At 66.8% G+C, this 55858-nt stretch carries 57 protein-coding genes (2 of these 57 only partly in view); 39 read left to right on the top strand and 18 right to left on the bottom strand.

All coding sequences use genetic code 11. From position 1 onward, the window contains the following. Positions 1-328: the end of a histidine kinase gene (locus tag DIE22_RS11580; RefSeq protein WP_124605135.1), read on the top strand. 1445 nt of this gene lie to the left of the window's left edge; 328 of the gene's 1773 nt are visible here — the last part of the coding sequence; its start codon lies beyond the left edge, outside the window; the stop codon is at positions 326-328. 17 nt (positions 329-345) lie between these two features. Here the strand turns inward: DIE22_RS11580 and DIE22_RS11575 are convergent, their stop codons facing one another. Continuing rightward, the gene (locus DIE22_RS11575) at positions 346-1425 is read right to left on the bottom strand and encodes an alpha/beta fold hydrolase (protein ID WP_124605134.1); all 1080 of its coding nucleotides are present in this window, start codon (positions 1423-1425) and stop codon (positions 346-348) included. Between the two features lie 312 nt (positions 1426-1737). On the opposite strand from DIE22_RS11575, the gene DIE22_RS11570 reads away from it, so the two are divergent. Both DIE22_RS11570 and DIE22_RS11565 read left to right on the top strand, forming a co-directional pair. Beyond that, on the top strand, positions 1738-2166 hold the full coding sequence (locus DIE22_RS11570; protein WP_124497377.1) for an antitoxin Xre/MbcA/ParS toxin-binding domain-containing protein: 429 nt from the start codon (positions 1738-1740) through the stop codon (positions 2164-2166). Then, complete coding sequence (locus DIE22_RS11565; RefSeq protein ID WP_124497378.1) at positions 2163-2636, top strand: RES family NAD+ phosphorylase; 474 nt, start codon at positions 2163-2165, stop codon at positions 2634-2636. Before DIE22_RS11570 ends, DIE22_RS11565 begins: the two co-directional genes overlap by 4 nt. 4 nt (positions 2637-2640) lie before the next feature. Here DIE22_RS11565 and DIE22_RS11560 read toward each other — a convergent pair whose 3' ends face one another. Further along, a complete protein-coding gene (locus DIE22_RS11560) occupies positions 2641-3558 on the bottom strand; it encodes a LysR family transcriptional regulator (RefSeq protein ID WP_124605133.1) in 918 nt (305 codons plus the stop codon). 15 nt (positions 3559-3573) lie between these two features. Between DIE22_RS11560 and DIE22_RS11555 the strand changes: the two genes are divergently transcribed. From DIE22_RS11555 to DIE22_RS11540, 4 genes are all read left to right on the top strand, one after another. Beyond that, positions 3574-3897, top strand: a complete 324-nt coding sequence (locus DIE22_RS11555; protein WP_124605132.1) for a hypothetical protein — start codon at positions 3574-3576, stop codon at positions 3895-3897. Beyond that, positions 3870-4811 (top strand): hydroxymethylglutaryl-CoA lyase, encoded by a 942-nt coding sequence (locus tag DIE22_RS11550; protein ID WP_124605131.1) that lies wholly within the window; start codon positions 3870-3872, stop codon positions 4809-4811. The genes DIE22_RS11555 and DIE22_RS11550 overlap by 28 nt, the downstream gene beginning before the upstream one ends. A 7-nt stretch (positions 4812-4818) precedes the next feature. Further along, positions 4819-5970, top strand: a complete 1152-nt coding sequence (locus DIE22_RS11545; protein WP_124605130.1) for a CaiB/BaiF CoA-transferase family protein — start codon at positions 4819-4821, stop codon at positions 5968-5970. Positions 5971-6130: 160 nt separating this feature from the next. Further along, positions 6131-7570: an MFS transporter gene (locus DIE22_RS11540; protein ID WP_124605129.1), complete on the top strand. Its 1440-nt coding sequence runs from the start codon at positions 6131-6133 to the stop codon at positions 7568-7570. A gap of 104 nt (positions 7571-7674) precedes the next feature. Here the strand turns inward: DIE22_RS11540 and DIE22_RS11535 are convergent, their stop codons facing one another. After that, a complete protein-coding gene (locus DIE22_RS11535) occupies positions 7675-8256 on the bottom strand; it encodes a TetR/AcrR family transcriptional regulator (protein ID WP_124497384.1) in 582 nt (193 codons plus the stop codon). 234 nt (positions 8257-8490) lie between these two features. Between DIE22_RS11535 and DIE22_RS11530 the strand changes: the two genes are divergently transcribed. Together DIE22_RS11530 and DIE22_RS11525 are read left to right on the top strand one after the other, a co-directional pair. Next, entirely contained in the window at positions 8491-9153 is a 663-nt protein-coding gene (locus DIE22_RS11530; RefSeq protein ID WP_124605128.1) for a DUF3313 domain-containing protein, read from the top strand. A gap of 89 nt (positions 9154-9242) precedes the next feature. After that, positions 9243-9461, top strand: coding sequence for a hypothetical protein (locus DIE22_RS11525; RefSeq protein WP_124497386.1), 219 nt, complete (start codon positions 9243-9245; stop codon positions 9459-9461). Positions 9462-9663: 202 nt separating this feature from the next. Here DIE22_RS11525 and DIE22_RS11520 read toward each other — a convergent pair whose 3' ends face one another. Beyond that, positions 9664-10371 (bottom strand): DUF2059 domain-containing protein, encoded by a 708-nt coding sequence (locus DIE22_RS11520; RefSeq protein WP_124605127.1) that lies wholly within the window; start codon positions 10369-10371, stop codon positions 9664-9666. Between the two features lie 231 nt (positions 10372-10602). Here DIE22_RS11520 and DIE22_RS39180 point away from each other — a divergent pair, with 231 nt between their 5' ends. Continuing rightward, complete coding sequence (locus tag DIE22_RS39180) at positions 10603-10773, top strand: DUF6726 family protein (protein WP_311767439.1); 171 nt, start codon at positions 10603-10605, stop codon at positions 10771-10773. A gap of 70 nt (positions 10774-10843) precedes the next feature. Here the strand turns inward: DIE22_RS39180 and DIE22_RS11515 are convergent, their stop codons facing one another. From DIE22_RS11515 to DIE22_RS11500, 4 genes are read right to left on the bottom strand one after another with little or no spacing between them, the layout of a single operon-like run. Further along, positions 10844-11227, bottom strand: coding sequence for a GtrA family protein (locus DIE22_RS11515; RefSeq protein ID WP_124497388.1), 384 nt, complete (start codon positions 11225-11227; stop codon positions 10844-10846). Between the two features lie 15 nt (positions 11228-11242). Then, the gene (locus tag DIE22_RS11510; RefSeq protein WP_124605126.1) at positions 11243-12301 is read right to left on the bottom strand and encodes a glycosyltransferase family 2 protein; all 1059 of its coding nucleotides are present in this window, start codon (positions 12299-12301) and stop codon (positions 11243-11245) included. A 24-nt stretch (positions 12302-12325) separates the two neighbouring features. Beyond that, positions 12326-13705 (bottom strand): glycosyltransferase family 87 protein, encoded by a 1380-nt coding sequence (locus DIE22_RS11505; RefSeq protein ID WP_124605125.1) that lies wholly within the window; start codon positions 13703-13705, stop codon positions 12326-12328. After that, on the bottom strand, positions 13702-14940 hold the full coding sequence (locus tag DIE22_RS11500; protein ID WP_124605183.1) for a glycosyltransferase family 87 protein: 1239 nt from the start codon (positions 14938-14940) through the stop codon (positions 13702-13704). The genes DIE22_RS11505 and DIE22_RS11500 overlap by 4 nt, the downstream gene beginning before the upstream one ends. Positions 14941-15651: 711 nt before the next feature. Between DIE22_RS11500 and DIE22_RS11495 the strand changes: the two genes are divergently transcribed. From DIE22_RS11495 to DIE22_RS11425, 15 genes are all read left to right on the top strand, one after another. Continuing rightward, a complete protein-coding gene (locus DIE22_RS11495; RefSeq protein WP_124497391.1) occupies positions 15652-15879 on the top strand; it encodes a hypothetical protein in 228 nt (75 codons plus the stop codon). A 98-nt stretch (positions 15880-15977) separates the two neighbouring features. Further along, on the top strand, positions 15978-16160 hold the full coding sequence (locus DIE22_RS11490) for a Flp family type IVb pilin (protein ID WP_124497392.1): 183 nt from the start codon (positions 15978-15980) through the stop codon (positions 16158-16160). 172 nt (positions 16161-16332) lie between these two features. Continuing rightward, a complete protein-coding gene (locus tag DIE22_RS11485; RefSeq protein WP_124497393.1) occupies positions 16333-16539 on the top strand; it encodes a Flp family type IVb pilin in 207 nt (68 codons plus the stop codon). A gap of 31 nt (positions 16540-16570) precedes the next feature. Continuing rightward, the gene (locus DIE22_RS11480; protein WP_124497394.1) at positions 16571-17110 is read left to right on the top strand and encodes a prepilin peptidase; all 540 of its coding nucleotides are present in this window, start codon (positions 16571-16573) and stop codon (positions 17108-17110) included. A gap of 32 nt (positions 17111-17142) precedes the next feature. After that, on the top strand, positions 17143-18543 hold the full coding sequence (locus tag DIE22_RS11475) for an ATP-binding protein (protein ID WP_124605124.1): 1401 nt from the start codon (positions 17143-17145) through the stop codon (positions 18541-18543). Between the two features lie 35 nt (positions 18544-18578). Continuing rightward, positions 18579-19421 carry a Flp pilus assembly protein CpaB gene (gene cpaB, locus DIE22_RS11470; protein ID WP_124497396.1) on the top strand — a complete coding sequence of 281 codons (843 nt, stop codon included), beginning with the start codon at positions 18579-18581 and terminating at the stop codon, positions 19419-19421. Positions 19422-19535: 114 nt separating this feature from the next. Continuing rightward, positions 19536-21503 (top strand): type II and III secretion system protein family protein, encoded by a 1968-nt coding sequence (locus DIE22_RS11465; protein WP_124605123.1) that lies wholly within the window; start codon positions 19536-19538, stop codon positions 21501-21503. Between the two features lie 20 nt (positions 21504-21523). Further along, positions 21524-21823 carry a hypothetical protein gene (locus DIE22_RS11460; protein WP_124497398.1) on the top strand — a complete coding sequence of 100 codons (300 nt, stop codon included), beginning with the start codon at positions 21524-21526 and terminating at the stop codon, positions 21821-21823. A 25-nt stretch (positions 21824-21848) separates the two neighbouring features. Next, on the top strand, positions 21849-23120 hold the full coding sequence (locus DIE22_RS11455; RefSeq protein WP_124497399.1) for a pilus assembly protein TadG-related protein: 1272 nt from the start codon (positions 21849-21851) through the stop codon (positions 23118-23120). 13 nt (positions 23121-23133) lie between these two features. Further along, complete coding sequence (locus tag DIE22_RS11450; RefSeq protein ID WP_124497400.1) at positions 23134-23667, top strand: TadE/TadG family type IV pilus assembly protein; 534 nt, start codon at positions 23134-23136, stop codon at positions 23665-23667. Beyond that, positions 23664-24107: a TadE/TadG family type IV pilus assembly protein gene (locus DIE22_RS11445; protein ID WP_124497401.1), complete on the top strand. Its 444-nt coding sequence runs from the start codon at positions 23664-23666 to the stop codon at positions 24105-24107. The genes DIE22_RS11450 and DIE22_RS11445 overlap by 4 nt, the downstream gene beginning before the upstream one ends. 21 nt (positions 24108-24128) lie before the next feature. Beyond that, a complete protein-coding gene (locus DIE22_RS11440; protein WP_124497402.1) occupies positions 24129-25337 on the top strand; it encodes an AAA family ATPase in 1209 nt (402 codons plus the stop codon). Between the two features lie 19 nt (positions 25338-25356). Further along, a complete protein-coding gene (locus tag DIE22_RS11435) occupies positions 25357-26724 on the top strand; it encodes a CpaF family protein (protein ID WP_124605122.1) in 1368 nt (455 codons plus the stop codon). Between the two features lie 34 nt (positions 26725-26758). Further along, positions 26759-27736: a type II secretion system F family protein gene (locus DIE22_RS11430; RefSeq protein WP_124605121.1), complete on the top strand. Its 978-nt coding sequence runs from the start codon at positions 26759-26761 to the stop codon at positions 27734-27736. Positions 27737-27774: 38 nt separating this feature from the next. Next, a complete protein-coding gene (locus DIE22_RS11425; RefSeq protein ID WP_124497405.1) occupies positions 27775-28749 on the top strand; it encodes a type II secretion system F family protein in 975 nt (324 codons plus the stop codon). 333 nt (positions 28750-29082) lie between these two features. Here DIE22_RS11425 and DIE22_RS11420 read toward each other — a convergent pair whose 3' ends face one another. Further along, the gene (locus DIE22_RS11420; RefSeq protein ID WP_124605120.1) at positions 29083-29319 is read right to left on the bottom strand and encodes a hypothetical protein; all 237 of its coding nucleotides are present in this window, start codon (positions 29317-29319) and stop codon (positions 29083-29085) included. A 185-nt stretch (positions 29320-29504) separates the two neighbouring features. Between DIE22_RS11420 and DIE22_RS11415 the strand changes: the two genes are divergently transcribed. Genes DIE22_RS11415 through DIE22_RS11405 form a run of 3 tightly spaced genes read left to right on the top strand, consistent with a single transcriptional unit; the run spans position 29505 to position 33729 of the window. Next, on the top strand, positions 29505-32234 hold the full coding sequence (locus tag DIE22_RS11415) for a xanthine dehydrogenase family protein molybdopterin-binding subunit (RefSeq protein ID WP_124605119.1): 2730 nt from the start codon (positions 29505-29507) through the stop codon (positions 32232-32234). Continuing rightward, positions 32231-32749 carry a (2Fe-2S)-binding protein gene (locus tag DIE22_RS11410; RefSeq protein WP_124497407.1) on the top strand — a complete coding sequence of 173 codons (519 nt, stop codon included), beginning with the start codon at positions 32231-32233 and terminating at the stop codon, positions 32747-32749. The genes DIE22_RS11415 and DIE22_RS11410 overlap by 4 nt, the downstream gene beginning before the upstream one ends. Beyond that, positions 32746-33729: a hypothetical protein gene (locus DIE22_RS11405; protein WP_124605118.1), complete on the top strand. Its 984-nt coding sequence runs from the start codon at positions 32746-32748 to the stop codon at positions 33727-33729. The genes DIE22_RS11410 and DIE22_RS11405 overlap by 4 nt, the downstream gene beginning before the upstream one ends. A 235-nt stretch (positions 33730-33964) precedes the next feature. Here DIE22_RS11405 and DIE22_RS11400 read toward each other — a convergent pair whose 3' ends face one another. From DIE22_RS11400 to DIE22_RS11380, 5 genes are all read right to left on the bottom strand, one after another. Further along, positions 33965-34924, bottom strand: coding sequence for a transporter (locus tag DIE22_RS11400; RefSeq protein WP_124605117.1), 960 nt, complete (start codon positions 34922-34924; stop codon positions 33965-33967). Positions 34925-34957: 33 nt separating this feature from the next. Beyond that, entirely contained in the window at positions 34958-35485 is a 528-nt protein-coding gene (locus DIE22_RS11395) for a flavin reductase family protein (RefSeq protein WP_124497410.1), read from the bottom strand. 5 nt (positions 35486-35490) lie between these two features. Continuing rightward, the gene (locus DIE22_RS11390) at positions 35491-36729 is read right to left on the bottom strand and encodes a styrene monooxygenase/indole monooxygenase family protein (RefSeq protein WP_124497411.1); all 1239 of its coding nucleotides are present in this window, start codon (positions 36727-36729) and stop codon (positions 35491-35493) included. A 62-nt stretch (positions 36730-36791) separates the two neighbouring features. Then, positions 36792-37580, bottom strand: coding sequence for an SDR family oxidoreductase (locus DIE22_RS11385; protein ID WP_124497412.1), 789 nt, complete (start codon positions 37578-37580; stop codon positions 36792-36794). A gap of 70 nt (positions 37581-37650) precedes the next feature. Then, positions 37651-38889 (bottom strand): dienelactone hydrolase family protein, encoded by a 1239-nt coding sequence (locus tag DIE22_RS11380; protein WP_124605116.1) that lies wholly within the window; start codon positions 38887-38889, stop codon positions 37651-37653. A 353-nt stretch (positions 38890-39242) separates the two neighbouring features. Between DIE22_RS11380 and DIE22_RS11375 the strand changes: the two genes are divergently transcribed. Next, on the top strand, positions 39243-40268 hold the full coding sequence (locus tag DIE22_RS11375; RefSeq protein ID WP_124497414.1) for an AraC family transcriptional regulator: 1026 nt from the start codon (positions 39243-39245) through the stop codon (positions 40266-40268). Positions 40269-40441: 173 nt separating this feature from the next. Beyond that, complete coding sequence (locus DIE22_RS11370) at positions 40442-41635, top strand: NnrS family protein (RefSeq protein WP_124605115.1); 1194 nt, start codon at positions 40442-40444, stop codon at positions 41633-41635. Positions 41636-41858: 223 nt separating this feature from the next. On the opposite strand, the gene DIE22_RS11365 is transcribed toward DIE22_RS11370, so the two are convergent. The 3 genes from DIE22_RS11365 to DIE22_RS11355 form a co-directional block, all read right to left on the bottom strand. After that, positions 41859-42968 carry an S-(hydroxymethyl)glutathione dehydrogenase/class III alcohol dehydrogenase gene (locus DIE22_RS11365; protein WP_124497416.1) on the bottom strand — a complete coding sequence of 370 codons (1110 nt, stop codon included), beginning with the start codon at positions 42966-42968 and terminating at the stop codon, positions 41859-41861. 56 nt (positions 42969-43024) lie between these two features. Continuing rightward, positions 43025-43300, bottom strand: coding sequence for a formaldehyde-responsive transcriptional repressor FrmR (gene frmR / locus DIE22_RS11360; RefSeq protein WP_124497469.1), 276 nt, complete (start codon positions 43298-43300; stop codon positions 43025-43027). A 178-nt stretch (positions 43301-43478) separates the two neighbouring features. Beyond that, positions 43479-44441: a LysR substrate-binding domain-containing protein gene (locus tag DIE22_RS11355; RefSeq protein WP_124497417.1), complete on the bottom strand. Its 963-nt coding sequence runs from the start codon at positions 44439-44441 to the stop codon at positions 43479-43481. 146 nt (positions 44442-44587) lie between these two features. On the opposite strand from DIE22_RS11355, the gene DIE22_RS11350 reads away from it, so the two are divergent. From DIE22_RS11350 to DIE22_RS11340, 3 genes are read left to right on the top strand one after another with little or no spacing between them, the layout of a single operon-like run. After that, entirely contained in the window at positions 44588-45757 is a 1170-nt protein-coding gene (locus DIE22_RS11350; protein WP_124605114.1) for a M20 aminoacylase family protein, read from the top strand. 53 nt (positions 45758-45810) lie between these two features. Next, positions 45811-46605, top strand: a complete 795-nt coding sequence (locus DIE22_RS11345; RefSeq protein ID WP_124497419.1) for an ABC transporter substrate-binding protein — start codon at positions 45811-45813, stop codon at positions 46603-46605. A 55-nt stretch (positions 46606-46660) separates the two neighbouring features. Beyond that, complete coding sequence (locus DIE22_RS11340) at positions 46661-47845, top strand: porin (protein ID WP_124605113.1); 1185 nt, start codon at positions 46661-46663, stop codon at positions 47843-47845. Positions 47846-47884: 39 nt separating this feature from the next. Here the strand turns inward: DIE22_RS11340 and DIE22_RS11335 are convergent, their stop codons facing one another. Next, positions 47885-48898 (bottom strand): LacI family DNA-binding transcriptional regulator, encoded by a 1014-nt coding sequence (locus tag DIE22_RS11335; RefSeq protein WP_124497421.1) that lies wholly within the window; start codon positions 48896-48898, stop codon positions 47885-47887. A 235-nt stretch (positions 48899-49133) separates the two neighbouring features. Between DIE22_RS11335 and DIE22_RS11330 the strand changes: the two genes are divergently transcribed. The 6 genes from DIE22_RS11330 to DIE22_RS11305 form a co-directional block, all read left to right on the top strand. Further along, on the top strand, positions 49134-50288 hold the full coding sequence (locus DIE22_RS11330) for an ABC transporter ATP-binding protein (RefSeq protein ID WP_124497422.1): 1155 nt from the start codon (positions 49134-49136) through the stop codon (positions 50286-50288). A 63-nt stretch (positions 50289-50351) separates the two neighbouring features. After that, the gene (locus DIE22_RS11325) at positions 50352-51590 is read left to right on the top strand and encodes an ABC transporter substrate-binding protein (protein WP_124605112.1); all 1239 of its coding nucleotides are present in this window, start codon (positions 50352-50354) and stop codon (positions 51588-51590) included. Positions 51591-51686: 96 nt separating this feature from the next. Continuing rightward, entirely contained in the window at positions 51687-52604 is a 918-nt protein-coding gene (locus DIE22_RS11320; protein WP_124605111.1) for a carbohydrate ABC transporter permease, read from the top strand. Between the two features lie 11 nt (positions 52605-52615). Next, a complete protein-coding gene (locus tag DIE22_RS11315) occupies positions 52616-53467 on the top strand; it encodes a carbohydrate ABC transporter permease (RefSeq protein WP_124605110.1) in 852 nt (283 codons plus the stop codon). 36 nt (positions 53468-53503) lie between these two features. Then, positions 53504-55474 carry a beta-galactosidase gene (locus DIE22_RS11310; RefSeq protein WP_124605109.1) on the top strand — a complete coding sequence of 657 codons (1971 nt, stop codon included), beginning with the start codon at positions 53504-53506 and terminating at the stop codon, positions 55472-55474. Positions 55475-55478: 4 nt separating this feature from the next. Beyond that, positions 55479-55858, top strand: the 5' portion of a protein-coding gene (locus DIE22_RS11305; RefSeq protein ID WP_124605108.1) for a sugar efflux transporter. Its footprint extends 916 nt past the window's final position; the window shows 380 of its 1296 coding nt (coding positions 1-380); its start codon is at positions 55479-55481; the stop codon falls past the right edge of the window.

Raw genomic sequence — 55858 nt, 5'->3', positions numbered from 1 at the left:
CGCCGCGCACGCGATTCCCGAGCGCGGCGTGATCACGATCCGCACCTCGAGCGACGGCGAACAGGTGTCGATCGCGATCAGCGACACCGGCACCGGCATGACGCCCGACATCGTGCGGCGAATCTTCGATCCGTTCTTCACGACGAAGCCGGTCGGGCAGGGAACCGGGCTCGGCTTGTCGGTGTCGCACGGCATCATCGAACGGCATCGCGGCGCAATCGACGTGACGAGTGCGCCGGGGCGCGGCACGACCTTCCGCATTCGAGTGCCGATCCGGCGTGCAGGCGGGAGGGTGGGCGAGGTGGCGTCGGTCGAGCAACGTGCGTGAGTGCGACGCGGGACGCGTCACCGCACTCGCTTGCGCCGCCGCCTTCGAAAGAAATGCCAGAACATCGCCGTCGCGTCCGGCCCGGTCGCGGCGTGGAACGCTTCACGCGGATCGCCGCCGCTCCATGCGTGCGCCAGGCGGCGAACGATGCAGACCCGGACGATCAGCCGGCCGCCGCGCAGATAATCCGTGTAATCCGCATCGTCATGCGTGTAGGCATGCTGCTCGCCGACGCGCAGTTCACCCTGTTCGTTCACGAGCCGATTGAGCCGCGCGAACGCGACGCCGAGCTGTCGCGCGTTTTGCTCGGCGACGACCGTATCGAGCCCGCCATGCACGACGAGCGCGGGCATGCCCGGATACGCATGAACGTCGACGCATGCATCGACGACGCGGATCGGGTCGTCGTGCAGGCCGCGGCGCATCACGCTCATCGCGGCCATGGTCGACAGCGGCGGCGCGATGGCCGGACCGGAGTGCAGGCCGACGGCCGCGAACAGATCGGGATACCCGAGCGCCAGCCGCGCGGCCAGCCCCGCACCGGCCGACATGCCGGCCAGATAGATCCGGTCGCGATCGAACCCGCGCTCCCGCACGATCGCGTCGACCAGCGACGCGATTGCGGGGGCCTCCGACTGAGACGCATCGCCATGCCAGTTCCAGCAGCGATGCGCGTGGGCGGTGTTCGCCTGTTCGGGAAACAGCACGGCAAACCCGGCACGCTCCGCGACGCGGCACATGCGCGTGCCCGCGGCGAACGACTCGGCCGTCTGCTTGCAACCGTGCAGCATGACGACGACGGGCATGTCCCGGGTCGTCGCCGGTGCGGCGGGCAGGTACAGCGCGTAGGCAAGATGATTGACGAGGCGGCCGGGGGCCGGGCGCGCGGCATGAAAGGAGCGAAGCCACGTGCCGGGCACGTGGCGCGGCGTTGCACGCGCGGCGGGCGCCGGCGCCGTGCGACGCGGGGTCCGGGTGCTGGCGGGGCGCTTGGCCGACGCCGGCGGTTGGGTTGCTTTCCTGTTCGGCCGCGGGCTCGCCGCGGCGGAAAGCAGATCGAAAGGCCGTAGCCAGAGGCTGGTTTTTTTCCTGGGCATGGACGAATCTCGTGCCGGCGGTTCGCGCGACAGCATGCGGCGCAGCCGGTCGTCGGATGGGAGTCGAATGCGGGCAGAGCCCGATGCGTGCTGCGGCAAGCGTCCGCGTCGAAGCGCGCCGGCATGACCGGCACGGAGGCGGCCGGCCGCACAACACCATGGCACGCGACATCTTTACAGCCGTCGTCGCGATTCGGACAGGCCACGCGCCATGCTAGCAGGCACCGCTCGCCTCAAGTGCGATGGTTTCGTGACGTTCGGTATCATTTGGTCTATGATGTGGTATCAGTTGATACTCAATCGGGAGTCGCCATGTCGCTCGTCACCCCTGAAGCCGTGGCTGCGGTCATGGAGCTTCGGCCGGTCCCGCATACGCTCGCGGAGCTTGAGGCGCGCGTGCGCGACGGCCTTCCGAAGTCAGCGTTGCGCGCGGGGGTCGAGCACGCGACGCAGGGCGCCGACGCGCGGCGGGCACTGCTCGCGCGCATCATTCCCGAGGCGACCTACAAACGCCGCCGCGACCGTCTGACACAAGATGAATCCGAAAAGACCGAGCGCCTGGCACGGATCGTCGCGACGACCACCTACGTCTGGAGCGATGAAGAGGATGCGCGGGCGTTTCTGGCGATGCCTCACCCCGAGCTCGAGGGGCGTCCGCCGCTGGATGTCGCACTGACCGAACTCGGCGCGCGCCGCGTCGAAGAACTGCTCTGGAAACTGTTCTATGGGCTGCCGGCATGAAGTTGTTTCGCATCGCCGACACGCGACACACGATCTGGAGCGGCACCGGCGCAATGCCGGTCGGTGGTCGTTTCAACAGCCCGGGCCGGCCGGTCATCCATGCGGCGCTGACCTTCGCGGGCGCAATGCTCGAAGTGCTCGTGCATGCCCGCATCGGCAAGGTACCCAAAACACACGGATGGGTCGAAGCGACCGTTCCCGACGACCTTCCGGTCGAACGCCACTCGGCAGACACGCTGCCGGCAGGGTGGGACACGGCGGCACTGCATCCGGCACGGCAGTTCGGCGACGCCTGGCTCACGGAGTCGCGCACCGCGATACTCGTCGTTCCGTCGGTCGTCGCGCGCGCGGAATTCAATGTACTGGTCAATCCGGCGCATCCGGACGCCGCGCGCATTGTCGTGGCGGACCCGAAACCGGTAGTGTGGGACGAGCGACTCTTTGGAATGCCGCCTGCCGGGCGGTCGTGATCCGTTACTGACCGGTGTGATCCCGTGCCGCGCGGTTCGCGAGATGGTCGACCATCCGCAGTGCGGCGGGCTGCAGCGTGTCGAAGCGCTGGAAACATACGATGAAGCGACGCTTCGCCCATGCATCGGTGAGCGGGATCATCCGCACGCCGAGCGACTGCCGGTAGGCCGCCGCGACTTCGACGGGAATGACGCTGATCCCCAGGCCGGCGGCCACGACGCGAAACGCCGCGTCGAAACTCGACACGATCACGCGATACGACACGGTCCGGCCCCGGTCGGCGGCTGCGCGCTTGAGCATCGTATGAACGGCCGTGGCCGGCGGCAATCCGACGTGCTCGAATTCAAGCGTGTCGTCGAAGCCGACCGACTGACGGCCGGCGAGCGGATGCTCGGGATGCACGGCGAGCGCCAGCTGGTCGTGGCGATAGGACCGCTCCTGCAGCCCTTGCAAGTCGACGTTGTCCCAGCACACGCCGACCGCGGAAGCCCCTTCGCGCACCTGCCGGACAAGATCGCGCGACAGCCGCTCCTCGACGTCGACCTTGATGTTCCGGTTGGCGGGATCGCGCATGAACGACGCGATGTCGTCCAGCAACACTTCCGCGATCGCCGATGCCGACGCGCAGACGCTCACGCGACCCTGCAGCCCGTCGCCGATCGCGGTGACGTCGGCCGCGATCCGGTCCATCGTAAACAGCATGCTGCGCGCATGCTCGAGCAGCGCGATGCCCGCCGGCGTGGGCGCGACGCCGCGCCGTGACCGCGTCAGCGCCGGCACGCCGAGATCGCTTTCGAGCTGCGCAATGCGCTTGCTGATCGCGGAAGGCTCGATGTGCGCTTCTTTCGCGGCACGCGCGATATTGCCGTGATCGCACACGGCCACGAACAGCCGCAGTGTCTTGAGGTCGATGTCGCGCATCAGTGCAGTCTCCGCATGTCGAAACGTTCCGGACCGGAAGTTTTCGGCTCGATTCCGTCGATTTCCGGGTTCTCCGGGAATGTCCGAAATTACCACGCCAACGTCATCGCGTCGGTTCGCGCGTGTGGCTTTCGAAATGCCTTCATGACGATGGCCAATGCCGTCACGGCGGGCGTCCGCCCGATTTTTGGGATTCCGTTTCGGAACGCTTTCGATTCCAAACCGATGCTTTACGTTTTTTCGGGAATCTCTAAAGTAGGGCTATCGCCGGCACGCAATGACCGGCCACAGATTGCGGAGACAGCAACGCCATGCCTTCATTTCCCACACACGTCGTGATTCGCGAGGTCGGATTGCGCGACGGCCTGCAAAGCATCCAGACCATTGTGCCGACCGAGCGCAAGATCGAATGGATCGCCGGCGCATACGCAGCCGGCCAGCGCGAGATCGAAGTCGGCTCCTTCGTGCCGGCGCGACTCCTGCCGCAACTGGCGGACACCGCGGAACTCGTCGCGTACGCCAAGACGCTGCCGGGCCTCGCCGTATCCGTTCTGGTGCCGAACCTGAAAGGCGCACAGCGCGCCATCGACACCGGGGCCGACCTGCTGCTCGTGCCGTTGTCCGCGAGTCGCGAACACTGCCTCGCGAACCTGCGCAAGACACCCGACGAAGTCGTCGCCGAGGTTGCGCGCATCCGCGCCGAGCGCGATGCCGCCGGGTCGAGGACGCTGATCGAAGGCGGAATCGGCACGGCATTCGGCTGCACGATCCAGGGGCGCGTCGAACCGGACGAGGTCCTGCGCTGCATGCAGGCGTTGCTCGATGCGGGCGCGGATCGCGTCAGCCTCGCCGATACGGTCGGCTATGCGGGGCCGGCGGCCGTGCGCGAGTTGTTCGAGCGTGCGCGTCGCATCGCCGGCGATCGCTTCTTTTGCGGACATTTTCACGACACGCGCGGCCTCGCGCTCGCCAACGTTCATGCCGCGCTCGAAACCGGCGTCGCACGTTTCGACGCGACGCTCGCCGGCATCGGCGGATGTCCGCACGCGCCGGGCGCAAGCGGCAATGCGTCGAGCGAAGACCTGGCGTTCATGCTCGCCGACATGGCCATCGATACGGGCATCGACCTGACGGCGCTGCTGGCGCTGCGTGCGAAAGTCGCGCGCTGGCTCGACGGCGAATCGCTGCACGGCGCGCTGTGGCGGGCCGGCCTGCCGAATACATATCGCGCGTCGACCGCGCTCAATGCCTGAGGACAGCATGGAAACCAACGCAAGACTCCCGCTCGACGGCGTGCGCGTGATCGAGTTCACGCACATGGTCATGGGGCCGACGTGCGGGATGATCCTCGCGGATCTCGGCGCGGAGGTCATCAAGATCGAACCGCCCGGCGGCGACAAGACCCGCACGCTGCAGGGCCTCGGCATCGGCTTCTTCCGGACCTTCAACCGCAACAAGAAGAGCGTCGTCCTGGACATCGGCACGCCGGAAGGCAAGGACGCCGCGATCGAACTGATCGGCACCTGCGACGTGATGCTCGAGAATTTCCGACCGGGCCTGATGACGAAGCTGGGCCTGGACTACGACACGCTGTCGAAGGTGTTCCCGCGGCTCGTCTATGTGTCGCACAAGGGCTTCCTACCCGGACCGTACGACAAGCGTCTCGCGCTCGACGAAGTCGTGCAGATGATGGGCGGGTTGTCGTACATGACGGGGCCGGTGGGCCGGCCGTTGCGCGCGGGAACGTCGGTCAACGACATCATGGGCGGCATGTTCGGTGCGATCGGGGTGCTCGCGGCGCTGCGCGAACGGGATGTCACCGGACGCGGCCAGGAAGTGCAAAGCGCGCTCTTCGAGAACTGCGTGTTCCTCTGCGCACAGCACATGCAGCAGTATGCAATGACGCACGAAGCGCCGCCGCCGATGCCCGCGCGCGTGTCCGCATGGAGCGTCTATGACGTGTTCACGCTTGCCGACGACGAGCAGCTGTTCATCGGCGCCGTCAGCGACAAGCAGTTCGTCACGCTGTGCGACGTGCTCGGCCGGCCGGATCTGCCCGCCGAGCCGCGGTTTGCCAGCAACGCGCTGCGGGTGGCGGTCCGGCCGGCGTTGCTCGACGTCCTCGGCGACATCCTGAAGGACCACCGTGTCGACGAACTGACGCCGAAGCTCGAAGCCGCGGGCATTCCGTACGCACCGATCGTGCGGCCGGAGCAATTGCTCGACGATCCGCATCTCAAGGCCAGCGGCGGCCTCGTGCCGATGGAGGCCGACGACGGCACGACGACCGACGTCGTGCTGCTGCCGCTGACCATGGGCGGGCGCCGGCCGGGCGTCCGCCAGGCGCTGGCCCGGGTCGGCGAGCACACGCACGAGATTCTTTCGCGGCTGACCGGCCGCGCGGCCGCATGACCCTCGAGCGCATCGGCAGCGATCCGATCTGTCGAGGTGTTGCGGCACAAACACGTTGAGAACCGCGCGCCGTGCATGACGTGCGCGGCTCGAAACACCGGCAGACGGACCACGATCCAACAACAAGGCCGTCGACATTCGCCGTATCCAGGAGACATTCATGCAACCCACAGTCACCGCGGATTCCCGTCCGCACGATTCGCCCTTCATCGATGTCGACGTCATTCCGGGCGCGGCGATCGCCGCGCGCATGGATCGTCTGCCGATCACCCGCCATCTATGGATGCTGGTGCTGCTGATTTCGCTGGGCGGCTTTTTCGAAGTCTACGACCTGATCTTCACCGGCTATATCGCGCCGGGCATGGCGAAGAGCGGGGTGCTGCAAACGACCACGCACGCGTTTTTCGGCTTCACCGGGATCGCCGGCTTCATCGCCGCGACGTTTGCCGGCCTGTTCGTCGGGACGTTCGGGCTCGGCTGGATGCCCGATCGCTACGGCCGGCGCGCGGTGTTCACGGTGTCGCTGCTCTGGTATTCGATCGGTTCGGTGATCATGGCATTCCAGACGACCGCCGAAGGCATGATCCTGTGGCGCTTCATCACGGGGATCGGCGTCGGGGTCGAGATCATCACGATCGACAGCTACGTGACGGAACTCGTCCCGCAGCAGATGCGCGGCCGCGCGATGGCGTTCAACCAGAGCGTGATGTTCGCGGCCGCGCCGGTCGCCGCGATCCTGTCGTACTGGCTCGTGCCGACCACGGTGTTCGGGTTCGACGGATGGCGCGTCGTGGTGCTCGCGGGCGCGCTCGGTGCGCTGCTGGTGTGGTTCATCCGGCGCGGTGTGCCGGAGAGTCCGCGGTGGCTCGCGATGCATGGGCGGGTCGACAGGAGCGACGCGATCGTGCGCAACATCGAGGCGATCGTCGAACGTCAGTCGGGGCAGCGGCTGCCGCCGCCGGCGCCGGTCGTCGAACAGCCGCGCCATCGACGCGCATCGCTCGCGGAGCTGTGGCAGCCGCCGTATCGATCGCGCCTCGTGATGCTGATCGTCTTCAACTTCTGCCAGGCGATCGGCTATTACGGTTTTGCGAACTGGGTGCCGACGCTGTTGATCAGCCAGGGCATCACGGTCACGAAAAGCCTGCTCTATTCGTTCATCATCGCGTTCGCGTTGCCGGTCGGGCCGCTGCTCGCGATGGCCGTCGCCGACCGGATCCAGCGCAAATACCTGATCGTCGGCGGCGCGCTGGTCGTGATCGTGTGCGGGACGGCGTTCGCGCAGGTCAAGGCGGTGGTGCCGCTCATCCTGCTCGGCGTGTCGATCAGCTTCGCCGGCCAGATCATCTCGGTCTGCTACCACGCATACCAGGCGGAACTGTTTCCGACGGCCGTGCGGTGCCGGGCCAACGGCATCGTGTACTCGGCCAGCCGGGTCGGCGCGATGATGTCGGGCTTTTCGATCGCGTTCCTGCTCCGGGATTTCGGGTTGCCCGGGGTGTTTGCCGGCATCACGGCGTGCATGCTGGCGGTCGCGGTATCGATCGGGTTCTTCGGGCCGAAGACCAACGGCGTGCGCCTCGAGGAACTGAACCGTTGACGCTCTGTTGAAGGAGCGACGACGTGCGCACGCAGGCCGGTGCGCAGGATCGCCGGGTTGCCGTCGCATTTGCCAGGGCGCGTGGGTGGCGACGGATCAACCGATCACTTCCGTTTCGGTTTGACCGTCCCGGCTGGCCAGCTTTCCTCGTCCAGCAGGCGCGCGAACAGTCGATTCCGCATGGCGCCGGATAGTGGCGTCAGACCGAGCAGCACGTTGAACGCAATGCCGCTTGCCGCGAAGTAACGCAGCAGCGAGAGCTCGAAATCATCCGACTCCTTGTCCATGGTCTTCAGCTTGTCGGCATCGGCATTGTCCCGGCCCGCGAGCAGTTCCGGGCTTTCGATGATTGCCGCCAGTACCGCGCGTGCGACCGAGTTCGGTTGATTGATCGCTTCCCGAAAAATCGCGATCTGGGCCGCGAGGGTCGGCTCCGCCTTTGACGCACCCTCCTTCACGAGGTAATCGCGCCCGTACTGTTCGAATTGCTGCTGCTGGAATTCGAGCAGCGCCTGGAGCACGCCCTGCTTGGTACGGAACTGATGCAGCAACCCGCCCTTGCTGATGCCGCTTTCACGCGAGAGCGCGTCAAACGTCAAGCCACCGACGCCATCGCGCGTGAGGATGCCGAGTGCTGCATCGATGGCCTTCTTGCGGGAAATTTCCGAGCGGGTCTGGTTGTCCATTGAGTCGTCGTGATGGCGTCGCGCTTGCGCGCGGTGATGGGGCGGCAGGGCGAGGCGGGCATCAAGATGATGCGCTCGGCCGCAAGCCCGGCATTGTACCTTGGTGATGACCTGTCATAAAACAAACCGGGTAGACGGTTTACTTATGAGGGAGGCGGTGCTACGCTTGCCTCGCGTCAATCCATTGGCAAATTCACCTCTGGTGCCGGCCGAGCGCCTTCCACGGAATCCGACATGCTCACATCCAAATTTGGCTCTTTCATTTTTTCCGGCGTCACGGTGCTGACGCTGGCCGCATGCGCTGGTGTGCAGCCCGTTGCCTATTCGGGTATTGCCTCCGCGCCACAGTTGACACAGAACCGCGGCGGTGACGCTGAAAAGGTGCCGTACCGATATGCGGCGCGCGTGGACTGGTCGCAATACCGGCAGGTGATCGTGGATCCGGTCGTCGTGTATGCCGGTCAGGACAATCAGTTCGGCGACTTGAAGACCGACGACAAGACCGCGCTTGCCGATTACATGGGGAAGGTGTTCGCCGACAAACTCGCGAAGCGCTTCCAGGCCGCGTCGAAGCCATCCCCTGCGACACTGCGCGTCCGGCTCACGCTCACCGGTGCGGAAAAGACCACGGCGGTTGTCGGACAAGCGATGCACTTCGATATCGCCGGCAATCTCTACAACGGCGTGCAGGCGATTCGGGGCGGCAAGGGGGCGTTCAGCGGCTCGATTTCATACGCCGTCGAAGTCTACGACAGCACGAGCGGTCAACTGCTGACCGCCTATGTGACGAAGCAATATCCGAACGCCATGAATCTGCCGGCTGCATTCGGTTCGCTGAGTGCCGCCCGGACCGGTATCGACAAGGGCGCGGATGCGCTCGTTGCCCAACTCCGCTGACGGCAGCGATGTCACGCCCGCTGCGAAGCGGCGGGTCGATGTCGGGACATCCGGAATGAGCCAACCGAAATTGACGAGGAGCCGGGAATATGCGCGAAATCGCCTCTCTCATTCTTGATACACCGCCACCACTCATGGTTTCGATCGTGTTCCTGGTCGCTTACATGGCGATCGGGATTCCTGCTCAGTTGATCCGCGGCGCGCTTGCACGGGACATTTTCGGGACGATGGCCGGTGTCTTTGCGTCGCTGTTCTATCTGACAGTCGTGCTGGGCTTCCAGACCGACATCCAGGACCTGTCTCGATGATCGCGCGCGGGACTGCGTCGACTGCGGGCGACGCAGTGAACCCGCTGGAGTCACATTGATTGCTTAACTGTCGCGCAGCACCGAGCATTGGCAGAAAGCACGCGTCGTTTCCCGACGGGATGCGGGGGTTGCCGGCGAAGCACCTGCCTCGTGCGGGCACGAACGCCAGTCGATAACACGAGCGGCGTTCAACGACGTTTTCTCAGTTTTCATTGATCCGAGGTTGAATGCCGGAGATCGCTCTGTCCATCTCCGGCAGGATCGTGGTTCGACCTTTGCGAAGCCATGCTTGTCCAGCCGAACTCATGTAGAAATCGTTGACGCTCCGGAGTTCGCTTACCGTGAAATTCCTTGCGCAGCTATCCGTCAACTGCTTGAGTACCGGATCCCTGAGATCGTTGACGGAATCTTCGACCCTCTCGCGATGGGTGCTGGCATCCGCCGATCCGGCTGGCCCGCGCTTGCGATCGACGGCATCGTACGATTTTCTGACGAGATCGCGGATACGTTGGTCCATATCATCTTCGATGCCTGAAGACCTGAGCGCCTGACGGCAAAGGGTGCGTTTCTCGCCGAAGCGATTCAGATCATCGAGGCCGCGAAACTGAGCGTGTGCCGTCGAAATGAAACTGATCGCTGCCATGCACGACACGATCGGTGTGAAGTATGAAATTTTCATCTGGCACCGTTCTGGAAGCCGTTCGTCAGGTAAGGAACGTCGGTTGAAAATATCGTCACGATGATGAGGACGCTCACGAGTGCTGCAACAAGCGGGGCTGCAAGATAAAGCAACTTGATGATTGAAGATCCGGGGCTCGCGGTGGGTGTGGTCGGGTGGCGCATGATCGGTGTTCGATGGGTGAAAGAAGGGATTCGGGTCTGCTGCGCTCGCATCGATGGATGCCGTCATTTGAGCGTTGGTTGACGCTGGGGCAACGGCACATCGGGCTTCAGCGTGTTCGTTACGCGTTGAGCGATCGATCGAACAGGGCAGGCCGTCGCGTGTACGCGATTCGACGTGCGAGCCATGCTAACATACAAACCGTCTAGACGGTTTGTATGTTAGCATGGTCTTACCGGGTGCAGGTTCCGTCAGTCAGGTCTGCTCGGAAGATGCGCCGATCGTTACCAGGAGGTGTTTATGAAATGGTTCGTCCGTGCCGTTTGCGTTGCCGGCTGTATCGTGCTTGGCGGATGCGGCCTCGCTGCAGCGCCGTGTCGTATCGCGTCTGCAGGGATCAAGATCGTGCCGGTCGTCGGGCACGTGGCCGCGGCGCCGACCGACGCGTGCGCGACCGTGATCGATCCTTGAGTCAGGATCAGGATTTCCGGTCAGGTGCTGGATATTGCGGCTGTCTGCTGTCCGTCGGCGCCGCAAGGCTTCACCGATACGTCCACGACCGGTGCATCACGAACATCGTCGGGGGGATCAGCAGCGCGATCGCGACGATGGCCCAGCCGCGCGGCACGTCGAGCAGCTCGGCGGCGCGTGCGAGCAGCATCGTTTCGGCGAAGCCGGCCAGCGCGACGGTCAGATAGCGCAGCAGGTTGCGCGAATGCACCGTCGACGAGAAGCTCCACAGCGTATTCGCGAGATACGAGAACGCCGTCGCACAGACGAACGCGACGGCGTTCGCGAGCACCTGCGTCGCATCGAACAGCGCGTACATCGCGGATGCGACCAGCACGTGCAGCGCGGTCGAGCACAGTCCGGACAGGCCGAAGCGCGCCAGCCGCACGCGCTCGGCATAGAGCAGTTCGAACATCGCGGCCTCCGCCGGTCAGCGCTCGCCGACCCGCACGCGGGCCGGCTGGACGCGGGCCGGTTGCAAGCGGCGGCGTGCGTTCGCGCGCCGCGCATCGCGCGCGACCGGCAACTCGATCACCTTGCCGTGGGCCTGGTAGCGGCGGCGAATCAGATAGACGGGACGTTGCTTCGACTCGTCGTAGATGCGCCCGATATACTCGCCGACGACGCCGATGCCGATGAGCTCGATCCCGCCGATGAACAGCGTGACCGACAGCAGCGACGCATAGCCGAGCACCGGATTGCCGAACAGCAGCGTGCGGCCCACGATGAACGCGCCGTACAGGAACGCGAGCGCGGCAATGCTGAGGCCGATGTAGGTCCAGCTGCGCAGCGGCACGGTGCTGAAGCTCGTGATCCCCTCGAGCGCGAAGTTCCACAGCTTCCATCCTGAGAACTTCGAGTGTCCGGCGCTGCGCGGATCGCGCTGGTATTCGACGATCACGGTCCGGTAGCCGACCCACGCGAACAGCCCCTTCATGAAGCGGTGCCGCTCGGGCAGGCTGCGCAGTGCGTTCACGACCTTGCGGTCCATCAGCCGGAAGTCGCCGACGTTCTCCGGCAGCTTCACGTCCGACAGCAGATTGTGCACGCGGTAGTAGATCGCGGCGGCGGTGCGCTTCGCGAACGAATCGCACGCGCGGCTGCTGCGCTTCGCGGCGACGACTTCCGCGCCGTCGCGCCAGTGCTCGAGCATCACCGGAATCAGGCTCGGCGGATCCTGCAGGTCGGCGTCGAGCGGGATCACTGCGTCGCCGGAGGCTTCGTCGAGGCCGGCCGTCAGCGCCGCTTCCTTGCCGAAGTTGCGCGTGAGATCGATGACGCGCACGCGGCGGTCGCTCATGCTGACCCGGATCAGGCGTTCGAGCGTATCGTCGCGGCTGCCGTCGTTCACACAGACGATCTCGAAGCGGATCGCGTCAAGGCCGGCCATCAGCGGAATCACGACGTCGAAGAAGCGTTCGACGGCTTCGCCTTCGTTGTAGAACGGCACGACCAGCGAGACGAGCGGCGTGTAGAGTGGTTCGCGCATGATGGGTTCCCCTGTAATCGCGTGTCAGCGGCCGATGCCGAAGGTCGGGCGGCCGATGCGGCGCAATCCGTGCGCCGGGCGGTGGTGTGATCGGACCGGATGCGTGAAGCCGGTCTCGGTCGAGTTGTCGCGTGCGTCGGGCATCGACGGCACGTCGTGCCTTTCTTGTGCAATCCGGCTGACGAGCAGCGCCAGCGACGCCAGCGTGACGAGCGGCATGAACTGGAACGACAGATGCGGCACCAGCACGAGGCCGGCGAGCGGCATCACCCACAACAGCAGCAGCCATTCGCGATCGAAGCGCCGCCAGCCGTGCGTCCATGCATAGCGTGCGTACCAGGCGATCACGAGCCCGTACCAGGTCAGGTCGTAGTCGTACAGGTAGGGGCCGACGATCAGGGACGCGCACGCGAGGGTCGCGGCGCGCAGCGCATACGAACACGCGCCGCGCCACGAGTACACGACGACGATTGCGGCGGTTGCGGCCGACAGCAGCTGCAGGCCGAGCGCGACGGAAGCGGGCCAGCCGGCGCTCGTGGCAAGCACGAACACGGTCGGCATGCGTGCGAGCCGCGCATGGCCAGCGCCGATGATCTGGTATGCGTCGTGCAAGCCGTGCGCGAATGCGATCCATGCGTCTACGCCGAACACGAGCGTCGACAGTGCGATGCCGACGGCGATCGTCGCGGCCCACGCGGTCATCGCGCGCCATTGTCCGGCGCACAGCAGCGCGAGCGGAAACAGAACCGCCATCTGCGGCTTCATCGTCAGCATGCCGAAGCAGATGCCGGCGATGACGGGACGGCGATTCAGCATGAGCAGACCGCAGCCGGCGAGCGTCGCGGTCAGGAGGCTCGTCTGCCCGACAATCACCGCGAGAAACGCGCCGGGGAACGCGAGCGCGCAGAGCAGGGCTGCATTGCGCTGTACGGTTGCCCGGATCGTCGCCGCGAACAGCGCGTATGTGAGGCCGAGCCACAGCACCTGCGCGAGCAGGTACGGCAGCCAGCCGAGCGGCAACACGAACAACAGCATCGTGGGCGGATAGAGCCACGGCAGCGAACCGTCCGCGGCGCTCATCGTCGGAATCGCGAGCTTCTCGACCAGGAACAGCGAGGGGAAATGCCACGCGCTGATCCCATGGCCGTGCACGCCGAGACGCGCGGCGGCCCAGAGCGGCGCGATATCCTGCGCCAGCGGTTCAGGCACGGAGGTATGCGACAAATGCACGCGTGCGAGGTAGACGCAGAGGAACAGTAACTCCGTCAGCAGTACCGCTGCCGCATAGAGGTGCACCCGATCACGATTGAGCCAATGCGGGAAACGGCGCGGGCCGGCGATCGGCAGTTCCGGATGTGCGTCGACAGCCGAATCGACGTGCAGAAGGGCGCGCGGCGATTTCATCGTGCATTCTCCGACGCAAGGGTCGAGCGACGCACGACCACGAACAGGACGGCGAGCAGTACGACCGGCCCGATCTGCGGCAGCTTCGTTATCCGGTTGAACACCTCGAATATCGGCAGCAGCCACGCGATCACGATCACGATCTGGTCTCCCGGCAGCCAGCCTTCGTCGAGTCCATGGGCGATCACGCAGAAGATCGCGATGCCGAGCCAGGCCAGTTCGTAATGCCACAGATAGGGTGTCGTCAACAGCGTGGCGACCGCCAGCGCCGCGCCGCGCAGCCGCATGTCGGCCGTGCGACGCCAGACATGAACGGCGGCGGCGATCGCGAGCAGCCCCACGGTGGCTTGGGCAGCGAGCGAGACCGGAATCGATGCACCCGCGAGCCGCAGCGCCGCGAACGGCGTCGGCGAAACGAACCAGTAGGCAGGAAGGGTGAAATGCATGCCGCGCACGATCGACATCGCCTGAGCCAGGCCTGTCAGGGAGCTGGTGCCGGTCAGCGCGATGCCGGCCGCCGTGAACAGCATGGTCGTGACCGCTGCTGACGCGAAGGTGCGCCACGAGCGCGTCGCGACCAGCACGAACGGAAACACCATCGCCATCTGCGGCTTGACGGCGAGCAGCCCGATCAGCACGCCGGCGACGACCGGGCGCCGGCCGAGGAAATGCAGAGCAAGTGCGGCGATGCCGGCGGTCAGGATGCTGTTCTGCCCGTACAGGACGGACGCGAACACGCCCGAGAAGGCGAGCACGACGAGCGCGGCGGCGCGCGGAACGGGCAGGTGCGCACGCAGGCCCGACAGTCGCAGGACGGCGTACGCATAGCATAAAAGGCTGCCCGCAAAAAAGAGGAAATACGCGGGCAGGAAAGGCACGAGGGCAACCGGCGCGATGAACAGCAGCATCGTCGGCGGATAGAGCCAGGGCAGCGATTGGTGACCGATATAGGCACCGAACCGCGCCACCTCGGCATGGGAGAAGAAGACCGGATCGTAGATCGCTGCGGCATGGCCTTGCAGCACGAGATGTGATGCGGTCCAGAAGACGGAGAAGTCGACGCCCGGCCGTGCGGAGGCCTGTGACGTGAAGGCGTCCGTCACGACGCCCCAGGTGACCAGGAATGCAACACACAGCATCAGCATGATGCAGCTGTATGGAATGATTCTGTCCGCTGTCAGCCATTGAGCACAGCGTTTGGCGCGATAGCGCACTCCACGATTGGCTGTGTACATGATGCCCCGTCTGCAGTGAAGGCTGCCTGGTCTGCCGCAGCCCTTTTGTGTTGTCGTGTATCCGGATCGAATCGCATTCGATGGCGCTGTCCGGTGAATGCATTGTTGGAGAAAAAATCGTGTGACGCAAACCGCAGGCCGAATCGCGAGACGTCGATTCGGCAGCGATATGGCCGAAAACCGGGTTTTCACGTCTGAGAAAACCGCGCCAGCGCAAATGATGTTTCTCGCTTGAAACATTTCGTGTTTTTCGCCGCTTCGGCGGCGCGTGGAATTTGCGTCGGCCGAGCGGCCTTGCGGATTCGGGAAAGTCCCGAGAAAATTTTTTTGTGCCCTTGCACAGCACAACCGCGCCCCATCGTCACGCGGCACCGGCCTGCATGCGTATATCAAATCTGAAACATTTCGTGCCTCGCGCCGCGACCCGACAGACGGGTGAATCGCCGAAACCCTTGCTGCGCCTGAATTTCTCCCCGGCTGGCCTGCTCTTTGCGTCAAGGTCCGCACGACAGTCGACGACGTGATGAACGACCGGTTGAAGCAACAGACTGACAAAACCGGACTCAATCACCTGCGGAAAGCAACGGATCAAGGGCGCGTCGGGGAATACGCCGCCCAGGCCTTGAAAACCGCCGGAAACGTCGACCGAGCGAATAGGCGACGGCATCGTCCGCGCAACAAGAATCACATGACAGCATTTGGGGAATAAAAATGAAAGACCAGAGCACGTCGCGGCTTGCATGCCGCGAAGAAAACCTGCAGCAACCTCGACGCGTCAGCGTCGTCCTCTCGATCCGTATTCATGCCCGGGACGGTCGTTTCGCCGTTCTGCTCGATCGCGCCATTCGCCTGATCGCAGCGCGCATGCACATCACACGCATCAGCTCACCGACGATCGTTCCCGCGGCCAGGCTCGTACCCTGCCGCGTGCGTCGCTGAGCGCCGCACCCGAATTCATTTGTTGTGCCGGTGGTACCTGCTCCCCGCGTCGATCCCCGACAAAGGGGTTTTTATAGTAGTGCGAAAGGAGAATAGCCATGTCCACGTTCATCCAGAAAGTCCGCGGTTTCGTCCAAGACGAGCAAGGCGTGACGGCCATCGAATACGGCCTGATTGCCGCGCTGATCGCAGTCGGCCTCGTTGCAGCACTGACGCTGGTCGGAAACGATCTCAAGGACGTCTTCAACACGATTGCAGACGACCTCAACGCGGCGATCTGAATGGCGGGGCGGCGAACGGCGGGTCCGGCCCGTTCGTCGCCATCCCGTCGCTCGAGCAGGGCCGGACACCCACACACCCAACAGATGTCGAATGGACCGAACGGCGGATGACTCGGCCGGTGCACTGCTCGAGTCTCCCCCGCTCTTTTGATCAACCGAATCGGAGGCCGTCATGCGGGCCAGGGGACATGCGGTAGCGGTATCGCGATGGATCGACGACGAGCAGGGGGTGACGTCGATCGAATATGCGCTGATCGCGGCAGTGTTCGCCACCGTCGTGCTGGGAAGCGTGGTCGTGCTGAAAGGGTCGGTTGAAGATGTGTACAACATGATCGCGTCGATCGTGACCGAGGCGGTCAATACCGCACTGGGTCAGTGATCCTGACTATTCCGTTGAATCGAGGTTCGCCATGTTGCCTGCCGCGCTGCCTTATCCGGTTCCGTTGTGCGTGACGCTGCTCGTCGTCGTCGCGGCCAGCACGGATATCACGAGCCGCCGCATCCCGAACCGGCTCGTCGTGATCGCGCTGGCCGGTGCGCTGATTGCCCAGTGCGCGCTGCACGGCGTCCAGGCTGGCGCACTCGCATGGCTTGCCGGCGCCGCGACCGGCTTCGGCCTGCTGCTGCCGTTCTATCTGCTGCGCGGGATGGCCGCGGGCGACGTGAAGCTGATGCTCGCGATCGGCGCATGGGTTGGCGCGCAGATGACGTTCTACATCGTGCTGGCCACCTTTCTGGCCGGCGGGATCGGCGCGATCGGCCTTGTACTGCTGCGCGGACGCATGCGCCAGATGTGCGCGAACGTCCGGGCGCTGATCGCGCGTGGTTCGACCCGCACGTATGCAGGGGCAACCGACGGCCCCGTGGAAGTCTCGTCGGTCGGCGCGTTGCCGTATGGCGTGGCGATTGCCGCCGGCACGCTGGGCATGCTGTTCGTTTCGTGCGTATAGCGCGACGAACCCGCAACGAGGATGACACGCACATGAACACGATCACCACCGAACCGAGGCGCGACGCCCAGGTTGCACACCTGCCGCAGCCGTCGCCGTCGCGGGAGGCGCATGCGAAGCCGGGCACGCAATTGCCTGCGGCGCCGCGCTCGCTCGAGGAAACCGGACTGAGCCAGGCGTTCGTCGCAGGGCTCGTGCTGAAGTCGACGCTGGTGCTCGGCCGCCCGTCCTACGGCGACCTGATCGAGCGCCACTGCCTGCCGCTCGCGGTGCTCGACGACATCTTTGCGTTCCTGGTACGCGAGCATCTGGTCGAACTGACCCATCGCGGCAAGACGGACCTCGACGTGACGTTCCGCCTGACCGATGCGGGCCGCGTGGCCGCGCTCGAAGAGCGTGCGCGCAGCAGTTACAGCGGGCCCGCGCCGGTGACGCTCGACGCGTATCTCGACTGCGTGTCCGTCCATTCGGTGCGCAAGTTGCGCGTGGCCCAGAACGACGTGTGGGCCATATTCGAAGGCGTCGTCATGGATACGGCGATCCTCGATTCGGCGGCCGCCGCGCTGAACTCCGGCCGTCCGCTTCTGATCTACGGCCCTGCCGGCAGCGGCAAGACCTTCCTCGCGGAGCGGCTCGGCGCGCTGATGGGCGGCCACGTGCCGGTGCCGCACGCAATTTATGCCGCGGGCGAAGTGATCCAGATCTACGACCCGCTCGTGCATGTCGACGCGGCGTCGCAAACGGACGGCCAATCGATCGATCGCCGCTGGCGCCTCTGCGAGCGGCCGGTCGTGATGTCCGGCGGCGAGCTGACGCTCGACGAGCTCGACCTGCGCCGCGATGAAGCGGCGGGCTTCTACCAGGCGCCGCCGCACATGAAGGCGAACATGGGCATGTACATCGTCGACGATCTGGGCCGCCAGCGTGTCGCGCCGCGCGACCTGCTCAACCGCTGGCTGCGTCCGCTCGATCGCGGCGTCGATTTCCTGACGCTCGAGTCCGGCAATCGCTTCGTGCTGCCGTTCGACGTCTGGCCGGTGTTCTCGAGCAACCTGGCGCCGGAGCAGTTCGCCGACGACGCGTTCCTGCGCCGGCTCGGTTCCAAGCTTCACGTCGGCGCGTTGTCGATCGACCACTACCGCGCGGTGTTCGACGCCGCCTGCGAGTCGCTCGGCCTGGTATCGACGCAGGACGCATTCGACTATCTGCTGCACCGGCTGCACCTGCCGACCGGCAAGGCCTATCTCGCATGCTTCCCGATGGATCTGCTGCGTCTCGTTGCCGCCGGCGCGCGGTATCGCGGCGATCCGCCAGAAGTGACGCACGACGCGCTGCACGACGCATGGGCCAGTTATTTCGGCACGGCGCCCGAGCGTGACGGCGGGTATCTGCCGCCTGCCGAGCACGGCGGTCGCACGCACGTAACCGGTTGAGCCGTTTCTTTCACGATTCGTTGAGGAGCATTGCCATGAAAAACAGTCGAGCGGTCATGATGCTGATCGTCGCGATGGTCGCGGGGCTTGCCGCGGTCGTGTTCGCGTCCCGCTGGTTGATGAATACCTCCAGCAGCTCGGTCACGACGGTCGCGGTGGCGACCACCGACCTGAACCTGGGCGAGCCGCTGGGGCCGAACCAGATCCGCATGGTGAGCTGGCCGTCGGGCAGCGTGCCGACCGGCGCGTTCACCGACACGAAGGAACTCGAAGGGCGCGTCGTGCGCACGAGCCTCGCCCGCGGCGAGCCGGTGATCGAGTCGAAGCTCGCGCCGGTCGGCACGAAGGGCGGGTTGTCCGCGGTGATCGCCGACGGCAGCCGCGCGATCACCGTGCGCGTGAACGACGTGGTCGGCGTCGCGGGCTTCGCGCTGCCGGGCAACTACGTCGACGTGATCGTCAACACGCAGGAACAGCAGGGCAAGACCGACGGGCAGAGCATCTCCAAGATCGTGCTCGAGCACATCCTCGTGCTGGCCGTCGCGCAGCAGGTCAGCCGCGACGACACCGCACCGAAGGTCGTCAACGCGGTGACGCTCGAAGTCACGCCCGACCAGGCCGAACGCCTCGACCTCGCGCGCAGCGTCGGCACGCTGTCGCTCGTGCTGCGCAACCAGGTTGACCAGAAGACCCTGACCACCGACGGCGCGACCAAGCTCACGCTGCTCGGCAAGGCTCCGGTACCCGACACGCCGGCACCCGCACCCGTGCGCGTGAAGACCGTGCGCGTGCACGTCGCTTCGCACGCGGCACCGGAAGCGCGCCGCGATTGTGTCGGCGTGCTGACCGGGGTGCGGGGCAGCGTCGAATGTTTCTGAAACATAGAACACACATCCAGATAAACAGATTCACCAGATCGGCCGCCGTCAGGGCACGGCGGCCTTGAAAGTCGACAACCGGCATCTCGCCGGTCACTCGGGGGATCAGACGAAATGAAGATCAATCCGCAATATTCAGGTACCGGCCCGGTGCGCACGCGCATCGCACGGGGCACGATGATGGTCGCGATCCTCTGTATGGGAACGCTGACCGTGTACAGCGCACTGGCCCAGGAAGGCGCCGAATCGGCCGCGCTGATGAAGGGCGGTGCCGCCGCGCCGGCTGCCGTCGCCAAGGGACCGATGCAGATGACGATCAGCATGGCGCCGGCACCGGCGGCCGCGCCTGCCGCGTCGGCGGGGCCGCTGCGCGGGCCGAACTGCGTGGGCGTGATACGCGAGTCGACCAGCGTCAGCGTGCCGCTCGGCAAGTCGCTGCTGGTGCCGATGCCGGAGCCCGTCCGCAACCGGACCATCGGCAACCCGGCCGTCGCGCAGGCGACGATGGTGTCGCCGCAGACGCTGTACATCCTCGGGTTGACCGTCGGCACGACCAACATGATCGTGCAGGGCAAAAGCGGCGCATGCCGCGTGATCGACGTGGCGGTCGGCGCCGACGCCGGCGGCCTGCAGGCGTCGCTGATGCAACTGATGCCGAACGAGCGCGACATTCACGTGTCGACCGCCGCCGGCACGATCGTGCTGGCAGGCAACGTGTCGAACTCGCAGGCCGCGCAGCAGGCCGTGCAGATCGCCCGTGCGTACAGCGATAGCGCCAGTGACGGCGGCGGCAAGGGCGGCGGCGTGCTGAACATGCTGGCCGTCACGTCGCCGCAGCAGGTGATGCTCGAGGTGAAGGTCGCCGAAGTCTCGAAGACGCTGATCAACCAGATGGGCAGCGCGTTCAACATCCAGGGCGGTTTCGGCTCGTGGAGCGGCGCGCTCGTCAGCAACCTGCTCGCGGGCGTCGCAAGCGGCGCGATCTTCAACAAGGCGAACAACAAGCCGTTCAGCATCGCGGCCGATGCGCAGAACACCGACAACCTCGTCAAGATCCTCGCGGAGCCGAATCTCGTGACGATCAGCGGCCAGGAAGCGACCTTCCTCGCCGGCGGCAAGATCTTCATCCCGATCCCGCAGAGCAGCGGCAACGGCACATCGTCGATCACGCTGCAGGAAGAGGAGTTCGGTGTCGCGCTGAAGTTCACGCCGACCGTGCTCGGGAACGGCCGGATCAGCCTGAAGGTCGCGCCGGAAGTGTCGGAACTGTCGCAGACGGGCGTCACGCTCAGCGCGACCAATATCGGCGGCACGTCGATCCTGCCGCTGATCACGACGCGGCGCGCGTCCACGACGGTCCAGATGAGCGACGGCGAATCGTTCGCGATCGGCGGGCTGATCAAGGACAACGCGAGCGGCGCGCTGAAGGCGATCCCCGGCGTCGGCGAGGTGCCGGTGCTCGGCGCGCTGTTCCGCAGCACGTCGTTCCAGCAGGACCGCACCGAGCTGATCTTCGTGATCACGCCGCACCTGGTGAGGCCGCTGCAGACCGCCGACGTACCGCTGCCGACCGACAGCTTCTCGAAGCCGAACGAAGTCGACGTGTATGCGACCGGCAACATGGAAGGCCGCAAGGGTGTCCGCAAGGCGGGCGCGCAACCGGCGAACGGCGCGATGGACGCACCGCAGACGCCGGCACCTGCTCCCGCACCGCAATCGGCTGCACCGGCCGTACCGGCCGCCGCACTGCCCGCGCCGCGTGCGCCGCAGCCTGCCGATGCACCGGCGCCGGTGCCGGCACAGCCGGAGAAGGCCGCGGCTGCGGCGGCCGACGCGGCAGGGGCGGTGAGCGTCGAGGCGGCGCCTGCCGCGCAGCCGCAGCCGCAGCCGCAACAGCAACCGCAGGCCGATGCGGCCAGTGCGGCGCGGATCGCGCGCATCGAAGCGGCTGCCGCGCGTCTCGCGGCCGCTGGTTCTGCCACGCCGGCAAAACCCGAGCCGCGTTCGAAGCACAGCTTGCCGGCCGCCGCCCATGCGCAGATCGCGCGGGCGAATGCGGAACCCGCGTCCACCGATCGTTGAAGCCATCCAAGGGGAAGCTCATGAAATCCGCCTACCTCGTATTCGCGCGCCGCGCGGCGCTCGCAGTCCCGCTCGCGTTCGCGCTCGCCGGCTGCATGTCGTCGACCCCGGTGTGGGACAGCCGCTTCGGCGACTCGGTCCGCGCCGTCATGCAAGCCCAGATCATCGATCCGCATGCCGCCGAACACGCGGCATCGCGCCCGGGGGTCGACGGCAGTGCCGCCGCGAACGCGCTCGACAACTACGACAAGTCGTTCAAGCAGCCCGAGCCGAAAGCCAATGCATTCGTGATCGGGATCGGCAAGTCGTCGGGGCAATAACACAGGCATGCTCAGGGAGAACGCCATGTCCAGCGCAGCTCGTCATCCGAAACTCACGCGTCGCAGTCTCCGTCGTCAGCAAGGCGCCGTCGCGATCATCGTCGGTCTCGCACTGGCGGTGATGATCGGATTCGTCGGTCTCGCGCTGGACCTCGGCAAGCTGTACGTCACGCGCAGCGAACTGCAGAACAGCGCCGATGCGTGCGCGCTGTCCGCTGCGCGCGACCTTACGTCGGCCATCAGCCTGCAGGTCGCGGAAGCGGACGGCATCGCCGCCGGCCACTCGAATTTCGCGTTCTTTCAGCAGAACGCGGTACTGATGCAGACGGATTCGAACGTCACGTTCAGCGATTCGCTGACCAATCCGTTCCTGACGAAGACGGCGGTCGCCACGCCGGCGAACATCAAGTACGTGAAGTGCACGGCGGAGTTGAGCAACATCGCGCACTGGTTCATCGAGATACTCAACACGATCCCGGGCGTGCAGGTCGCGAACGCGGCGCAGGTCGCGGCGAGCGCGATCGCGACGGTCGGCTCCGGGCAGACCACCTGTGCGATCCCGGTATTCGTGTGCCGTGCGTCGGCCGCCGCGCCGTACAAGGTCGGCGACTGGATCTCGTCGCCGTCCGGCTCGTCGTCGACATACGGACCCGGCAACTTCGGCTGGGCGGCGCTCGACGGTTCGACGAGCGAGACGACCATCGCCAGCGAACTGTCCGGCAATAGCTGCAACATCACGTCGCCGCCCGACCTCGGTTCGACGGGCCTGAAGTCCGCGGCACTGCGTGCCTGGAATACCCGCTTCGGCATCTACACGAACGGCGCCAACGGCTCGAGCGGCCAGCCCGACTTCACCGGCTACGCGTATGTCGGCCCCAACTACGGGCCGCCGGGAACCGCGGGCATCGTCGGCGACGCATACGCGCAGTTCGTGCTCGATCGCGCGAGCTTCAAGTCCTATCAGGGCGACGGCGCGCCGCCCACCGGCAGCGGCATCTCGACCAACGGGACGGCGACGGCAAGCAACTACCAGACGTTCGGCGGCGACCGCCGGCTCGCGCTGGCCCCCGAGGGCGACTGCTCGACGCTGAGCGGGGCAAGCAGCAAGCTGCACGTCACGCAGTGGGACTGTGTATTGATGCTCGATCCGTTGCCGTTCAGCTCGGGAAGCGGCGCGGTCACGGCGCACCTCGAATACCTCGGCTCGACAGCGTCGGGCACGACGCCCTGCGCGACGCACGGCTTGCCGGGCAGCGGCAGTTCGGCCGGCATCAAGGTCCCGATGCTCGTTCAATAGAGGAGACGCGATCATGAAAAGGCTCCCGATTCGCCGGTCACGCATGCGCGGTGTCGCCGCGGTCGAGTTCGCGCTCGTGCTGATGCCGATGATCGTGCTCGCGACCGGCGTGGCCGAGTTCGGCCGCGCGATCTACCAGTACGAGACCATCACCAAGGCGACGCGCAACGCGGCGCGCTACCTGTCGGTCTTTCTGCCGACCGACAGCGCGTATCCGCTCGCGCAGGCGCAGTGCCTCGTCGTGTACGGCAGCACCACGTGCGGCTCCGCCGGCACCGAACTGGTGCCGGGGCTCACGACGTCGATGGTGATCGTCTGCGACGCCGCGCATTCGACCGATTGCGCCGACGCGTCCGACCCGCCGCAGTTCGCGAACCTGCCGACGTACGACTCGACCAACAACGCGGCAAGCGGCACGGCGACCGGCAGCATCAACGTCGTCGAGGTGAAGGTGAAGGGCTACCAGTACCAGCCGATTCCGGCCTACCCGGGGCTGTCCTCGATCACCTTCGGCAACATCATCACCGTGATGAGGCAAGTGTCATGAACGCGCGCCCCTTTCCGCTGTCGCGCCGCCGCGTCCAACGTGGCGCGACGATCGTCGAGTTCGCGCTGATCGCGTCGATCCTGATCATGCTGCTGATCGGCATCTTCGAGTTCGGGCGCGTGCTGTTTTACTGGAACACCGCGACCGAAGCCATCCGGCTCGGCGCACGCACGGCGATCGTCTGCGACGTGAACGCCGCCGGCGTCGTGAAGCGCGTGAAGTCGATGCTGCCGATCCTGTCGAACGCGAACGTGTCGGTGGCCTACACGCCATCGGGCTGCGACGTGAGCTCCTGCTCGTTCGTGACGGTCAGCATCACCAACGTGACGGTCAGGACGATGATTCCGATCGCGAATGTCGCGATCACGATGCCGCCATTCACCACGACGTTGTCGCGGGAAAGCCTGAATTCATCGACGGGCGGCACCGCCTGTCAATAATCGAACCGACGAGGCACAGCCATGATCAATATCCTCGTAGCTGCCGAAGATACCGCCCGGCTCACGCAGATCGCGCGCCTGGTCACCGACAGCGGACACTATCGCGTGACGCGCGCGCATGGACGGCCGTCCCAGATCGAGCATCGCACCGACGGGCTCGATTCATTCGACATCCTGCTGATCGACGGCGCGACGACCGATGGGGCCGAGCTGTCGGCGATCGAGCGGATTTGCCGGCTGCACCCGGGCCTGACCGGCATCCTGGTGACCGCGGATGCGGCGCCGCACGTGCTGCTGGACGCGATGCGCGCCGGCGCGCGCGACGTGCTGCAGTGGCCGATCGACCCCGCGGCGCTCGCCCGTGCGCTCGAACGCGCCGCCGCGCAAAGCACGCGGCGCGACAGCGACGATACGCGCTTCGTGTCGTTCATGTCGTGCAAGGGGGGCGCAGGCACGAGCTTCGTCGCGAGCAACGTCGCGTACGAGATCGCCGAAGGCTTCAAGCGCCGCGTGCTGCTGGTCGATCTCAACCAGCAGTTCGCGGATGCCGCGTTCCTCGTCAGCGACGAGACGCCGCCGTCGACGCTGCCGCAGCTGTGCACGCAGATCGAACGGCTCGACGGCGCGTTTCTCGACGCGAGCGTCGCGCACGTGACGCCGACGTTCCACGTGCTCGCGGGCGCGGGCGACCCGGTCAAGGCCGCCGAGATGCGCGAGGACGCGCTCGAATGGATCCTCGGCGTCGCGGCGCCGCGCTACGACTTCGTGATCTTCGACATCGGCGTCAGCATCAATCCGCTGTCGATGATCGCGCTGGATCGCAGCGACCAGATCCAGCTCGTGCTGCAGCCCGCGATGCCGCACGTGCGCGCGGGCCGCCGGCTGCTGGAGATTCTCGTGTCGCTCGGCTACCCGACCGACCAGTTGCGGCTGGTGGTGAATCGAATGACGCGCGCGAGCGAACGGTCCCGCGCCGCGCTCGAGGAAGTGCTCGGCCTGCACGCCAGCAGCACGATACCGGACGACGTCGACACCGTGCGCGAAGCGCTCGACCAGGGGCATCCGGCCTCGCGCGTCGCACGCGGCGCCGCGGTGACGCGTGCGTTGCAGGCCTGCGCGAAGCAGATCGTCGAAGGGGACGTGCGCACGAAGCGCGGCACGTCCAGCAGCGAACCGTTGATGTCCCGGCTGTTCGGCCGCAAGGCCACGCCGAAGCTCAAGTCCATGTGAATCTTTCGGGGAAACCATCATGTCATTGCGCGAACAGATGTCCTTGTACCGGACGCAGCCGCAGGCGGCGGGCACCGAACCGGCAGGTGCGACGCATTCGTCGGTACGCAACGCATACCAGAAGCTGCGCCGTGAAATTCACCTGGCGGTGCTCGAACGCGTCGAGCTGGAGCGTCTGTCACGCCTGCCGCAGGAACAGGTCCGGCAGGAAATCGCGGCGCTGATCTCGCGCATTCTCGACGAGGGGCGCCTGCCCGCGAACGACATCGAGCGGCGCCAGCTCGCGATCGACGTGTACGACGAAATGTTCGGTTTCGGCCCGCTGGAGGCGCTGCTGCGCGACCCCGGCATTTCCGACATCCTCGTGAATACCTATCGGCAGGTTTATGTCGAGCGCAGCGGTCAGCTCGAACTGACCGACGTGACGTTCTACGACGACGCGCACCTGATGAAGGTGATCGAGAAGATCGTGTCGCGCGTCGGGCGCCGCATCGACGAATCGACGCCGATGGTCGACGCGCGTCTGCCGGACGGCTCGCGTGTGAACGCGATCATTCCGCCGTCGGCGATCGACGGGCCGCTGATGTCGATCCGGCGCTTCGCGGTGAACCCGCTGAAGATGGACGACCTCGTGAGTTACCAGAGCCTCACGCCGCCGATGGCGGAATTGCTCGATGCGCTGGCCCAGGCGAAAGTGAACGTGCTCGTGTCGGGTGGCACCGGCAGCGGCAAGACGACGCTGCTCAACATCCTGTCGGGCTTCATTCCGAGAACGGAGCGGATCGTGACGATCGAGGACGCGGCCGAACTGCAACTGCAGCAACCGCACGTGCTGCGGCTCGAAACGCGGCCGCCGAACATCGAGGGCAAGGGCGAGATCACGCAACGCACGCTCGTGCGCAACGCGCTGCGGATGCGGCCGGACCGGATCATTCTCGGCGAAGTGCGCGGCGCGGAAGCGCTCGACATGCTCAATGCGATGAACACCGGCCACGAAGGCTCGCTCGCGACGATCCACGCGAACACGCCGCGCGATGCGCTCACGCGGCTCGAGAACATGATCAGCGTCGGCGGCCTGACGCTGCCGCCGAAGACGATGCGCCAGCAGATCGCGTCGGCGATCTCGGTGGTGGTCCAGGCGACGCGGCTCACCGACGGCAAGCGCAAGATCGTCAGCATCCAGGAGCTGACCGGGATGGAAGGCGACATCATCAACATGCAGGAGATCTTCACCTTCAAGCGCACCGGCATGGATCGCGACGGCACGGTGCGCGGGCACTTCTGCGCGACCGGCGTGCGGCCGAAGTTCGCCGAGCGGCTGCAGGCGTTCGGCATCAACCTGCCGGATTCGCTGTACGACCCGGCGCAGCGCTACGAGACGAAGTGACGACGCGCGGTCGTCTGAATCCGGGGAGGGTCTCATGGACTCGATCTTTTACGGTTTTGTGATTCTCACCTTCGTCGCGGTCGTGCTCGCGATCGAAGGCGTCTATCAATGGTGGAACACGCGCCACGGTGCCGCGGCGCGCCGGATCGAGTCGCGCCTGCGCGCGATGTCGGCCGGCGGCAGCGTGCAGCAGGAGCGGCTGTCGATTCTCAAGAAGCGGATGCTCGACGAGTCGAAACCGTTCGACCGGCTGTTGCTGCGCGTGCCGCGCGTGCAGTCGCTGGACCTGCTGCTGCAGCAATCGGGGCTCGACTGGACAGTTGCGAAACTGGCCGTGCTCAGCGCCGCATTTCCGGTGGTCGCGACGCTGGGCCTGATCGTCACCGCGTTGCCGCTGATCGCCGTGGTGCCGATTGCGCTCGTGACCGCGTGCCTGCCGACAATGTACGTGATGCGGTACCGCAACCGGCGGATGCTCAAGCTCGAGCGCCAACTGCCGGACGTCTGCGACATGATCGCGCGCGCGCTACGCTCCGGCCACTCGTTTACGAGCGCGCTCGGGATGGTCGGCGAGGAGTTTCCCGATCCGATGGGAGGCGAATTCCGGATCACGTTCGACGAGATCAATTACGGCGTATCGCTGCACGATGCGCTGGTGAACCTCGCGACGCGCGTGCCGGCCCACGACCTGCGCTACTTCGTGATCGCGGTGCTGATCCAGCGCGAGACCGGCGGCAACCTGGCCGAACTGCTCGACAGCATCGCAGCGCTGGTTCGCGAGCGCTTCAAGCTGTTCGACAAGGTCCGCGTGCTGTCGGCGGAAGGGCGGCTGTCGGCCTGGATCCTCGGGCTGCTGCCGTTCGGCACCGCGGGCATGATGGCGGTGTTGAACCGGGAGTTTCTGTCGGTGCTCTGGCAGGATCCGGCCGGCATCAAGATGGTTGGCGTGATGCTCGGGTCGATGGCATTCGGCCTGCTGTGGATTCGCCGCATCATCCGGATTCGCGTCTGACGCGTGTCTCAGGCTTCACGAACCGATTCGAGGCTGTCATGCAAAACCTGAGCGTAATACATACCGTGATGCTGGCCGGCTTGTTCATTTTCGTCGCCGGCGGCGTGCTGGTTGCGTTGCTGCTGTTTGCGCCGCGCAACATGGAGCGCCGAATCCAGCAGGCGAGCGGGGCAAGTGTGGGCGTCGGCGCCGGCGCGGACGACGGCGGCGGGCAAACATCGCGCTGGGTCGCGAAACTCGTCGAGCTGTCGCAACCGATTTCCCGGCTGTCGCTGCCGCAGGAGGGCTGGGAGAATTCGCCGCTGCGGATCCGGCTGATGAATGCCGGCTGGCGCGATCCGAACGCGGGCGCGCTTTACTTCGCGGCGAAGACGGTGCTCGCGCTCGCGCTGCCGGGCGCTGCGCTGCTGGCGCTCGCCACGACCCGGCTCGCGGATCAACGCATGCTGCTGTCGATCATCCTCGTCGCGCTTGCCGGGCTCGGTTACTACGTGCCGAACGTGATCCTCTCGAGGCGGATCGCGACGCGTCAGCGGGTGATCTTCGAGGACTTCCCGGATGCGCTGGACTTGCTGACCGTATGCGTCGAGGCAGGGCTCGGGCTCGATGCGGCGCTGATGAGGGTGAGCGAGGAACTGCGCTTTCGCAGCGAAGTGGTCGCGGGCGAGCTCGACTTGCTGCTGCTCGAGATGCGTTCCGGGTTCACGAAGGAAACCGCGCTGCGCAATTTCGCACTGCGGACCGGCGTCGAGGACATCGAATCGTTCTGCGCGATGCTGATCCAGGCCGATCGCTTCGGCACGAGCATCGCCGAATCGCTGCGCGTGCTCTCGGACATGCTGCGCACGCGGCGGCGGATGCGGGCCGAGGAGCGCGCCGCGAAGATTGCGCTGAAGCTGCTGTTCCCGCTGATCTTCTGCATCTTCCCGGCGCTGATGTGCGTGTTGCTGGGGCCGGCCATGATTCACGTGTATCGCGTGCTGCTGCCGACCTTCACTGGCGTCGGGCACTGAGCGCGGCGCGGAACGCCGCGCGAAACGGATTTGCGTGCCGGCACGGCATCACCCGTCGACCGGCACGCTCACCGTCTTCATGGGAGGCTCCTTCTCCCCCCCGGGCTGCGTCGCGAGACAGGTCGATCATAGCGGCGTCAACGCAACCCGGACCCATGGTCGACCCTGGATACAGCCGTAGTCCACTGCCCGCGCGGGTGGCCCCCTACGGCTGACCTCGAACGCAGCCGCGGCCGCGCGCCGGCCGGACTGAAAGCCGATCCGAAGCGATCGGTCCGCACGGCGCATGCTGCCCGAAATTCCCCTTGAAATCCCCGGTTCGAATTCCTAGGATTATTCAAAATCAGGCTTGAATGACGGTGCGAACGGGACGATTGACCCGCATCCCGGATAGATCGAACACAACACCTGAAAATCAAGCGACTGCCCGACGATACGGAAAACAGGCCAGTCATCCACGATCAAGGCCGGGGGAATCATGACCGAACATACTGCGCGACGCACACGGCCTGACGCTTCATCGAGCAGGCGCACATCCGTGTGGAGCGAACCCGCGAGGCCGCCGGGCATCGTTGCGCATCCTCTACCTCCCGATTCCTGACAGCCGGCGCGCCCCCAGGCGCGCCCTGAACGCCGCTTTCTCACCGATACCCTGCGCATCGGCGCCCGCGCGCCCAGGCCCGCATGCGGCCGGCGGGGCGACGCGCGTCGCGCAGTCGACGGACCGACATAACAATTCGAACGAGGGACGCAGCATGGCCATCCATGTGCCTGTGACACGCCGGACGTTTCTGAAGCTCGCGGGTAGCGGCGCCGTCGTCGCCGTTTCGGTCACCCATTTGCCGGCCGTCGTGCTCGCCGCCGGCGAGACGCAGGCCGATGCGAACGGCCCGAACTGGGCGCCCGCGCCCGGCAAGGCGCGCTGGCGCATCGACGGCATGCCGAAGGTAACGGGCCAGAAGATCTATGCGCGCGACTTCAAGTCCCGCGACTTCGTCGGCTGGCCGCAGCAGGAAAACTGGCTCTATGCGCTGCGCTGCGACCGCGTCGACGCCGTGTACCAAGGCTACGACCTCGGCGTGCTGCCGCCGGAACTGCGACCCATCGCCGTCGTCGACAACGCATTGCTGAGCGCGCGCCGGATTCCGCTGGCACCGGAACCCGATCCGATCGCGAACCAGGACATCTACTGGCTCGCGCGGGCCGGCTATCCGGCGGACTGCTACGGGCAACCGGCCGCGCTGCTGATCTTCGAGAACTTCGACGTCTATCGCCGCGCGAAGAAACTGCTCGACTTCAATCGCGGCGTGATCCGCTACGGCGCGCCGGTCGGCCCGGGCCAGGCCGCACCGGTCGTGCCGTATGCGCCCGTGACCCTCTACGTGCGCGACGACGAACGACGGTTCAGCTACGTCGACAACTACCAGACCGACAGCAACGGCAAGCCGACCGCGAAGTACCTGGAGGAGCGCGAGGCGGCGGTCGCCAACATCGACGCGACGATTGCCCGCAATGTGGCCGCCGGCACGTGGATCGGCGTTCGGGCGACCGGCGACGACGGCTTCGAGACGCCGGCGATGGACCCGATGTTCATGGAGCCCGAGGCGGGACTCGCATGGTACGACGCGTCGGCCGCGACAATCAGCCTCGTGCTCGGCACGCAATCGGCGAACGACGATGCGACCGGCGCGTGCGCGCTGTTCGACGGCAGCGACGTCGCGGTCAAGGCGGCGCATGTGATCGCGTGCTACCCGGGCGGCGGCTTCGGCGGGCGCGACAAGTCCTATTTCCCGCTGTATCTGGCGCTGGCGGCACCGTTCGCGAAGGGTGCGCTGCGCTGGCAGCAGTCGCGCTACGAACAATTCCAGGTCGGCCTGAAACGCTGCGAGACGCAGTTTTCCGAATCGCTGTGGTTCGACCGTCGCGGCAAGCTCGAAGCGATCACCTGCGATTTCCTGATGAATGGCGGCGGGAAGAAGAACCTGTCGCCGTACGTTGCGCAGCTTGCCGCATTGAGCGCGATGAGCTGCTACGAGATCCCGCGCGCACGCGCGCAGGCCGCATCGACCTACACGCGGGAAGTCTTCGGTGGGTCGCAGCGCGGCTTCGGCGGGCCGCAGGCGTTCATGGCGATCGAGACGCTGATGGACGAGGCCGCGCGCCAGCTCGGCCTGTCGCCGTTCGAGATCCGGCGCGCCAATCTGCTCGGCACGGCGCCCGGTCCCGGCAAGGGACGCGCGATCACGGGTGCACCGATCCTGTTCGACCTGCAGCTCGACGCGCTGCTCGACCGGCTCGAGCGTCATCCGCTATGGCTCGAGCGCGAGCAGGCGCGTGCCGAGCGCAACGTACGCAACCTCCGCTACGGCGTCGGTCTCGCGATGGCGAACGAGGCGTACGGCACCTCCGGCGACGGGATGTTCGGGATGGTGCAGATCCTGCCCGACAGCAGCCTGCGCGTGGTCACGCCGTATACCGACATGGGCAACGGCGCGGCCACGACGCTCGGTCTCGCGCCGGCCGAATTTCTCGGGCAAAACGCGCAAACGATTGCGATGAGCGAGATCGGACCGTTCAACGCGCTTGGGCTCAACCCGAAGGCCAAGCCGAGCGATCCGAAGTGGGTGCGCTACAACTATGGTTCGTCGAGCGCGTGCCTCGGCGCATTCCATCAGTACCATGCGGTGAAGGGCGCCGCGCAGGCGCTGTTTCTGCAAAGCGTGCTGCCGGCCGCGCGTGCGTGGTGGGGCGTGCCCGTACGGGCCGAGGACGTGCGCTGGGTCGATCGTGCGCTCGTCGCGAACGGCCTCGCGCCGATTGCGTGGCCGGCGCTGCTCGGCACGATCAGGAAGCTGGGCCTGCAGACGGTCGCGGCCGTGCATGCGAGCTATGCCGGGTACTTCTGGAAGGGCACCTATCCGTTCGCGTCCGGCAGTGCGCAGATCGACTACGACTACGTGGCGGTCGGCCTCGACCCGTATCGCCTGGCGCCGCTGCAGCGCGTGCTGCAGCCGCCACCGGTCAATACGACACTCTATGGGCGCACGACCTACGCGCCGTCGGCGACGCTCGTCGCGGTGGCCGTCGATTCGGCGACCGGGCGCGTGAAGGTCGAACGCGTGGTGACGGCCGTGAGCGTCGGCCGGCAGTTGTCGCCGGAACTCGTCGAAGGGCAGTCGCAGGGCGCGGTCGCGATGGGGATCGGCAACGTGCTGACCGAAACCTGTCCGCTGGGGCCCGACGGACCGGGCGGCGGCCGATGGAATCTCGATCGCTACGAGGTCACGCGGCTGCCGGACATCCCCGTGCAGGAACTGATCGCCTTGCCGCCGCCGGCCGGCGATCCGGCGAATGCACGCGGCATTGCGGAAGCGGTGATGTGTCCGATCGCGCCGGCGCTGCTCAATGCGCTCGCGATGGCGACGGGGCGGCGGTTCCGGGTGACGCCCGTGACGCCGGAGAAGATTCGGGAGGCACTGCAATGAGCAATCCGGTCCGGATGACCATCAACGGCAAGCGCGTCGAAGCAGACGCCGCCGACGGCGACATGAACCTCATCGACTTCCTGCACGAGCGGCGGGACCTGACGGGCACGAAGCTGTGCTGCGGCATCGGCGTGTGCCGCGCGTGCACGGTCGGCGTGCGCAACGCGCCCGATGCACCGATGGAAAAGACACTGTCGTGCTCGACGCCGGTCAGCGCGATGGCGGACATGCACGTGTACACGATCGAAGGGCTCGCGCAGGGCGGTGCGCTGTCGCCGCTGCAGCAGAGCTTTCTCGAGTCGTTCGCGTTCCAGTGCGGCTACTGCGCGTCGGGCTTCCTGATGGCCGCGACCGCGATGCTCGACCATCTGCGCGCGCAGCCGGTGCACGAGCGCGATCTGGACGCGATGATCGAAACCTGGGTCGGCGGCAACATCTGCCGGTGCACCGGCTACGTCAAGTACATCGAGGCCATTCGCAAGGTGGCACTGCGCTACACGAAGGGGGCGGCATGACGACGAGAACCTGCGTCGCCGCGCTGGCGACATTGCTGGCCGTGCAGGTTGCGCCGGTCGCGCTCGCGGCGGACGACGGCGATGCTTCGCTGCATGCGTATGCGCAGCAGTGCACCGACGAAATCGGCGAGATTCCCGCGTTCGACTGCAACGCCGGCACCGATGTGCCGATCACCGTCAACGGCCGCGTGCCCGTGCGCTATGCGGCGCACATGACGTGCGATCGCCCGGCGCTGCTGCCGTATGACGCGCCGACGTCCGGGCAGTGCACGCCGTATTCGAAGATCCTCGACCTGTCCCACGGCGACACGCAGATCTCGGCGTTTTGCCGTCGCAAGCAGATCCGCGCGAACCGCAGTCCGTATTACGACGAAGTCGACATCGTGCTGCACCATGCGGGCAACGGCAAGACCTGCTGGTTCCATGCGGAGAAGGGCGGCACGGCCGGCATGAACGCAGCGCGCGTGCCGCCGCCGAACGAGACGACGCCGCCGCCCGGCCATCCGTCCGCGGCCGAGTTCTGGTGGAAGCCGGCCGCGACCGCGACGAAGCGCTGCGTATCCTGTCACGATGCGAGCCCGGTCATGTACAGCCCGTGGATCGGGCAGGTATGGAACAAGGTGCCGACCGATCCGTGGGGCAAGTACGTGAATCTCGGCGCCGACTTCGCGTCGTGGACATCGCATGCGATCAGCACGCCCGGCAATACCTGCATCGGCTGTCACCGGATCGGCGACCAGAACAGCTGCAAGATCTACGTGCCGCTCGCCGCCGGGCTGCTGCCGCCGCCGAAAGGCAGCAACGCGCGCGCGAGCCGGTATCCGCTGACGCACTGGATGCCGATCGACAACAACAAGAGCCTCTACGAATGGAATGCGGCCAACGCGAAGTCGGTGAGCGACCTGCTCGAATGCTGTTCGGCGCGCGGCAAGAACGATCCGAAGTGCAGCTTCACGCCGGCCGCGCAGGCGGCGAAATAGGCCGCGCGCGATTCGCCGTACCGGCGTGTCACGACCGCCCCTCGCCCGGTGCGTCCGCTGCCTTGCCGAGTTCGCCCACGATGATCCGCGCGGCCACGTTGGCCGGTGCGCGGCCGTCGGGGCCGGCCATTCCGAGAGCCAACGGACACGCGTCTGCGCGCCGAACGCGTGTCTCTCGTTCGTGATGCGAGATCGGCCGGCGTCGCCGGCCGGCGTCGCCGGCCGGGATTGCGCGTCACTGAAAGTGATGCACGTACCGCAGCACCATCCGCGTGCCCTGCGGCCGGTTGCGCGCATGGACTTCGAAATACGCGTTGAACATCAGGTGATCCTGCGGCGAGAAGCTGACCATCGCGCCCGGCCCGATCGCGAGCACGGCTTCGCGCGTGCCGGAAACGTCCTGCCCGTTCGCCTTCATGTCGGTGGTCTGGCGCAGCCAGTAACCATTCAGTCCCAGTCGCAACCCGGGGCGCACTTCATACTCGGTCGCGAAGTTCGCGTGCACGGCCTGACCGGCCTGCGTCGAGCTCACGTCGGGCCCGAGCGCGGTCGCCGGCGCGTGATTGGTCGCATTCCACAGATAGTGCAGCCGCCATGACACGGTCCACTTCGGCGTGACCCAGAACGTCGCGGCCCAGTACGGATCGAACGACCAGAAATGGCTGCCCGGATTGATCGCGAGCGCCGGATCGTATGCACCTGTCGGCGCGATGAACTGGAATTCCACCCGCTGTGCGAAGCGCGGGCCCCGCGCGCCCATCACCGGATCGAACTGGATGAACGGGCCGACCAGCAGGTCGCCGAACCCGGCACGGGAATTCAGCGCGACGTTGCCGATCCCGTCGTTCGCATGCACGGCCGCCACCCACGGCAGGATCACGTCGAGCCCGGGATGCATGCCGCCGAACGTCAGCGGCGACTGGTAGACGAGCTGGCTCAGCCCTGCGAACAGGTCGATGTCCTGCTTCGGCAGCCCGACCTTGTTGCCGGCATTGTCGTTGATGCGGCCGGCCGTGTAGTACTCGAGATACTGCGTGCCGTACCAGCCGGAGCCTGCCGGCGGCATCCCGTCGAGGAAACTGGTCATCCCGAGGTTGACCGACGGCAGGTCGGTCACATGGGCCGGCGCGTGTCCGGTCAGGCCGGCGAACACGAGGCCCGCGATTGCAAGCAGGCGAGAGCCGCATTTCATCATCACCACCTCCTGAATATTTATATGTATGACTAATCAAATGGTGCGAGAAAGATCGGGATGTGCCGAGATCGCGCGATACTGGCCCGCATGGAACACGAGCGGCGCATGGCCGTTCGTATCGAATGCCTCGATCTGACCGATGAACAGCAGGTGGTCGCCGCCTTCGTAATGGCCGACGTTGCGGCACACGAAACGTGCGCTCGAGCCGTCGAGGCAGGGCACGCCGCCTGCAGCGGCGTCCACGTGCGGCACGCCGTCGAACTTGTCGGCGCACGGCGTCGCGAAACGGCGCGACAGCTCGATCTGGTCGTGCGCGAGGATGTTGATCGCGAAGTGCGTGGCCGCGACGAAATCGGGGCGGCTCGGTGCGACCTTGCGCAGGCTCCACAGCACGAGCGGCGGGTCGAGCGACAGCGACGAGAACGAATTGGCGGTGAGGCCGACCTTGCGCCCGTCCGGCGAGCGCGTGGTGATCACGGTGACGCCGGTAGGAAACTGCCCGAATGCGGCGCGCAATTGCAGCGGGTCAAGGGCCGGACTGCAGGAAGCGGTGGTGTCCATGTCGCTTACTCCGAACGTGCGGCGTGTTCGCGGATCAGCGCCGCGCAGGCCGACGGCTCGAACCACCACGGCGCGAACTGGCGCGGGTCGTCGAAGCCGTCGACGATCGTTGCGGCCAGCGTCGGCCGCTGGCCGGCGGCGCCGAGCAGTTCGAGAATGTGCGGCGGCGGCGGGGTGAGCAGCGAGTTGGTCCAGCGCACGACGTGCTGCGCATAGGCCCAGTAGCGTTCGAACGTGTCGTGCATCCAGCCTTCGTCGAACGGCGCGGCTTCGCGCGCGAGGATCGCGTCGCCGTACACCTTCGCGCATTTCGCCGCATTGTTCGAGCCCTGGCCGGTGATCGGATCGTTGACGACCACCGCATCGGCCATGCCGAACACGGTGCGGCCCGACGGCAGGCGGAAGAACGGCTTGCGCACGGTCGGCGTGAAGCGCCCGGACAGCGTGCCGTTCGGATCGGTGAGCTCGACGTCGCGGCAGCGTTCGAACTCCCACGGCACATACTGCTGCAGGAACGACAGGCTGCGGTCGAGATGCTGCTCGGGTGTCTTCACGTCGGCCCAGCAGTCGAGCGGGCCGCCGGGGATCCCTTCGAACACCATGATTTCGCACGGGCCCGTCGTGGTCAGCGCGGGGAACACGAAGTATTCGCCGATGCCGGGCAGCAGGTTGAAGCGCACGCGCGAATACGGCTGGCTCGGCGTCATGCCTTTTACGTAGGTGAGGGCCAGCGCGCGTTGCGGGCGCTCGAACGCGCTGCGCGCGTCGTCGCGGCCCAGCAGGTTGACGATGTCGCCCTTGCCGGCCGCGAGCAGCACGAGGTCGTGGGTGCGCGCGAGGTCCTCGAGTTCGGGCACGCCGACGTCGCAGATGCGCACGTCGGCGCCACGGCGCCGGATCGCGTCGAGCCAGTCGGCCATTTTCACGCGCTGGTCGACCGATTGCGCATAGCGGGTCAGCCGCGACGACCAGTCGATCGCCTTGCGGCCGTTGCCGCCCGGATGCGGCACCGCGATACCGATGCCTTCGACGGACGGGCACGCTTCTTCCCAGTGGTTCAGGCCGAGATCGCGCTCGATCTGCAGCGCGGTATGGAACATGCACTGGCTCGACATGACCTTGCCGGCGCGGATCTGTTCCGCGTCGCGGTTGGTCGCGAGCGTGACGTGATAGCCCTGGTCGAGCAGCGTGAAGGCGAGTTGCAGGCCGGACTGGCCGGCACCGACGATGGCGATGCGTTTCATGATAAAATCCTTGGTAGAACGAATTACGTGAGTCGTGACGTGGACGAAGGAAGCGGCGCGGGTTATTCCGCCAGTCGCGGAATCGCCGGCACTGCCTGCTCGGGGCCCATCGCTGAATAGCCGCCGTCCACCGCGTAGTCGGCGCCTGTCACGAAGCTCGCCGCGTCGCTGCACAGGAACGTGACGACCTGCGCGACTTCCGACGGATCGCCGACGCGGCCGAGCAGATGAAACGGCGCGGCCACGCGGTCGGTCTTCGCGCGGTCGCCGTGCGTCAGCTCGTCCATCACGCGCGACCACGTCCATCCCGGCGACACCGAGTTGACACGAATCCGGTCGGCGGCGAGATCCATCGCCATGCTGCGCGTGAGCTGGCGCATCGCGGCCTTCGAGGTCGGGTAGAGCCAGCGGCCGGTCTGCGCGCACTGCGCGGAGATCGAACTGAAGTTCACGATCGCGCCGCCGCCGCGCCGCGTCAGGTACGGATGAACGGCCTTGACCAGCATCGCGGCCGACACGACGTTGACGTCCATCGCCGCGAGCCAGTCGCGGCGCGTGGCCTGGATGCCGTTGTCGACGTAGCTGCACGCCAGGTTGATCAGCAGGTCGATCGAGCCGAAGCGTTCGGCGACGGCCGACACCGCGCGTTCGATCGCGCGGTCGTCGGTGATGTCGGTCGCGATGAACATCCCGCGTTCGCCGAGCGTATCGGCGACGCGCGCGCCGTTTTCCGCGTCGAGGTCGAGGATCGCGACGCACGCGCCGGCGCGGCTCAGGTCCTGCGCGACGGCGGCGCCGATCAGCGTGGCGCCGCCGGTGACGATCGCGACTTTGCCAGCAAGGGCAGTCATGGGGTGTCTCCTGGAATGATTGAATGAAGGCGGCGCGCGTCCGACGCGTCACCTGCGTATCCGCCGGCAATCACGCGCTGTCGTGCCAGCGCTGCATCAGCCCATTCGACGGCACGGTTTCGTCGAGCAGCTTGCGCGCCGTTTCGATACCGGCGACGGGCAGCCCGGCCGCGTCCAGCAGGCCGATCTGCACGAGCACGCTCGCCTGGTCCCAATAGATGTGTTCGTGATACAGCTTGTCGCCGCGGAACTTGACGATCGCGACGAGCGGGATCTCGACGCGCTTGCCGGTCGGCGCGACGCCGGGCAGCATCCAGTCGATCTCGGTCGTATGCGTGAAGCAGAACAGCAGTTCGTCGACGATCTGGCTCGCGCCGATCGTGCGCGAGATCGGCGAGATCGGCGTGATCGTCGTGTCGGGCGGGTTCGCATGCACGAAGTGATGCGTGTAGAAGCGCCTGAGCTCGTCGTAGCCGACGCCGCCCGTCAGCGTCGGGATATGGTTCACGTAAGGCTGCGCGACCATCGTGTCCATCGTCGCGTCGACGTTGCGCGTGTCGAATTCGTGCCGCAGATGTTCTTCCCACAGTGTGGACAGATCGTAGTGCGGGCCGAGCGCCGCGCGGAACGCGGCGATCGTGCGCTGGTGCGCCATGACCGCGGCCGCCTTGTCGAAATGATCGCCGCCGATGCGCGCGAAGGCATGATCGACGCCCGGGTACACGTACACTTCGACGCCGTCGCGCCCCGCCAGCGCCGCGGCGATGCGCTGCTGCGCGTCGGGCGGGCAGAAGCGGTCCTGCGCGGCGATCTGCAGCACGAGCCGGCCGTGCAGATGAGCGGCCTCGTCGAGCGCCTGCTCGATCCCCACGCCGTAATAGCTGACGGCGGCGGCCACGTCCGGCAGCCGGCACGCGGCGAGATACGCGAGCTTGCCGCCGAGGCAGTAGCCGAGCACGCCGGCCTTGCCGGTGCATTCCGGCCGTTGTGTCAGCACGGCCAGTGCGGCGGCGACGTCCTCGACGCCCTTGTTTTCGTCGTACTCGCGGTACAGCGCCATCGCGCGCTCGAAGTCGGCCGCGGTGTAACCGAGTTCGATGCCGGGGGCCTGACGCCAGAACAGGTCGGGCACGAGCACCGTATAGCCTTCCTCGGCGTAATAGTCGGCCACGTCGCGCATCGTCGCGTTCGCGCCGAAGATTTCGTGACACAGCACGATGCCCGGCCCGGTGCCGCCGGCCGGCGTGCTCAGGTATGCGCGAAACGCCCCGCCGTCCGGCGACGGGATCTCGATATGTTGTCCTTGCATGGGTCCCTCCATCCTGTTCGTGGCTTGCATGGATCCAGTATTGGCGGACGAAACGCGCGCTTCTATCCGCTTTCTTCGGCCGGTATCCGCGAATTCCGGAAACCTGCGGATCGGCCCGTCGCGCCGGGGCCGGAACGCGGTGCACTGCGGGTATGTGCGGATGCGGAAGTCCCGCACAGTTTTCTACGATTCGCGAACGGTCCGCTTCTTGCGTCAGGTGCGCAGGGCTTGCGTAGGGTGACGACGCGGACTGTCCGGATACGCCGGATGCTATCCGGATCGTGCGACGGGAATCCCGGGATCGGGAATGCGTGCACCGCGCAAGTGCGATCGAGCACGACGGGAGAACTTCGATGGGGCAAATTTCCGGAACGGGCTGGCTGGGCGACGCCGCCTGTTTCAATCACGACACGCTGCTGCTGCAGTCGAACGATCTCGACGAGGTGCGCGCGCGCGTGGCAGACGTGTTCAAGCCGCATCGGCTCACGCTGACCGGCGATTCGCGTGCGCTGCACAGCTGCATGCACCATGCGCGCTGGGGCAACCTGTCGCTGAATCTGCTCGATTACGGTGGCGAGGTGTCGATCGAACCGGGGCCGCTCGAACACTTCTACCTGTTGCAGATTCCGCTGCGCGGCGACGCCGAGATCGAATGCGGCGCGACGCGTTTCGTGTCGTCGCCCGATACCGCGTCGCTGCTGTCGCCGACGCTGCCGCTCAGGATGCGGTGGGGCGAGGCGTGCCCGCAAGCGATCCTGCGCATCGAGCGCGAGGTGATGGAGCGGCATGCGCAGCGGCATTTCGGCGACCACCGGCGTGTGCCGGTGGAGTTCGAGCCGGAATTCAGCCTGTCGTCGCAGCAGGGCGCGTGTCTCGCGCAAATGCTGCCGATGCTCGCCGACGCGATCGCGACGGACGGGCATCCGCTGCGCCATCCGCTCGCGTTCGAGCAACTCGAATCGACGCTGCTCAATCTGTTGCTGTACGGCCACCCGAACAGCGCACGCAACGGCACACGGCCCGCGCCGGCACCGCTCGCGCCGTTCTATGTGCGGCGCGTCGAGGAATACATCCGCGCGCATCTCGACGAGCCGCTGACGATCGAACGGCTCGCCGAACTCGCGGGCGTCAGCCCGAGCACGCTGTTCGCCGGATTCCGCAATCGGCACGGCATCACGCCGATGGCATTCGTGCGCCAGTTGCGGCTGCAACATGTGCGCGACGAACTGCTCGACGAGGCGACACCGGGGCTCGCGTCGGTGACGGACATCGCGCTGAAATGGGGCTTCGCGCACCTCGGGCGGTTCGCGATCGACTACAAGCGCGCGTTCGGGGAATCGCCGTCGGCCACGCTCCGGATGCGGCGCGTGCGGTGCTGACGGTTGCACCGGCAACGCAGGCTCGAGGTTGAAAGTCTGGCACATGCGTGAAGCGCGGGCTTGACGCATGTCATGAACGCGGACGATGCCACTGCGCCGCGTAGGGGCACGCCCCATCGCTGGCGTCACGGGTCTAGGATGAATGACGTCATCCTGGATTGCCGGAGGCGCACATGAAAATCAGCGAACCGATGCGGGCCCCGTCGGCGCCCGATACGCTGCCGTTGCTGCAGCTTGGCCTGCGGCCCTTCTATCTGGCCGGCGCGCTGTTCGCGAGCCTTGCCGTCGCGGTGTGGCTCGCGGCCTGGCACGGCGTGCCCGCCGCCGGGCGCGGCGGTGCGATGACGGGGCTCATGTGGCATGTGCACGAGATGATCTTCGGCTTCGTCGCCGCGATCGTCGTCGGCTTCCTGCTGACCGCCACGCGGGCCTGGACGTCGCGCGAAACGTTGCGCGGCCCCGCGCTCGCCGCGCTGTGGCTGCTTTGGCTGGCGGGGCGCGTGCTCGTCTGGTCGGGGCCGGCGATGCTCGCGGCCGTCGTCGACGCGCTGTTCCTGCCGGTGACGGCCGTCGTGCTGTTGCGCGTGCTGATTTCGGCGAGGAACCGGCACAACGTGTTCCTGCCGGTCGCGCTGCTGCTGTTCGGCGCGTTGAACGCGCTGTTCCATGCCTGCGTGATGACGGGGCGGGCCGATCTCGCGCTGCGTGCCGCGTACGCGGCGACGGGGCTCGTCGTGTTCTTCGTCGCGGTGATCACCGGCCGCATCGTGCCGATGTTCACGATGAACGCGATTCCCGGCTTCACGATTCGCCGGTTCAGGATCGTGGACGCGCTCGCGGCCCCCGCCGTCGCGCTGACGCTGTTCGCGGACGCGCTCGGTGCGCCCGCTACGCTGCTGATCGTCGCTGCGCTCGCCACCGCCGTGCTGCATGCATGGCGCCTCGCGGGATGGCATTCATGGCGCGTCGGCAAGCGGCCGATCGTGTGGATCCTGCACGTGTCCTGTCTGTGGATTCCGGCCGGCTTCGTGCTGCTCGCGCTGTCGTGCGCCGGCGTGGTCGCGCATTCGCTCGCCGTGCATGCGTTGACCGTCGGCGCGATCGGCGGGGCGATCATCGCGATGATCACGCGCACGGCGCTCGGCCACACGGGGCGCATGCTCGTCGCGGGCCCGTGGGAGCAGCTGTGTTACTGGCTGGTGATCGGTGCGGCCGTGATCCGCGTGTTCGGGCCGCTCATTCCCGGCGTGCCGTACGCGGTCTGGCTCGATGTGTCGGGTGCGTGCTGGATCGTCGCGTTCTTGGCATACACGGTGCATTACGCGCCGGTGCTGATGTCGCCGCGCGCCGATGGTCGCCAGGATTGACGCTCGCGCGTGGTCGGATTGGCGGCGCGAGAGCGTGCGGCACAGCCGCGGAAGCCGCGGACCCGCATTGCGCGCCGGACAGGAGATGGCGTGACGATGACCGTTGCCGGTCCGATTGCGGAGGGGGCGGAGAATGCGTCGCGCCGGCAAGCATCGCGGCTTGCCGGCGGCATCGCGCGAGGAGACCGGTTGCGGCAGCCGCAATGGCCTCCTTGCGCGTGTTTCAGAAATGCACGACGGTCCGGATGGACTTGCCTTCGTGCATCAGGTCGAACGCTTCGTTGATGCCGGTGAGCGGCTTCGTGTGCGTGACGAACGGTGCCAGCTGGATCGTGCCGGCCATCGCTTCCTCGACCATGCCCGGCAGTTCGGAGCGGCCCTTGACGCCGCCGAATGCCGTGCCCAGCCAGCGGCGACCGGTGACGAGCTGGAACGGGCGCGTCGAGATTTCCTGGCCGGCGCCCGCGACGCCGATGACGACGGACTGGCCCCAGCCGCGGTGCGCGCATTCGAGCGCGGCGCGCATCACGTTGACGTTGCCGATGCACTCGAAGCTGTGGTCGACGCCCCAGCCGGTCATTTCGACGATCACCTGCTGGATGGGCTTGGCGTGATCTTTCGGGTTGACGCAATCGGTGGCGCCGAACACGCGCGCGAGGTCGAACTTGCCGGGGTTGGTGTCGATCGCGATGATGCGGCCGGCCTTCGCGAGCTTGGCGCCCTGGATCACCGCGAGACCGATGCCGCCGAGGCCGAACACGGCCACGGTGTCGCCTTCCTGCACCTTGGCCGTGTTCTTCACCGCGCCCAGGCCGGTCGTGACGCCGCAACCCAGCAGGCAGACCTGCTCCGGATTCGCCTGCGGGTTGATCTTCGCGAGCGACACTTCGGCGACGACCGTGTATTCGCTGAACGTCGAGCAGCCCATGTAGTGGTAGATCGGCTGGCCGTTGTAGCTGAAACGCGTGGTGCCGTCGGGCATCACGCCCTTGCCCTGGGTGGCGCGCACCGACACGCACAGATTGGTCTTGCCGCTCTTGCAGAACAGGCACTCGCCGCATTCGGCGGTGTACAGCGGAATGACGTGGTCGCCGGGCTTGACGCTCGTCACGCCTTCGCCGACTTCCACCACGATGCCGGCGCCTTCATGGCCCAGCACGGCGGGAAAGATGCCTTCCGGATCGTCGCCCGACAGCGTGAAGGCGTCGGTGTGACACACGCCGGTATGCGTGATCTTGACGAGCACTTCGCCCTTGCGGGGCGGTTCGACGTCGATTTCGACGATCTGCAGCGGCTTACCCGCCTCGAATGCAACTGCGGCACGTGATTTCATGGCAATCCTGATAAAAAAATCAACGAATGGATCGGACGTCGACGATCCCGCATCGGTCAGCGCAAGTAGGACCGAACGAGGGTCACGATATCGTCGATCGATCCGGACGCGGGCCGCGGGGCGTCCGCGAGCTGGGTGAATTCCTCGCGCAAATGGCTTTCGAGCACGCCGGCCATCACGCCGTTGATCGCGCCGCGGATGGCAGCCAGTTGCTGAAGTATCGGACCACAGTCCGCTCCCTCCTCGAGCGCCTGCTCGAGCGCGTTCAGTTGCCCGCGAACACGGCGCACGCGGGTCAGGACGCGTTTCTTTTCTTCGGGGGAATGCGGCATGGGATAGGTGGATTCCTGATACTGGGGGGCAGTATAGAACATTGCGGCGCGGAGGTATACGAGATCATTCCCGGGGGGGCGGCACGGCGGGCGTCGAGCGGGAATGGAAAGCGCAGTCAGCCGGCTGGATGAGTCGCGGTTGCGGCGCCGCCGCGGTTCCCGCTGGCGCCGTTCGCCGTCAGATCAACAGCGCAAGCGTGCGGAACAGCGCGAGATCCTCTTTGCGTGCCGACCGCGCATGCCGCCGGATCGTGTGCAGCAGGCAGTCGATGAAGCAGCGCGCGGCATCGCTCAGCGTGCTGCTGCGACGCGTGACGATGCCGAGTTCGCTCGGCTCGAAGGTCTCCTGCAGCGACAGCACGCGCATCCGCTCGCCGAACGGCGGCACCGCCGCGAGGATCGTCGGGCACCACGTGCACATGCCGGCCTGTTCGAGCATGGTCTGCAGCATCGCGACCGACTGCGCGCGCACGATGCGCCGTTCGTCGATCCGCGCGCCGTGCCGCGTGAACAGATAGTCGACGAGCGCGGCCTGGCCGTCGGCCGACGAATTCAGCACCCAGTCGCATTCGAGCAGGTCGTGCACCGACTTCGCGCGCTCATGCGGATGCCCGGCGCGCACCATGACCGATGTGTCGTAGCGCAGCAGCGGCTCGAATGCGAATTCCTGCGCGCCGCTGCCGGGCTGCACGTGGCCGAGCGCGAAATCCATGCTGCCGTCGCGCAGCAGCGGTTGCGCGACGGCCATCAGCGCCTCGTAGAGCTCGAGGCGCACGTCGGGCATCCGTTCGCGAAACTGCAGCACGGTTTCCGCGAGGAACGTCATCGTCAGCCACGGCGTGACGCCGACGCTCAGCCGCCCCTCGACGCGCCCGCGCAGCCGTTCGAGATCGCTTTGCGCATGCTCGAGCTGCTTGAGCACGAGTTTCGCGTGCGTGAGCAGGGTCTTCCCGTATTCGGTGAAGCCGATGCCTTCCGGCGCGCGCACCAGCAGCGGCAGGCGCTCGCTGGCCTCCAGCTCGCGCAGCGCGCGCGTGACGGCCGCCTGCGACAGGCCGAGCGTGCGCGCCGCGCCGCGGATGCTCCCGGCCTCCGCGCTCGCGACGAGCGCCTGCAGTTGATGCAGCTTGATCGTGCTCATGGTGCCGAGGGGTGCGATACCTGACAACGAAAGGTTGTCATCATAACGAAACTGCGGCTGTTCGCCGGTTTTTTCGCTGCCTACGATCTCGCCACGATCCGCCGTTCCGGCGATCGGCAACCGGCACGCATCGAGGAGTAACGGGGTTGGATCGAACACGCATTCCGCCTGAAATGGCGGCCATCGAGACGGAGATGATCGCGCTGCGCCGGCGGCTGCACGCGCATCCGGAGCTCGGTTTCGAGGAACACGCGACGAGTGAGCTCGTCGCCGACTACCTGACAACATGGGGTTATCGGGTCACGCGCGGCCTCGGCGGCACCGGCGTGGTCGGCACGCTCATGCACGGCGCCGGGAAGCGGCTCGGGCTGCGCGCGGACATGGATGCACTGCCGATCCGCGAGACGACCGGACTGCCGCATGCGAGTCGGCACGACGGCGTGATGCACGCGTGCGGCCACGACGGCCACACGGCGATGCTGCTCGCGGCGGCCCGCTGCCTGGCCGAGCGCGGACGCTTCAGCGGCACGCTGAACCTGATTTTCCAGCCGGCGGAGGAAGGGCTCGGCGGCGCGAAGCGGATGCTCGACGACGGGCTGTTCACCCGGTTCCCGTGCGATGCCGTGTTCGCGATGCATAACGTGCCGGGCCTGCCGGCCGGCGTGCTCGGCTTCTGCGACGGCCCGGCGATGGCGTCGGCCGACGAGGTGCGCGTGCGCGTGACCGGGCGCGGCGGCCATGGCGCCGCGCCGCATACGACGATCGATCCGGTGGTCGTGTGCGCGTCGATCGTGATGGCGCTGCAGACGGTCGTGTCACGCAACGTGAATCCGCAGGAACTGGCGATCGTCACGACCGGCTCGATCCACGCGGGCACCGCATCGAACGTGATTCCGCCCCATGCGGATCTCGAACTGAGCGTGCGTGCGCTGTCGCCGGACGTGCGCGCGCTGCTCGAACGGCGCATTCGCGCGATCGTGCACGGCCAGGCCGGCAGCTATGGCGCGACGGCCGAGATCGACTATCGCCACGGCTATCCGGTGCTCGTCAATCACGCGGCGGAAACGGCGTTCGCCCGTGACGTGGCGCGCGAATGGGGCGGCGACGACGCACTGATTCCGCATCTGCGGCCGATCGCGGCGAGCGAGGATTTCGCATTCATGCTCGACGCGTGCCCGGGCAGCTACCTGTCGATCGGCAACGGCGACGGCGCGGCCGGCTGCGGGCTGCACAACCCCGGCTACGACTTCAACGATGCGTGCCTCGCGACGGGCGCGAGCTACTGGATCGCGCTCGCCGAGCGCTACCTCGCATGAAGCGGGCGGACGGATTCGCTTCACCTTCAACGATGGAAACTAGGAGACTGGCAATGAAACAATGGATGGCGGCGCTCGCGGTGGCGCTGACGGCAACGACGGTGGCAGCCGGCGCGCATGCCGGCGACTGGACGGGCAAGGAGATCCGCCTCGCGGTCGATCCCACGTACCCGCCGCTCGAATACAAGCAGCCCGACGGCTCGCTGACCGGCTTCGGGATCGACATCACGAACGCGTTGTGCGCGGAGCTGCATGCGCGCTGCGTGTGGGTCGAGTCGAGTTTCGACGGGATGATTCCGGGGCTGCTCGCACGCAAGTTCGACGTGATCGCGTCGTCGATGACGATCACGCCGAAGCGGATGCAGCAGATCGCGTTCACGAACCGGATCTCGAATGCGCCGGCGCGGCTGATCGCGCGCAAGGGTTCGCCGCTGCTGCCGACGGCTGCGTCGCTGAAGGGCAAGCGGATCGGCGTCGAGCAGGGCTCCGCGCAGGCCGACTATGCGATCGCGAACTGGCAGCCGGCCGGCGTGCAGATCGAGTCGTACCAGAACCAGGACCAGGTCTATGCCGATCTCGTGACGGGGCGGCTCGACGCGGCGTTCCAGGCATCGATCGCGGCCAGCGACGGCTTCCTGAAGAAGCCGCAGGGCAAGGACTTCATGTTCGTCGGCGCGGCGATCGACGACGCGAAATATTTCGGGCAGGGCGACGGCCTCGGGCTGCGCAAGCAGGACACCGACCTGCGCGACGCGTTCAACCGCGCGCTGGCGACGATCCTCGCGAACGGCACGTATCAGCGGATCAACCGCAAGTACTTCGACTTCGACATCTACGGCACGAAGTAAGCAGCACCGACCCGTATCGAGCGGGTAGGGATCATCATATCAATAAGGAAAACGAATGAACTGGAGATTGTTTTTCGTCGCGATGCCGGCACTCTGCGCGGCGCCGGCCTTCGCACAAGGCAGCGTCACGCTGTACGGGCTGATCGATGCGGGCATCGACTATACGAACAACGTCGGCGGCCACGCTGCGTGGCAGATGGCGAGCGGCTTCGCGCAGGGCAGCCGCTGGGGGCTGAAGGGTACCGAGGATCTCGGCGGCGGCTACAGCGCGCTGTTCCAGATCGAGAACGGTTTCAACGTGAACAGCGGCACGCTCGCGCAGGGCGGCCGCATGTTCGGGCGGCAGGCTTACGTCGGGCTCGGCAGTGCGCGCTTCGGCACGCTGACGCTCGGCCGGCAATATGACTCGGTCGTCGACTATCTCGCGCCGACGACCGCGAACGGCAGCTGGGGCGTCTATCCGTTCTCGCATCCGCTCGACAACGACAACACCGGCAACACGTTCCGCGTGAACAACACGGTCAAGTACGCGAGCCCGGATTTTGCCGGCTTCTCGTTCGGCGGCACGTACAGCTTCAGCAACGACACCGGGTTCGCGAACAACCGGCAGTGGAGCGTCGGCGCACAGTACGAGCAGGGCGGCCTGCTCGTCGGCGCGGCGTTCCTGAATGCGGACAACCCGGGCGCGACCGCCGGCGGCGCGATCGCGGGCTCGGGGTCGGTCGGAGCGGATGCGAACTTCGCATCCGCGCGGTTGCGGATCTTCGGGGCCGGGATCAACTACACGGCAGGGCCCGCGACGATCGGGTTCGCGTACACGAACAGCAACGTGACGCGGCCGACCGCGAACGTCGGCTACCTGTTCGGCGACGAGACGATCGAACCCGTCACGGGGCCGCTTTCGGGCGGCACGGTTACGGCGATCAAGTACCAGAACTTCGAAGTGAACGGCAAGTACCAGTTCACGCCGGCGTTCTTTGTCGGCGCGCAGTATGTGTATACGACCGTGCGCTATGACGCGACCACGGGGAGCGCGAAACCGAAGATCCATTCGATCGGGCTGATGGCCGACTACAACCTGTCGAAGCGCACCGACGTCTACCTGATGGGCGCGTACCAGCGGGTGGCGGGCGATGCGACCGGCTCGTCGCTCGATCAGGCGGTTATCCCGGGGGCGGCCGATCTGTCGTCGACGTCGAAGCAGTTGATGGTGCATGCGGGGATCCGTCACAAGTTCTGATGGAACCGGGCGGGAGGGGGGCGGCGGCGTGCCGGCGCGTCAGCCCGGCGCCGCCCCCGTCGATTCCCGCACGACGAGTTCCGGCGCCCCGATCGTATGCACGGCCGCGGCCGGCTCGATCCCGTCGATCATGTCGAGCGTCAGCGCGATCGCCCGCGCGGCGATCTGCGACGTCGGGAACCGCACCGTCGTCAGCGCGGGGCGGAACTGATGGGCGAGCTGGATATCGGTCATGCCGACCACCGACAGATCGGCCGGCACGCGCAGGCCGAGATCGGCGGCCGCCTGCATCGCGCCGATCGCCATCAGGTCGTTGGTCGCGAACAGCGCGGTGAGTCCGGGCTTCGCGCGCAGCAGCGCGGCGGCCGCTTCGTAGCCGCCTTCGATCGAGTCGTGTGCCGACACGGTCGTCAGCGCCTCCGCCGGATGCCCGCGCGCCGCGAGTTCGTCGGCGAAGCCGCGCAGCCGCACCGACTGCGGGCCGCCCGAGCCCTTGCCGACGAGCGCGCCGAACGCGCGATGCCGCAGCCCGGACAGGTGCGCGGCCGCAATCGCGCCCGCCGCCGCGAAATCGACGGTCACGCACGGCAGCGTGCGCGACGCATGCACGTGCTCCCACATGCACAGCACGATCGATGCGCCATGACGTGCGATGTCGGCGAGTTCGGCTTCGGCGAGATCGGTGTTCATCACGATCGCGCCGGCCGCGAGCGTCCCCGCGATCCGCTCGAGGTAGTTGCGCGTGATCGCCGGATCGTCGTCGGTATTGGACACCAGCAGGTAATGGCCGCGCTTGCGCGCCTCGCGCTCGGCGGCGAGCACGAACTCCGGATAGAACGGGTTCGTGATGTTCGACAGCATCAGCGCGAGCGTCGACGTGCGGCCCTCGGCCAGCGCCCGCGCGGTCAGGTTCGGCCGATAGCCGAGTTCGCGGATCGCCGCCATCACGCGTTCGACGGTCGCCGGCTTCACCTTCTGCGGATTGCGCAGCACGTTCGAGACGGTTGCCGCGGTGACGTTCGCGCGCCGTGCGACTTGCGCGAGCGTCACCATGCGCGGCCTCCGGCCGGTCGGTCAACGCTGCACGACGGAAGTGAAGCGGGGGAATGTCTGCTCATATTCTGGGAGTGCGTCCCACACGTTGCACAGGGACAGGCGATACGCTAATTTCTCGACACATCAGATGAAGGAGACGACATGGTAAGGCGAACCGGGCGAACTGCGCCACCGGAATTTAAGCGGTTAAATTTTTCGACCCGAAGCGCCTGACCCAGGAGAGGAGAGCGCGATGACCGCCATTACATTGAAGGACGTCTCGAAGCGCTACGGCGACCATGCGCCGGTGCTGCGCGACGTGAACCTGGAGATCGCGTCGCACGAGTTCTGCGTGTTTCTCGGCCCGTCGGGTTGCGGCAAATCCACGCTGTTGCGGATGATCGCCGGGCTCGAGGACGTGACCGAAGGCGAACTGCGGATCGGCGGCGCGCGCATGAACGACACACCGCCCGCCGAGCGCGGTGTCGCGATGGTGTTCCAGAGCTATGCGCTGTTTCCGCACATGACCGTGTTCGACAACATCGGTTTCGGCCTGCGCATCGCCGGCACGCCGAAGGATGAAATCCGGCGCCGCGTGACCGAGGCCGCGCGCGTGCTGCAGCTCGAGACACTGCTCGATCGCAAGCCGAAGGCGCTGTCGGGCGGCCAGCGGCAGCGCGTCGCGATCGGCCGTGCGATCGTGCGCGAGCCGCGTGTGTTCCTGTTCGACGAGCCGCTGTCGAATCTGGATGCGACGCTGCGCGGCCAGACGCGCGTCGAGATCGCCCGCCTGCACGCACGCTTTACGCAGTCGAGCTCCGTCTACGTGACGCACGACCAGATCGAGGCGATGACGCTGGCCGACCGGATCGTGCTGCTGCACGCGGGCGACGACGTCGCGCGCTTCGGCAGCATCGCGCAGGCCGGTGCGCCGCTCGAGCTGTATCACCGGCCGGCCAACCGCTTCGTCGCGGGCTTCATCGGCTCGCCGCGGATGAACTTCCTGCCGGCGGTCGTCGAAGCAGGCGATGCGCACGGCTGCCGGCTGCGCCTGGACGGGACCGGCGAAACGCTGACGTTGCGCGATCGCCCGTTGCCGCGCCACGTCGGCACCGGCGCGCGCGTGACGCTCGGGATTCGTCCCGAGCATCTGACGGTCGCGGCGTCCGGCGATGCGGAGTGGCCGGCGATCGTGCGCGACGTCGCGCTCGTCGAGCAGCTCGGCGAAGCCGCGTACGTGCATCTCGACCAGCCCGGCGGCGTGCCGCTGCTCGCGAAACTGCCGGGCCAGGCCGCGCTGCGGCGCGGCGAGCGTCATGCGTTCCGCGTGCCGCCATCGTGCTGCCACTTGTTCGACGAAGCCGGCATCGCATTGCCGGCCATCCACGCCGAAGCGGCGTTCGCATAGCGGCGCGGCGCCGATCCGCCGCGCGCGGCGCGGCACCCATTACATCCATACCAGGAGACAACGATGAGACTTCGTGCGAGCCGACTGCTGCTTGCCCTGACGACTGCCGCGGCGTTCGCCGCGGGAACGGCCGACGCGGGCACGCTCAAGGTGAACGTCGCCGCGCGCGGCAACCAGCGCGCGACGTGGCAAGCGGTGTTCGACCAGTTCCACAAGGCGAATCCGGACATCGACCTGAAGGTCAGCTACGTCGGCGAGGAGGCGTACAAGGTGCAGATGTCCGGCTGGCTCGCGACGGATCCGCCCGATGTGCTGAGCTGGAACAACGGCGAGCGGCTCGCGTATTTCGCGAAGCGCGGGCTGATCGAGGACCTGAGCGCGGACTGGCAGAAGAACGGCTGGAACGACACGTATGCGGCCGTGAAGCAGTCGTCGACCTATGGCGGCAAGCTCTACAGCCTGCCGCTCGGTTATGACGCGTATGGGTTGTTCTACCGCAAGGACCTGTTCGAGAAGGCCGGCGTTCATGGCGAGCCCGCGGACTGGGCGCAGTTTCTCGATGCGTGCCGCAAGCTGAAGGCGGCCGGCATCGCGCCGATCGCGGTGGCCGCGCGCGATGCGTGGACGCTGGCCGCGTGGTTCGACTATTTGGACCTGCGGATCAACGGCTACGCGTTCCACCAGAAGCTGATGGCCGGCGACGTCGCGTATACCGACCCGCGCGTGCGGGCCGTGTACGCGGCCTGGAAGAAGCTGATCGACGACAAGTATTTCATCGACAACGCGCTGTCGTACGACGTCGATTCGCTCAGCCCGCTGATCGTCAACGGCCAGGCCGCGATGACGCTGATGGGCACCTGGTATTCGGCGGGCCTGCTGAGCGCGACGCGCAACCCGATCAGCTTCTTCCGCTTCCCGGTGATCGACGCGTCGGTGCCGCTTGCGGAGGACGGCCCGGTCAACGTGATGATCGTCCCGGCGAAGGCGCACAACAAGACGGATGCGCGTCGCCTGCTCGCATTCATGGGGCAACCGGCGATCAACGGCGAGTTCGCGAAGGGGATGGGGCAGCTGCCGTCGAACAACAAGGCGCCCGAGCCGCAGGACCCGATCTCGAGGATCGGTTTCCGCACGCTCGCGACGACGCCCGGCGGCATCGCGCAGTTCTACGATCGCGACATGACGAAGGAAATGGCCGACGAGGGGATGAAGGCGATGCAGCAGTTCCTGTCCGACCCGGCGCAGCTCGATGCGATCCTGCAGCGCCTCGAGCAGACCCGCAAGCGCATCTACCGGAAGTAACGCGCTGCGGCCGGGCCGGCCATGCCGGTCCGGTGCTGCGTAGCCACCGTCACGCCCTTTTTTGTCCGCTTCGTCCGCTTCGTCGAAGGTCACCTCATGTCAACCAGCCTGTCCGAAAGCGCCGTGCGCCGCGAAGCCGGCCAGCAGCGGCATGCGCGCGCGTCGCTCGCGCGCCGGCGCAACCGCGCGGCCCTGCTGTTCGTGCTGCCGGGATTCGCGCTCTTCACCGTGTTCGTCTTGTATCCGATCGTCAGCAGCATCTGGCTGAGTGTCCATCACTGGGACGGGATGACGCCGATGACGTATGCCGGGCTCGACAATTATCGCGAGCTGCTGCAGTCCGATACGTTCTACGTCGCGCTGAAGAACAACGTGCTGTGGCTCGCGCTGTTCCTCGCCGCGCCGCCGCTCGGCCTCGCGCTTGCGCTGTACCTGAACCAGAACGTGTTCGGGATCCGGCTCGTGAAGTCGCTGTTCTTCGCGCCGTTCGTGCTGCCGGGCGTCGTGGTCGGCCTGGTGTTCTCGTGGTTCTACGACCCGACGTTCGGGCTGCTGAAGCTGATCGTCGGGCACGGGATCCCGGTGCTCGGCGATCCGCGCTACGCGACCTATGGCGTGATCGTCGCCGCGCTGTGGCCGCAGATTCCGTTCTGCATGATCCTCTATCTGACCGGGCTCACCGGCATCAACGGCGAGATCGTCGAGGCGGCGCGGATGGAAGGCGCGCGCGGCTTCACGCTGCTGTGGCACGTGATCCTGCCGCAGTTGCGGCCCGCGACCTTCATGGCGGTGGTGCTGACCGTGATCGGCGCGCTGCGCAGCTTCGACCTGATCTCGGTGATGACGGGCGGCGGCCCGTTCGACAGCTCGACCGTGCTCGCGTACTTCATGGTCGACCAGGCGATCAAGTACTACCGCGAAGGCTATTCGGCCGCGATCGCGGTCGTGCTGTTCGCGATCATGCTCGTCTATATCGTGTGGCAACTGCGCAAGCTGGTGCGCGTCGAATCGTAAGGATCACCAACATGTATCCGATGCCCGTGTCCCGCTGGGGACGTTCCGCCCGCCTGCTGTACCGGCTGTCGCTGCCGTGCGCGCTCGCGCTGTGGCTCGTGCCGCTGCTCGCGGTGCTCGTCACGTCGATCCGCTCGACCGACGAGATCATGGCCGGTCGTTACTGGGACTGGCCGAAGCAGTTCGCGCTGCTCGAGAACTACGGCGCCGCGCTCACGCAGACACCGATGCTGCATTACTTCGCGAACAGCATCCTGATCACGGTGCCGTCGGTGGCCGCGTCGATCCTGCTCGCGTCGCTCGCGGGGCACGCGCTCGCGAACTACCGGTTCCGCGGCAATCTCGTGCTGCTCGGGCTGTTCGTCGCCGGCAATTTCGTGCCGATCCAGATCCTGATGATCCCGGTGCGGCAGATCATGCTCGGCGTCGGCCTCTACAACACCGTGTGGGCGCTCGTGCTGTTCCATACCGCGTTCCAGACCGGCTTCTGCACGCTGTTCCTGCGCAACTTCATCCGGGAGCTGCCGTTCGAGCTGATCGAGGCCGCGCGCGTCGAAGGCGCGTCCGAGTGGTCGATCTACTGGCGCGTCGTGCTGCCGCTCGTGCGGCCGGCACTCGCCGCGCTCGCGATCCTGGTGTTCACGTTCGTGTGGAACGACTACTTCTGGGCGCTATGCCTCACGCAAGGCGACGACGCGGCGCCGATCACCGTCGGCGTCGCCGCGCTCAAGGGCCAGTGGACGACCGCCTGGAACATCGTGTCGGCCGGCTCGGTGCTCGCCGCGCTGCCGTCGGTGCTGATGTTCTTCGCGATGCAGAAGCACTTCGTCGCCGGGCTCACGTTCGGCGCGACCAAGGGCTGATCCGTCCCATCCTCTTTCTTCTGCAAGGAATCCACGATGCACCTCGGCGTTTGCTACTACCCCGAACACTGGCCGCGCGAACAATGGGAACGCGATGCGCGGCGGATGGCCGAACTGGGCCTGACCCGCGTGCGGATCGCCGAATTCGCGTGGAGCCGGATGGAGCCGGAGCCCGGCCGCTACGACTGGGCGTGGCTCGACGAAGCGATCGATACGCTCGCCGGCCGGCAGTTGAAGATCGTGCTCGGCACGCCGACCGCCGCACCGCCGAAGTGGCTCGTCGATCGCCATCCGGACATCCTGCCGGTCGGCGCGGACGGCGCCGTGTGGCAATTCGGCTCGCGGCGCCATTACGACATCGCGAACCCCGTGTATCGCGAGCACTGCGTGCGCATCGCGGACGCAATGGCGCGGCGCTACGGCGCGCATCCGGCGGTGATCGCATGGCAGACCGACAACGAGCTCGGCTGCCACAACACGCTGCCGAGCTACACGCGTGCGGCGCGCGACGGCTTTCGCGCGTGGCTCGCGGTGTGCTACGGCGATATCGGCGCGCTGAACCGCGCGTGGGGCAACGTGTTCTGGAGCATGGAATATCGCGGTTTCGACGAAATCGAACTGCCGCGCCATACGCCGACCGATGCGAATCCCGCGCACCTGCTCGACTTCCGGCGCTATCAGTCCGACGAGGTCGCGCGGTTTCATGCGGCGCAGGTCGAGGCGATCCGTCCGCACGCGCCGGGGCGCGACGTGCTGCACAACTTCATGGGTTTTTTCACCGAGTTCGATCACTACGCGTTCGCGCGCGGCGGCCTCGACGTTGCCGCGTGGGACAGCTACCCGGTGCCGCGCACCGAAGTGCTGCCGCTCGACGAAGCCGACAAGCGGCGCTGGGCCCGCACCGGGCATCCCGACGTGTCCGCGTTCTCGCACGACCTGTATCGCGGTGTCGGCAACGGCCGGATGTGGGTGATGGAGCAACAGGCGGGACCCGTCAACTGGGGGCCGTACAACCCGGTGCCGCACGCCGGCGCGGTGCGGCTGTGGACGTGGGAAGCGTTCGCGCATGGCGCGGAGCTCGTGTCGTACTTCCGCTGGCGGCAGTATCCGCATGCGCAGGAGCAGCTGCACTCGGGACTCAATGCACCGGACGACCGGCTGTCGCCGGGCGGCCACGAAGTGGCGCGCGTCGCGCGCGAGCTGGCCGCGCTGGATCCCGCGCTCGTCGCCGGCGCGCGCGAGCCGGCCCGCGTCGCGCTGCTGTTCGATTACACGGCCGACTGGATGATCCGGATTCAGCCGCACGGCGCCGACTTCGACTATCAACGGCACGCGTTCGACTGGTATCGCGCGCTGCGTGAACTGGGGCTCGACGTCGATATCGTCGCGGCCGATGCCGACGTGTCGCGTTATGCGCTCGTCGTCGCGCCGACGCTGCCGGTCGTGCCGGATCGCGTCGTCGCGCAAGCCGCGCGCGGGAACGCACACTGGTTGTTCGGGCCGCGCACGGGGTCCCGCACCGCGGACTTCGCGATCGTGCCGGGCCTCGCACCGGGCAAGCTGCGCGACGTGCTGCCGGTGCGGATCGGGCAGGTCGAGTCGCTGCGGCCGTCGCTCGCGCCGCGCGTCATGTTCGACGGCGTCGACGGCCATGCGCTGACATGGCGCGATCACGTCGATACGGAATCGGCGGCCGGTATCGACGTGCTCGCCGCATGCGACGACGGCGTGCCCGCGCTCGTGCGGCGCGGCCGGGTGACGATGGCGACCGCCTGCTTCGATCGCCCGCTGTTGCGCGCGATCATCGGCCGCTGCGCGCGCGAGGCCGGACTGCCGGTGCGCGCGCTGCCGGACGGCGTGCGCTTGCGCCGGCGCGGGCGCGTCGTGTTCGCGTTCAACTACGGCGACGCACCGTGCACGCTGCCCGCGCCGGACGGTGCGCGCTTCGTGCTCGGCGGTCCCGGACTCGGCGCGGTCGACGTCGCCGCATGGGTCGAGCCGGACTGACGCGATGCGGTCATTGCAGTCGCCGCGGTTGCATTTCGCGCGCCTCGCGGGGATCGCGCATTTCGTGCCGCTGTCCGCGGCGGCGCTGATGCTCGGCATCGCGATGTCGTTTACCGCGCCATACCTGTCGCTGTTCGGCGTGGAGGCGGCGGGGATGTCGCCGTTTCTCGCGGGCATCTTCATGACGCTGATCGCGGCGAGCGGTGTCGTCGCGAGCACCTGGGCCGGGCGTTGGTCGGATCGCCGCGACCGCCACCGGCCGCTGCTCGTCGTATCGCTCGCGGCCGCCGCGCTCGGCTTCGCGCTGCTGTGCGTGCTGCGCGCGCACGGGCCGGTGATCGCGGCCGGCACGATCCTGCTCGGCGCGGGCGCCGTGTCGCTGTC

This window comes from Burkholderia sp. Bp9142 (assembly GCF_003853415.1).
Taxonomy (GTDB): domain Bacteria; phylum Pseudomonadota; class Gammaproteobacteria; order Burkholderiales; family Burkholderiaceae; genus Burkholderia.
This window is presented reverse-complemented; position numbering and strand designations above follow the sequence as displayed.

Excerpts from the sequence above, each read along its gene's own strand:
- DIE22_RS11575 (WP_124605134.1), bottom strand. The coding sequence starts at position 1,425 with ATGCCCAGGAAAAAAACCAGCCTCTGGCTACGGCCTTTCGATCTGCTT.
- DIE22_RS11570 (WP_124497377.1), top strand. The coding sequence starts at position 1,738 with ATGTCGCTCGTCACCCCTGAAGCCGTGGCTGCGGTCATGGAGCTTCGG.
- DIE22_RS11565 (WP_124497378.1), top strand. The coding sequence starts at position 2,163 with ATGAAGTTGTTTCGCATCGCCGACACGCGACACACGATCTGGAGCGGC.
- DIE22_RS11560 (WP_124605133.1), bottom strand. The coding sequence starts at position 3,558 with ATGCGCGACATCGACCTCAAGACACTGCGGCTGTTCGTGGCCGTGTGC.
- DIE22_RS11555 (WP_124605132.1), top strand. The coding sequence starts at position 3,574 with ATGTCGAAACGTTCCGGACCGGAAGTTTTCGGCTCGATTCCGTCGATT.
- DIE22_RS11550 (WP_124605131.1), top strand. The coding sequence starts at position 3,870 with ATGCCTTCATTTCCCACACACGTCGTGATTCGCGAGGTCGGATTGCGC.
- DIE22_RS11545 (WP_124605130.1), top strand. The coding sequence starts at position 4,819 with ATGGAAACCAACGCAAGACTCCCGCTCGACGGCGTGCGCGTGATCGAG.
- DIE22_RS11540 (WP_124605129.1), top strand. The coding sequence starts at position 6,131 with ATGCAACCCACAGTCACCGCGGATTCCCGTCCGCACGATTCGCCCTTC.
- DIE22_RS11535 (WP_124497384.1), bottom strand. The coding sequence starts at position 8,256 with ATGGACAACCAGACCCGCTCGGAAATTTCCCGCAAGAAGGCCATCGAT.
- DIE22_RS11530 (WP_124605128.1), top strand. The coding sequence starts at position 8,491 with ATGCTCACATCCAAATTTGGCTCTTTCATTTTTTCCGGCGTCACGGTG.
- DIE22_RS11525 (WP_124497386.1), top strand. The coding sequence starts at position 9,243 with ATGCGCGAAATCGCCTCTCTCATTCTTGATACACCGCCACCACTCATG.
- DIE22_RS11520 (WP_124605127.1), bottom strand. The coding sequence starts at position 10,371 with ATGACGGCATCCATCGATGCGAGCGCAGCAGACCCGAATCCCTTCTTT.
- DIE22_RS39180 (WP_311767439.1), top strand. The coding sequence starts at position 10,603 with ATGAAATGGTTCGTCCGTGCCGTTTGCGTTGCCGGCTGTATCGTGCTT.
- DIE22_RS11515 (WP_124497388.1), bottom strand. The coding sequence starts at position 11,227 with ATGTTCGAACTGCTCTATGCCGAGCGCGTGCGGCTGGCGCGCTTCGGC.
- DIE22_RS11510 (WP_124605126.1), bottom strand. The coding sequence starts at position 12,301 with ATGCGCGAACCACTCTACACGCCGCTCGTCTCGCTGGTCGTGCCGTTC.
- DIE22_RS11505 (WP_124605125.1), bottom strand. The coding sequence starts at position 13,705 with ATGAAATCGCCGCGCGCCCTTCTGCACGTCGATTCGGCTGTCGACGCA.
- DIE22_RS11500 (WP_124605183.1), bottom strand. The coding sequence starts at position 14,940 with ATGTACACAGCCAATCGTGGAGTGCGCTATCGCGCCAAACGCTGTGCT.
- DIE22_RS11495 (WP_124497391.1), top strand. The coding sequence starts at position 15,652 with ATGAAAGACCAGAGCACGTCGCGGCTTGCATGCCGCGAAGAAAACCTG.
- DIE22_RS11490 (WP_124497392.1), top strand. The coding sequence starts at position 15,978 with ATGTCCACGTTCATCCAGAAAGTCCGCGGTTTCGTCCAAGACGAGCAA.
- DIE22_RS11485 (WP_124497393.1), top strand. The coding sequence starts at position 16,333 with ATGCGGGCCAGGGGACATGCGGTAGCGGTATCGCGATGGATCGACGAC.
- DIE22_RS11480 (WP_124497394.1), top strand. The coding sequence starts at position 16,571 with ATGTTGCCTGCCGCGCTGCCTTATCCGGTTCCGTTGTGCGTGACGCTG.
- DIE22_RS11475 (WP_124605124.1), top strand. The coding sequence starts at position 17,143 with ATGAACACGATCACCACCGAACCGAGGCGCGACGCCCAGGTTGCACAC.
- cpaB (WP_124497396.1), top strand. The coding sequence starts at position 18,579 with ATGAAAAACAGTCGAGCGGTCATGATGCTGATCGTCGCGATGGTCGCG.
- DIE22_RS11465 (WP_124605123.1), top strand. The coding sequence starts at position 19,536 with ATGAAGATCAATCCGCAATATTCAGGTACCGGCCCGGTGCGCACGCGC.
- DIE22_RS11460 (WP_124497398.1), top strand. The coding sequence starts at position 21,524 with ATGAAATCCGCCTACCTCGTATTCGCGCGCCGCGCGGCGCTCGCAGTC.
- DIE22_RS11455 (WP_124497399.1), top strand. The coding sequence starts at position 21,849 with ATGTCCAGCGCAGCTCGTCATCCGAAACTCACGCGTCGCAGTCTCCGT.
- DIE22_RS11450 (WP_124497400.1), top strand. The coding sequence starts at position 23,134 with ATGAAAAGGCTCCCGATTCGCCGGTCACGCATGCGCGGTGTCGCCGCG.
- DIE22_RS11445 (WP_124497401.1), top strand. The coding sequence starts at position 23,664 with ATGAACGCGCGCCCCTTTCCGCTGTCGCGCCGCCGCGTCCAACGTGGC.
- DIE22_RS11440 (WP_124497402.1), top strand. The coding sequence starts at position 24,129 with ATGATCAATATCCTCGTAGCTGCCGAAGATACCGCCCGGCTCACGCAG.
- DIE22_RS11435 (WP_124605122.1), top strand. The coding sequence starts at position 25,357 with ATGTCATTGCGCGAACAGATGTCCTTGTACCGGACGCAGCCGCAGGCG.
- DIE22_RS11430 (WP_124605121.1), top strand. The coding sequence starts at position 26,759 with ATGGACTCGATCTTTTACGGTTTTGTGATTCTCACCTTCGTCGCGGTC.
- DIE22_RS11425 (WP_124497405.1), top strand. The coding sequence starts at position 27,775 with ATGCAAAACCTGAGCGTAATACATACCGTGATGCTGGCCGGCTTGTTC.
- DIE22_RS11420 (WP_124605120.1), bottom strand. The coding sequence starts at position 29,319 with ATGCCCGGCGGCCTCGCGGGTTCGCTCCACACGGATGTGCGCCTGCTC.
- DIE22_RS11415 (WP_124605119.1), top strand. The coding sequence starts at position 29,505 with ATGGCCATCCATGTGCCTGTGACACGCCGGACGTTTCTGAAGCTCGCG.
- DIE22_RS11410 (WP_124497407.1), top strand. The coding sequence starts at position 32,231 with ATGAGCAATCCGGTCCGGATGACCATCAACGGCAAGCGCGTCGAAGCA.
- DIE22_RS11405 (WP_124605118.1), top strand. The coding sequence starts at position 32,746 with ATGACGACGAGAACCTGCGTCGCCGCGCTGGCGACATTGCTGGCCGTG.
- DIE22_RS11400 (WP_124605117.1), bottom strand. The coding sequence starts at position 34,924 with ATGATGAAATGCGGCTCTCGCCTGCTTGCAATCGCGGGCCTCGTGTTC.
- DIE22_RS11395 (WP_124497410.1), bottom strand. The coding sequence starts at position 35,485 with ATGGACACCACCGCTTCCTGCAGTCCGGCCCTTGACCCGCTGCAATTG.
- DIE22_RS11390 (WP_124497411.1), bottom strand. The coding sequence starts at position 36,729 with ATGAAACGCATCGCCATCGTCGGTGCCGGCCAGTCCGGCCTGCAACTC.
- DIE22_RS11385 (WP_124497412.1), bottom strand. The coding sequence starts at position 37,580 with ATGACTGCCCTTGCTGGCAAAGTCGCGATCGTCACCGGCGGCGCCACG.
- DIE22_RS11380 (WP_124605116.1), bottom strand. The coding sequence starts at position 38,889 with ATGCAAGGACAACATATCGAGATCCCGTCGCCGGACGGCGGGGCGTTT.
- DIE22_RS11375 (WP_124497414.1), top strand. The coding sequence starts at position 39,243 with ATGGGGCAAATTTCCGGAACGGGCTGGCTGGGCGACGCCGCCTGTTTC.
- DIE22_RS11370 (WP_124605115.1), top strand. The coding sequence starts at position 40,442 with ATGAAAATCAGCGAACCGATGCGGGCCCCGTCGGCGCCCGATACGCTG.
- DIE22_RS11365 (WP_124497416.1), bottom strand. The coding sequence starts at position 42,968 with ATGAAATCACGTGCCGCAGTTGCATTCGAGGCGGGTAAGCCGCTGCAG.
- frmR (WP_124497469.1), bottom strand. The coding sequence starts at position 43,300 with ATGCCGCATTCCCCCGAAGAAAAGAAACGCGTCCTGACCCGCGTGCGC.
- DIE22_RS11355 (WP_124497417.1), bottom strand. The coding sequence starts at position 44,441 with ATGAGCACGATCAAGCTGCATCAACTGCAGGCGCTCGTCGCGAGCGCG.
- DIE22_RS11345 (WP_124497419.1), top strand. The coding sequence starts at position 45,811 with ATGAAACAATGGATGGCGGCGCTCGCGGTGGCGCTGACGGCAACGACG.
- DIE22_RS11340 (WP_124605113.1), top strand. The coding sequence starts at position 46,661 with ATGAACTGGAGATTGTTTTTCGTCGCGATGCCGGCACTCTGCGCGGCG.
- DIE22_RS11335 (WP_124497421.1), bottom strand. The coding sequence starts at position 48,898 with ATGGTGACGCTCGCGCAAGTCGCACGGCGCGCGAACGTCACCGCGGCA.
- DIE22_RS11330 (WP_124497422.1), top strand. The coding sequence starts at position 49,134 with ATGACCGCCATTACATTGAAGGACGTCTCGAAGCGCTACGGCGACCAT.
- DIE22_RS11325 (WP_124605112.1), top strand. The coding sequence starts at position 50,352 with ATGAGACTTCGTGCGAGCCGACTGCTGCTTGCCCTGACGACTGCCGCG.
- DIE22_RS11320 (WP_124605111.1), top strand. The coding sequence starts at position 51,687 with ATGTCAACCAGCCTGTCCGAAAGCGCCGTGCGCCGCGAAGCCGGCCAG.
- DIE22_RS11315 (WP_124605110.1), top strand. The coding sequence starts at position 52,616 with ATGTATCCGATGCCCGTGTCCCGCTGGGGACGTTCCGCCCGCCTGCTG.
- DIE22_RS11310 (WP_124605109.1), top strand. The coding sequence starts at position 53,504 with ATGCACCTCGGCGTTTGCTACTACCCCGAACACTGGCCGCGCGAACAA.